Below are 55,571 nucleotides of genomic sequence, written 5' to 3' on the forward strand. Positions count from 1 at the left end.
CCCCAAAACCCAGTCGGGGAAGGTCATCCGCCGCGCCATCTCCTCGATTTACCAGGGCGAAGAACTCGGCGATATGTCGAGTATCGAGAACCCCGCCGCGCTCGACGAACTCAAAAACGCATCCTGAGGCTGTCAAGCGTCGTCAACGCCACGTTCTGGCGTCGACAGTCCGTTTTCGTTCGTGTTCGTTCCTATCGGTTCGGGAGAGAAACAGAGAGGACAGCGGCAGGGCCGCAGAGCCGAGGCACGTGGTCAGGTGGTCAGTCCGAGCGTTCCGCGTAGGGGGTGACGCCGGCGGCTTCCATGCGTTCGTGGAAGCGTTTGCGCCGGGCTTTCCGCTCTTCGTCAGACATCCGGTCGTTCGTCCAGATCTTGCCGCTCGTGTCCTGGTGGACCTCGCAGCTGTCGATCTCTTCGAGCGATTCGACGCGCTCGCAGATTTCGTCGTTGATGTCGAGGAAGTACGTACAGCGCTGGGAGGTCAAGAGGAGCGTAATCTCGGCGTCGCGCCCGTCGACCTCGATGGACTCGATGAGCCCGAGGTCGATGATGTTAATCGGGTGCTCGCTCATACAGCTACAGGGGTCGAGCACCTTGCCCAGTTGCGCTTTGATCTTCGACTTGCGCTCGTCGTCGAACTCCGTGTCCGGCGTGACGTGCGTGGCGGGTTCCGTCCGCGCGTACGGATCTGTGTGTGCAGACATGGGTGATTAGTCGTCGGAGGCGAGGGCCGACTCGGCCTCGTACGTCGACCACGGCGCGGCCGGGTACTCGCCACTTTCCTCGCGCTCGGTCTTGAGCTGGTCCCACTTGTCGCCCTCGATGTCTTTCTTGATCTGTTCGGGGTCCTTGTCGAGGAGTCGAAGCGCGTTCTTGCCGAGGATTTTCTCCTTGTCCTCCTGGGTGACTTCGGGGTAGTCGTAGTCCTCGATGAGGTCTTCGGGCATCTCGAAGTTCCAGATGCCCTCGATGGGTGGCTGAGGGTGCAGCGCCGTCGCCCCACCGGCGTAGACGATGCGGTCGGGGCCGGCCCAGTAGAGCATCTCACCGAGTGCCTTCGCGAACTTCCGCGGGCGGGTGTTGACGAGACACGCCGTGTTCTCGAGGTTCGCGTAGACGTTGTCGTGGCTCGCCATCGCGAGCACAGTCTCCTCGACGAACGAGAAGCCGGCGTGGATGATCTCGAAGTTGACGTCGGGGAAGGAGTTGGCCGCGTCCTCGACGTCGCCCGGCTTGAAGTAGCGGACGGGAGCCGTCGCGAACGGGATGAACTTGTGGATGGCCAGCGTGTCGACCTCGGAGTCGGCGACGCGCTGGAGGAGGGGCCAGACGGCGTCTTCTGTTAACTGGAGCGAGAGGTCGTTGCCGTTCTGGTAGCGCGCCGGGTAGAACTTGATACCCTCCACACCCTCTTTCGCGGCGAACTCCTCGATCTGGTCGCCCGCGTCGTCCTCCAGCGGGTTGACGTCGACGTACATCGACACACGATTCTGGTTCTGCTCCATGAACTCGAAGCCCTTCTCGCGGGAGACGTAGCCGTCGTGGAAGTAGTCGTCGAGCGGCAGGGAGTGGTACACCGAGTAGTCGATCTGACTCTCCAAGAAGAGCAGTCGCGCGAGTTCCTCGGGCTGGTGGTCGCGGTAGAAGACCTCCTCCGACGGGATGTAGCCGTCGGGGAGGAGCTTCGCGCCGAGTTCGTACGTCTCGTCGTCCCATATCTGCGCGTGGGGGTGCTTGTGATTCTCCGGCGTGTGGTTGAAGCAGTGTGACACGGAGTCCACTACAAGTGAGCCACTGTCTAACATCTCGTTGTGTTGATTTTCCACACCCATTATTAAACATTGGGGTTGGCGTGTGACGAGCGAAGGGCGCGTGCGGTGAGGGAGCGAGTCGACGGCCGGAGCGGGCCAGTCGCCGGGCTTCTGCGTGGTTCGCGTATCGAGAAACACTTAATTGAGAGGCAGTAGCACGGTAGCGTAGACATGTCCGAGCGACTGCAAGGGAAGACAGCACTGGTCACTGGTGGGTCGTCGGGGAACGGCCGCGCGATCGCCCGACGGTTCGCCGAGGAGGGTGCGAGCGTCACCGTCGCCGACGTCCGCGAGGACCCGCGGATGGGTGGAGAACCGACACACGACCTCATCGAGAGCGAGGGTGGGGACGCACAGTTCGTCGAGTGCGACGTGAGTTCCGTCGCGGACCTGCGTGAGGCCGTCGACGCGACCGTCGCGGCGTTCGGCTCGCTCGACGTGATGGTGAACAACGCGGGCGTCGAGCGACAACTCCCGCTGGACGACGTGACTGAGGAGGACTACGAGTGGCTGATGGACATCAACCTCAAGGGCGTCTACTTCGGGAGTCAGGCCGCCGTCGAGGTGATGCGCGAGCAAGAACAGGGAGGAAGCATCATCAACATGTCCTCCATCGGAGGGATTCGCGGGCTGGAGAACTCCTCGCTGTACTGTACCTCGAAGGGAGGAGTGACGAACCTCACCCGACAGTTAGCGGTCGAACACGGGGAGGCGGGCGTCCGGGTCAACGCGCTCAACCCCGGCTTCATCGAGACGGCGATGACGATGGAAGACGGCGAGACAGCAGGGGGAATCCTCGAACAGACGCCGCTCGGTCGCGCCGGACAGCCCGACGAAGTCGCCGACGCGGCGCTGTTTCTCGCGAGCGACGAGTCGTCGTTCGTCACCGGTCACAACCTCGTGATGGACGGCGGCTTCACCGCGTAAGGGCCCGGCCCGAACGTGTCGTGAGCAACGTTTATCATTTTGTGCGCGCGAGGTGGTGGTGTGATGCTCCACGCAGAGGGCCCCCTCTTGACGGTCGACGTCGGCGACCGCACCACCGAGACGACCGACATCGGAGACGTCCACGAGACGTTCATCGGCGGCCGTGGCGTCGCCACGCGTCTCGCTCACGAGCGCGTCCCGTTCGACGTCGACCCGCTTGGCGAAGAGAACCGGCTGTACTTCACCACAGGACCGATGCAGGCGTCGAACATGTCCTTCACCGGACGCATGAACTGTACGAGCGTCTCGCCGCTGACCGGCGGACTGCTCTCGTCGAACGCCGGTGGGTTCATGTCGCGCAACTTCGCCGCGACGGGCTACGGTGCCTTCGAACTCGTCGGGGCGAGCGACGACCTCCTCGTCGTCCACGTCACCGACGACGGCGTCGAGTTCGAATCGGTCCCCGACCTCGCGGGCGCGACGGTTCCCGCGACCGTCGAGTACATCGAAGACGAACACGGTCTCGAACACGAACACGTCGCCTGCATCGGGCCGGGCGGCGAGAACGAAGTGCGCTTCGCCTCCATTATGACCTCCGAGTCGAGAGCGTTCGGTCGAGGTGGGCTCGGGGCCGTGCTCGGCGCGAAGGGCGTGAAGGCGATTACGTTCGACGGCGATTCGAGTCCGGACATCGAGATCCCGGCGATACAGATGGACGTTCACCGGGATGCGGCGACCGCCGACCACATCATGAAGCGACAGGGGACGACCTCCGTCACCGACCTCGCCAACGAGGTCTCCGCGCTCCCCACGCGCTACTTCTCTGAGCTCCAGTTCGAGGGCGTCGAGGGAATCAACGGCGACAGAGTCGAGGAGAAGAAGTTCAAGAAGGCGACCTGTTCGGCGTGTGCGTTCGCCTGCAAGCTCCCCACGAAGGACGAGGAACAAGGCGTCGAAACCGAAGGCCCGGAGTTCGAGACGGTGATGTCGTTCGGGTCGAACGCGGGCGTCGACGACATCGTCGACGTGATGCAGTCGAACGAGTTGTGTGATAGATACGGGCTCGACAGCATCTCCTGTGGCAACGTCGTCTCGGCGTACCTCGAGAGCGAGGACGCCTTCGGCGACACCGAGTTGATATTCGAGACGGTCGAGAAAATCGCTCACCGCGAGGGCGTCGGCGACCTCCTCGCGGAAGGCATCGACCGCTTCCACGACGAGTTGGGGGTCGAAAACTGGACGGTCAAGGGGCTCGACTTCGCCGCCCACGACGGTCGGACGCTGAACGGGCAGGGCCTGTCGTACGCGACGGCCACGCGCGGGGCGGACCACATGTTCACCACGATGTACGCCTGGGAGTACCCCCTCGTCGACAAGGACGAGGCGTACAACCCCACCGGTCTCGAGGGGAAGCCCGAGATGGTCATCGAGCAGGAGAACGCCCGGGCGCTGGAGGACTGCGGCATCGTCTGTCGCTTCTCGCGGAGTTTCATGACGCCCGAACGCTTCGAGGGCCTGTTCGGAGCCGACTACGCGGACCTCCTCGCGGTGGGGTCGAGAGTCGTCGACCTCGAACGCCACTTCAACAACCAGCGTGGCATCGACCGGAGTGACGACGCGCTCCCGTACTCGCTGCCGGACTTCGAGGCGGCCCTCGACGAGTACTACGAGCGTCGGGGCTGGACCGCGGAGGGGACCGTGCCGAGCAGTCGGGTCGACGCGTCGATTAGCGCGGACTGACCGGCTTCTCTACGTTCTCGGGCGTTTCGTGTTTCGAGGTCAGTGCACTACCGTCGTCGGGCACTCGGCGCGACGGACGACCTGTTCGGCGACACTGCCGAGGAGGACGCGCGCGACGCCCGTCCGTCCGTGGCTTCCCATCACGATCTGGTCGACGTCGTGTTCGTCCGCGCAGTCGAGAATCTCTCCCGCAGGCTTCCCATCTCTGGTGACTGTCGTGACGGAGACGTCGTGTTCGTCCGTGCGTTCTTTCGCCTCGGCGAACAGTTCCTCGGCGTCTTCGGTCGCCTTCTGATACCAGCCTTCGAGCCGTCCGCGGCCGCCGCGGCTGGGGTCGGTGAGAGACTCGCTGTAATCGATGACGTGGACGAGGACGAACTCGTCCTCGTCGTGGACCGAAAGAGCGTACTCGAGCGCGTTCTGTGCCTGTGGCGAATCGTCTAGTGCGACCAGTGTGCGTCCCATATCGAGCGGTACGCTACCAGGGAGCATGAAAGTGGGGGTCCGACGGCGGACGGAGACGGAGAGAAACCGAAGAGCGGAGTCGAGCCGCGCTACTTCACGACGTCGATCTTCGCGCGGTCGATAGAGAGCGCCACCGCGGCGACGACCACGAGCCCCAGGATGATCTCCTGGACGAACGAGTCGGTGCCGAGCAGGTTCATCCCGTTGTTCAGGACCGCGATGACGAGCACGCCCAGAATGGTCCGGTGGGGCCCGCCGACGCCGCCGGTCAGCGCCGTCCCACCCATGACGATGGCGGCGATGCTGGGCAGGAGGAGCCCGCTCCCGATGTTCGGCGAGGCCGACGAGATGCGCAGCGTCAAGAGGACGCCGGCGATGCCACAGAGCAGCCCCGACAGCACGAAGGGGTAGATTTTGTAGCGGTCGACCTTCGCGCCGGCCAGCTCGACGACGCGCTCGTTCTCGCCCAGCGCGAAGCAGTACCGGCCGAACTTCGTTCGGAAGGCCAGGACGATGGTACCCACGTAGATGAGCAGTCCCCAGAGCACCAGGTTGGGGATGCCGAAGACGTCCCCGGTCGAGATGGTGCGGATGGCGGGATTCCGGAAGGTGATGGTCGAGCCACCGGTGATGATCTTCCCGACCCCGGCCATCACCGAGAGCGTCCCGAGCGTGACCAGGAACGAGGGCACCTTGAGCTTCGTGAAGACGAGGCCGTTGAACAGGCCGGCGAGCATCCCGACGCCGATGGCGAGCGGGATGGCGAGCAAGCCCAGGCCGAACTGCGAGATCAGGACGACAGTCACGACGCCCGTCAAGAGCACGACCGACTCGACCGAGAGGTCGATGCTCTGCTGGAGGATGGGGAAGGTCCCCGCCAGCGCCACCAACAGCAGCGTGACGGCGTTCTTCGCGACGTTGTCGAGCAGGTTGCCCTCGGTGAAGAATCGCTCCGTCGTGAACGTGAAGAAGAGTATCAGCCCGAACAGCATGACGAACGGGCCCAGGTCCTGTATCCAGTCGTGGAGGGTGCGTTGCTCTCGTTGGTTGGTAATCCACTCGCTGACGCTACTTGTACTCATTGTCAGATCATCTCCTGTATCAGGTCCTCTTCGGTCGGTTTGTTGCCCGGCGAGGCGTCGAAGGGTTCGCCGACGAACTCGCCTTTCGCCATCACGGCGATTCGGTTGGACATGCCGATGACCTCGGGCAGTTCGTCGCCGATGAAGACGATCGAGACGCCCTTGTCGGTCAGCTCACGGCAGAGCCGGTACACCTCTTCTTTGGCGCCGACGTCGATACCCCGAGTCACGTTGTCCATCACGAGCACCGGGGTCTCCTGGGCCAGCCAGCGGGCGATGACGACCTTCTGCTGGTTCCCGCCGCTCAGGCCGTGCACCAGCGCATTGGGTCCTGGCGTCTTGATGGACAGCTCCTCGATGGCGTCGAGCGTCGCCTCCTCCTCGGCGTCCAGGTCGAGCAGCGGCAGGTTGCCGTGCATGTCCCGGACCATCGCCAGGGAGGTGTTGACCAGCACCGACTGGTAGAGCAGTAAGCCCTCTGATTTCCGGTCTTTCGGGATGTAGCCGACGCCCGCGTCGACCATGTCCGAGACCGTCGGGTTCTGCAGCGTGGTGCCGTCGACGGAGACCGAGCCCTGTGTCACGTTGAGGTCGCCCGCGAGCAGGCGCCCGAGTCGCTGTTTGCCCGAGCCCTCGACGCCGACGATACCGAATATCTCGCCTTCGCGGACGGAGAAGGAAATCGGGCCGACAGTGTCCTCGTGGGCCACCTCGTCGACGGCCATCGCCGTCTCGCCGAGGTCGGCCTCGCGCTGCTGGTCGGGGACACGGTAGTACTCGTCGGCCGTCTCTCGGCCGACCATCGCCTGCTGTAGCGAGTCCGTGGTGGCGTCGGCCGCCGTGGTGGAGCCGACGCGCTCGCCGTCTTTGAGGACGTAGATCCGGTCGGAAATCTGCAGCACCTCGTCGAGTTCGTGCGAGACGAAGACGAACGTCGCCCGGTCCCGCAGGTCGTTCACGAGGTCGAAGAGGATCTCCCGGCCGCTCTCCTCGAGCCCGGCCGTCGGCTCGTCGAGGAGGATGACCGGGTTCTCGGACTTCTGTGAGACGTGGAACGCCTTCGCGATCTCGAGCATCTGGCGCTCGTTGAACGAGTAGTTACGCACGCGCTCGTCCACGTCGATGTTGATGCCAAGGTCGTCGACGAATGCCTGGGCTTCCTCACGCATCCGGTCTTTCTCGAGCACCCCGAAGCGCTCCATCTCCCGCCCGAGATAGAGGTTCTCGTACCCCCGCATGGTCGTGATGACGTCCTGTTCCTGGTGGACGAGCGAGACGCCGTAGTCCGCCGCTTCACGCGGGTTCGTGAACGAGACCGGCTCCCCGTCGACGTACAGCTGGCCCTCGTCGGCCTGCAACACGCCGGTCAGGATGTTCAACAGCGTGCTCTTGCCAGCGCCGTTCTCCCCGACCAGGCCGATGACCTCGCCGTGGTCGACTGCCAGCGACACGTCTTCGAGGGCCTGTACGTGGCGGAACGACTTCGAGATGCCCTCGACGCGGAAGCTGTGATTGTCCCCGCTTTTCGGGCTAGCCCGGCCCGCGTCCGTCGCGTCGGTGTGTGTCTGTGATGCCATGGGGGTGTGTGGTGAGAGTTATTTGAGCGGGTTGTTCTGGAAGCGGTCCACGTACAGCTGGGTCGTCTCTTCCTGGGCGGCGTCGTCGGTGTAGACTCCCGGCAGGCTGTAGCCGCTCGGCTTGTCCGCGTCCTTCCAGTCGAGAACCTCTTTCATGTCTGCGAGGTTCATCGGCTGCATGTCGATTTGAGGGTCCCAGGCGTCCTCACCGGCCTCGGCGACGGACATCGCCGTCCAGTCGTAAGGGGTCTCGCCCGAGAAGATGGCGTCGTTGTACTCGGCGGCGTCCACGACTGGAAGCCGGTCGATGACGTCGGTCCACTCGCTGGGGTTCTTGACACAGACCGGCGCGTTGAACGACATCATCCGCTCTGGACCGCTGAGCGTGTGTCCGTTGATGTAGTCGTGACACTTCGCCACCGACCAGCCGGCCTGCCACGGGCCCATGCCCGAGACGGTGCCGGTCATCCGGTCCTCGGCGATGGCCGCGAGCCCGGGCTCGCTGGCGTCGATGCCGACGACGGGCACGTCGATGTCGTTCTCCTCGAGGATGGTGAGCCCGCCCAGCGCGACGGCGTCGTTCTGGCCGAAGAAGCCGTCGATGTCGTCGCCGAACTGCGAGACCTTGTCGTTCATGACGCTGCGGGCGTCCGAACGGATGAAATTGCCCGGCTGGCGCGGTCCCGCCATCTCGATGTCGGGGTACTCCTGTAGCGCCAGGTCGACACCCTTGTTCCGGCCGATGTTCGGGGCCGTACCGCGGTTCCCTTCGATGTGGACGAACGTGCCGCTGCCACCCATCGCCTCGAAGAGCATCTTCGCGCCGGTGTAGGCGTGGTTGACGAAGTGGGGCGTGAAGAACGTCACGTACTCCTCGCCGGCGTCCTGCGGGACGAACCAGTCGGCGATGGTGACCGCGAGGACACCCGGGGTTTCGCCCTCGACCAGCGTCTCTGCCAGCGTGATTGCGGCGGCGTTGGTGTAGGTCTGCCCGGCGATGAAGTCCGCGTTGTTCGATACTGCCGTGTCGAACTGCTGTTGCTGTGTCTGGACCTCACCGTTGTTCGTCTGGACGTTCGTCTCGTAGCCGAATGCCTCGCAAGCCTCGAGGTAGCCCTTCTCCCAGCTGAGCCAGTAGGAGTTCTGTCGGTTGGCGATGGAGCCCATCGAGGTCATGGAGCCGCCGTCCGACCCGGAACTGCCCGACGAGTCACTCCCGCCGGAGCCGCCATCGGACGAGCCACCCGACCCGCCCGAACTGGTCGACGACCCACCGCCGGACCCACCTGTACACCCTGCGAGGCCACCCAGTGTGACCGCCGAACTCCCGATGGCGGCCTGCTTCAGGAAGCGACGCCTAGATTGGTTGCTGCTATCTCGTGCCATGTTTGCGACACCATCATGTGGTGAATACCTCCGTTTATAGTTTATGATTGAAAATGAGGATGGTTTCTCGGGACACGCGGCTCGGGAGGGTCGCAGCGTCCCCGTCGGTCAGTGCGCAGTGGCACGTGTTCAGTACATCACCTTGCCCGCCGAGACGTTGACGTCCTGTCCAGTCATACGGTCGGCGTCCGACGAACAGAGGAACGCGACGGTGTTCGCGATGTCCTCTCGCTGGACGAGTTCCTGCCGTGGGCTCTCGCTCTCTGCGTCCCTGCGGACCTCCTCGTAACTCCGGCCAGTCGTCTCGGCCTTCTCTTCGAAGACACGACGGATGCGCGGGCCGTCGACAGAGCCGGGACAGACGGCGTTGACGTTGATGTCGTGTTCGCCGACCTCCGCGGCGAGCGTCCGGGTGAACCCGATGAGTCCCATCTTGGTGGTCGCGTACGGGGTCCGCTTCGTCAGGGGGCGCTTCCCAGTTACGGAGGCGATGTTGACGATGCGCCCGTAGCCCTGCTCTTTCATCGACGGGAGCACCGTCCGACACGTGTAGAAGGGGCCACGGAGGTTCACGGCGACCGTCTCGTCCCACTCCTCGGAGCTGATGCCCTCACAGGCAGACGTCGGGCCGGCGATGCCCGCATTGTTGACGAGGTGCTCGATGCTGCCGAACTCCGAGAGTGCAGTCTCGACGACCGCTTCGACGCTGTCGAGATGTTTCAGGTTCGTCTGGTGTGTGAGTACTCGCTGTCCCTCGCTCTCGACGAGCGCAGCGGTCTCAGCCATCTCGTCCTCGTCGAGGTCGGCGATGACGACATCGTGCCCCCGGGATGCGAGTTCGGCACAGATCGCCTGACCGATACCACGCCCTCCGCCGGTGACGAGGGCTGTGCTATCTCGTTCCATATCACCTCAAGCTAGATGATAGTACATAAAGATAGTGAACATCGAGCCGACATCGCTGTGCTCGGAGAGTGGGTCTCGCCTCCCGAAATAGTAAAGACCCGACGCGAAACACATCGGGGTATGCCGTATCAAGGGTACGACGACTACTTCCAGAAGAAGCTCATCATCACCGTCGCGACGACCGGTGGACTCCACGGGAAGGAGGCGAACCCGAACCTGCCAACCCAGCCCGAAGAGGTCGCACAGGACCTCGCCGAGTGCGAAGAGGCGGGCGCGTCGATGGTTCACCTCCACGCGCGAGACGAGAACCACGAGGACACGAAAGACGTCGCACGCTTTCAGGCACTCATGGACGCCATCGACGAGCACTGCGACGACATCATCGTGAACTTCACCACCGGGGGCGGCGGCATCTACTCGCGCGAGACTCGGCTGGCACCCATCCTCGAAACCGAGCCACGCCCCGAGGTCGCGACTGTCGACCTCGGCCCCATCAACTTCGGACAGACGCGAACGGCCGAGAACACACGAGAGCAGAACGAAGAGTACGCCGAACGGATGCGCGACGCGGGGGTAAAGCCCGAACTCGAACTGTTCAACCCGGGTCACATCCCCGAGGCGGAACACCTCATCGACGAAGGGCTCCTCGAGGAGCCCTACTGGGCGACCGTCATCTTCGGGATGCAGAACGGGATGCCCCCAGGACCGCGAAACCTCGTGAACTTCGTCGACAACCTCCCCGAGCCCGTCGAGTGGCAGTGTCTCGCCGTCGGGAAACACCAGCTCCCGATGACCACCGCCGCGATCACCATGGGTGGGCACGTGAGAGTGGGCATGGAAGACAACGTCTACTACCGCAAGGGCGAACTCGCCGAGAGCAACGCTCAACTGGTCCGTCGAACGGCGAGAATCGCCGAAGAACTCGAGCGCGACATCGCCTCGCCGAGTGAGGCACGTGAGATGCTCGGGCTCTGACGGTCGCGTCGTTCCCCACGTGCGAATCCCTCGGCGATTGGGGCCAACTGTCCGTTCTCCACCTATTTTTCGCGTTTACTGGTAGCGAAGTTCAAGACCGGATGTGCAGGAAGAAACGAACCATGTTATAAACACACCACGGCATCTCGGCATATCGAGGACAGACTCATTTGCACATACCGAATATTAAATAGGGAGGAATGCAAGTGCCAGTCATGAACACCCAAGACGGCGGTCGAACGCTGCAGACGACGGCGACATCGCTGCGCGTCGTCGAGACGCTTCGAGAACTGGACGGAGCCCGGGTGACAGAGGTGGCAGACGAGATGGGCCTGGCACCGAGTACCGTACACGCTCACCTGACAACCCTCGCGGACAACGAGTACGTCGTCAAGACCGGCGACGTCTACCAGCTGAGTCTGGAGTTCTTGAGTCTCGGCGAGTACGTTCGCACGAGGCGAAAGGCGTACCGTATCGCCGAGTCCTACACCGAGCAACTGGCCGACGAGACGGAGTGTCGCGCCGTGTTCACCGTCGAGGAGAACGGCCGCGGCGTCTACATGTACACCTTCTCCGGAACTCACGCCGTCTGGACCTACTCGACCGTCGGGAAGCGCTTCTACCTCCACCAGACGGCGGCCGGAAAGGCGACCCTGTCACAGCTCCCCGAGTCACAGGTCGACACAATCGTCGAGAAGTGGGGTCTCCCCGCGGCGACGGAGAACACCATCACGGACGCCGAGGCGCTGCTGGAGCAACTCGCGTCCATCCGCGAACGCGGCGTCGCGTTCAACCACCAAGAGCAGCTCGACGGCGTCAAGGCCGTCGGTGTCCCCGTGAACGGCTCCGACGGGCAGGTGGTCGGAGCCTTCAGCGTCGCCAGTCCGGCGAACCGGATGACCGACGAGCGGTTCGAGGAGGAGATTCCCGAGACGCTGCTGGGCGTCGCCAACGAGTTCGAACTCGAGAACTCGCTGACCTGAGTATCTCATTACAACTGTACTGATGTAATATCTTTTGCCAGCGGCGCTCGAGCCGGTTCGACGCTCGCGAATCGGTTATCGGGGGCGGCCGACGACGGGGCGGGCTCACCCGTTCGTCGACAGCTCGAGAGTGCGTGACAGCCATAATGGTGTAACGAAGCGGCGGCGACACGACGACACGGTGGTTTGAGTGGGAGTCTGGCCAGAACCTTGATTACTCGGCCTTCTGTAGCGGGAGGCAATGACGGTTACCATCGCCCTGGTCGGGGCCGGCGGAATCGGTACCATCCATCTCGGCACCCTCGCTGACATCGACGCGGCCGACGTGACTGCCATCTGTGACGTCTCGGCGGAGGCTGCGACCGCTGCAGCCGAGGAGTTCGGTGCAGACGTCTACACCGACCACGAAGAGATGCTTTCGAACGAGGACCTCGACGCGCTGTTCGTCGCGATTCCGCCCTTCGCCCACACGACACAGGAGACCGCAGGTGCCGAGGCGGGCCTCGACCTCTTTGTCGAGAAACCTATCGCCCTGTCGGGCGAGACCGCAGCACGCGTCGACGAGGCCATCGCCGAGGCACAGGTTCGCTCACAGGTCGGACATATGTATCGCTACTCACCGGCCGTCGAGGAGGCTGTCGACCGCATCGGCGACCGCGACGTCGCGCTCATCGACGGCCACTGGGTCGGTGGTGTCCCCCCATCGGGCTGGTGGGGCGTCAAGGAGAAGTCCGGCGGACAGGTCGTCGAACAGGCGGCACACGTCTTCGACCTGGTTCGGTACTTCGGTGGCGACGTCGACTCCGTCTGTGCGCAGGGTGGAAAGAGCGTCGTCGGCGACGACATCGACTTCGAGGACGCCGTGAGCGCGTCGATGAAGCACGAATCCGGCGCGGTCAGCCACGTGTCGACCTCGTGTGCCTCGCCGGACGAGCACGTCGCGCTACGGCTGGTCGGAGACGGCTTCCACCTCGAACTGGAGTTCTGGTTCGAAGGAGAAGACCACCCCGTCTCGCTCGGGCGGCTCACCGGAACGGTCGACGGCGAACCTATCGAGTTGGAAGCCGAGGAAGACGCGTGGGCACGCGAGGTCCGTTCGTTCGTCGAGACGGTCGGCGGGGGTGAGGGTGACCTCCGCTCGCCGTACGACGACGCGCGGAAGACCTTCGAGCTGACCCTCGCAGTCAACGAAGCCCTCGACGAGGAGAACGCCGTCGAACTCCCACTGGTCTCACAATGAGCCTCCGCGTCGCGGTCACGCTCCCGACGGTCTACCCCGACGACTCGTTCGCCGATGCCACCGCACGAGCCGCCGCCGCCGGTGCGGACGGCATCGAGTTCTTCGACTGGGACGCCGCCGACCTCGAGACGCTTACCCAGGCTACCGCGGAACACGACGTCGAGATCGCGGGGACGCTCTCCGCCGCACCGGGTGCGAGCATCGAAGGTCCGGATGGGATGACAGACCCCGACTGCGCCGACGACGCCGTCGCCGCAATCGAGGAGTCGCTACCTGTCGCGGCCGACCTCGGCTGTGAGACGCTCATCGTGACAACCGGCCCCGAACAGGCCGGGCTCGACCGAGAGACCCAGTACGAGAGCGTGGTCGACGTCCTCTCGCGCGCCGCGCCGACCGCCGAGGACGCAGGTGTGACACTCGTCCTCGAACCGCTCAACACCGTTGTCGACCACCCGGGCTACTTCCTCACCGACTCCGCCGAGGCGTTCGACATCATCAGAGCGGTCGACAGCCCCCGGGTGAAGCTCCTCTACGACGTCTACCACCAGCAGATAACCGAGGGCAACCTCATCGACACCCTGACCGAGCACGTCGACCTGATCGGCCACATCCACGTCGCCGACGTCCCCGGTCGCCACGAGCCGGGGACGGGAGAGATCAACTACGCGAACGTCATCCGTGCGCTGGCCGACGCCGGCTACGACGGCTACGTCGGCTGTGAGTGCTTCCCCGAAGGCGACCCCGACGCGGCAGTCGAGCGCGTCGTCGACTACGTCGAGTCCGCGAACTGAGTCGAGAACGACGGCGACCGGCACGCGTGTGCGGGGCGCGGTTGCTGTCGCCGACACTCGACTGGGAACCCACCCTCTGGTAAAGACGAGCGGGCGAGAGAGAGAGAGAGTCGTCTCCGCCGCACAAATATATAATTACTTCTATTCGGTACCTTCTCTCATCACCAGCTCCCTGGCCACGTCGGGGCAGTCACCACCAGCTCCGAGTTCGTCGATAACACCGACGTCACCACGGGACATCGACGCCCGCGAACCGTTATGTCTGTCGTCGGTCCACACAGTGTATGACCACCACCGAATCGCCCGACAGCTCACCGGGTCCCCACCAGGGTCAGCCGGTGAAACACGCGGGCGCGCCCCTCCGCGTCGCCGACGCGGCGCTCGTCCTCCTCCACGGCCGCGGTGCGACGGCCGAGAGTATCCTCGACCTGGCCGACGAACTCGGCGTCCACGGCGTCGCTGCAGTGGCTCCGCAGGCGCAGTACAACCGCTGGTACCCTCAGTCGTTCCTCGCTCCGCTCGAGACGAACGAACCCGAACTGTCGTCCGCGTTGCACGCAGTCGATGACGTCGTCAGCGAACTCGTCGAGCGCGAGGTTCCGCCCGACCGGATCGTCATCGGCGGTTTCTCGCAGGGGGCGTGTCTGGCCGCGGAGTACGCCGCCCGAAACCCTCGGCAGTACGGCGGTCTCGTCGTCCTCAGTGGTGGGCTCGTCGGCCCGGGGGAGACGGTGGTCGACCACACGGGCGACCTCGCCGGAACGCCCGTCCTCCTCGGCTGTAGCGACGTCGACCCCCACGTCCCCCTCGAACGCGTTCACGAGTCCCGCGACGTCTTCGAGCGACTCGGCGGTGACGTCACCGAACGCGTCTACGAAGGCATGGCTCACACCATCAACGACGACGAAGTCGCGTTCCTCAGAGACCGCCTCCAGACCCTCGTCGAACGGAAGCCGACGCCGAACGACAGCGACCCGGACGGAGGTGACGGCCGGTGACTCTCCCACCGCCGACTGCCGGGCTTCACCACGTCTCCGTCATCACCGGGACGACCGCACAGACGGTGTCGTTTTATACAGAAGTTCTTGGACTCAGATTCGTCAAGCAGACGGTGAACTACGACGACCCGTTCATGCACCACGTCTACTTCGCCGACGAGCGCGGGAGCCCGGGGACGCTCCTGACGTGCTTCCCGTTCGAGCGGGGACAGGAGGGGCGGGTCGGGAAGCCACAGCCAACGGCGACTGCCCTAGCCGTCCCGCGAGCGAGCATCGACTACTGGGTCGACCGACTCAGCGCGTACGGGGCAGAGCAGGTGGAGCGGTTCGGTGAGCCGGTCGTTCGGTTCACCGACGGTATGGGACAGCCGCTCGAACTCGTCGGGACGGATACCCAAACAGAGCCGTGGAGCGACGGACCCATACCGTCCGAGTACGCCATTCGCGGGTTCCACAGCGTGACGCTCGCCTCGACGAGTCCCTTCCAGACCGCCAGCGTTCTCGACGCGCTGGGCTTCGACCTCCACGCACAGGAGGGCGACCGGGTCCGATACCGGACGGCAGCGCCCGGAAGCGAGCCGGGAACTGTCGTCGACATCCTCGATACGGACCTGCCGTTCGGCCGTGAGGGCATCGGCACCGCACACCATGTCGCATTTCGACTCCCCGACGAGACAGCACTGGAGGCGTGGCGTGACCTCCTGATAGCGGACGGGCTCGAACCGACGTACGTGAAAGACCGGACGTACTTCCAGTCGGTGTACGTCCGCGAGCCCGGTGGTATCCTCGTCGAGTTGGCGACAGACGGACCGGGCCTGACCGTCGACGAGCCGGTCGAGTCGCTCGGGACAGGACTTCGACTCCCGCCGTGGCTCGAGGAGGACAGAGCGATGATAACCGCTCAGCTTCCGCCAGTTACAGCGCGCGAGCCGAGCGAAGACCGCGAGTGAATCGTGTGAGAAACGTCTTCTACCGGGGGTTCAGTAGCCGAGTTGCTCGCGGACGAGCACGACGCTCGTCCGCCCCTCAGTGGGTTCTTTGCGGTAGACGAGCTGCTTGGCGATGGCGCTCTCGACGCCGTACGCCTCCTGCGCGCGTTCGTTCTCGAGGGGGTACGCGACGTTCTCGAGGCGGTCGAGGGCGGCGTCGAGGTCGGCGACGACCTTGTTGACGCCGCTGACGATGACGACGTTCCCCGCCGCGAAGGGGTACGCGCCGATACGGCTCCCGGAGAGGTCCGCGGCGACGAGTTCGCCCGTGCGCGCGATGGCGTTGATGCCGCCGACGAAGTAGTCGGCCGTCTGGGCCTTCCTCCGGGCGGTGAATCGCTCCGCGTCGTCGTCGATAGCCCACACGTCGGCGTGGAGGTTCTCCCAGGAGTGGTCACCCTCGGTGAGGTACTCCATGAACCCGATCTCTTCGAGTGTCGTCGAGTGACCGTCCATCACGGTCGCGCCGTCGGGAATCGTCGACGTGACCGCTTCGAGCGCCTCCGCTCGCGTGTCGACGACGGTGACGTCGAAGCCGTTCGCTTCGAGGTTCTCGACGGCTTCGTCGAGTTCCTCGTCGCTCGGGAGACTGTCGAGTGCTTCGTCGATGCGGACGTCGTCGTAGTCGGACTTCTGTTGAGACATGGGGGAGTGCCGCAGTGGTGCGACGGTTCACCGTAGACACGCAGACCGCATAAGCGCTCGCGGACGCCGATGTCAGGGGGTTACGCCGGTGTTACTGGCGGAATCGAAGCGGCGATACCGAACACGGAAGGAGAGGTGAACCTCGGTCGTTCTGCTCGCGCCACTCTCTGGTTCACATCTCCTCGTCACACTCGCACGGACTCGCCGGTGTCACAGCGCGAGAGAACGTGCTGCTTGGGAGATGAGTCCGAGTGAAGTGGCGGGGGTATATTTGAACGACGTAGACTCGGCGTTGCTCCGTCCTCTCGATCCAATCTGCCCCGGCGAGATTCCGACACTCACGGGGTCGTAGCGCGATGAAACACGCTACTCAGGAGGTGAGTGTCTCGAAAATAGCGGGAGGTAGATTTGAACTACCGATCTCCGGGTTATGAGCCCGGCGGAATCTCCTGGCTATCCCATCCCGCTACTGAGTACGAATCGGCGGTTGCGGTTAAGGGTTATGATTCCAACGCCGTATGCTACTTTTCGCCGTGTGACTCACCCACGCCCGACCTGCCACGTGACGAGGCTCTCGGCGACGTAGTTGACGAGCATCCCGGTGCCGATGCCGGCGACCTTCGAGACGACGAACCAGCCGTCGATACCCGCCACCGTCAGTTCGAGCGCCACCACACGGAAGAAGAACCCGAACGTCGCCAGTTGGACGAGGATACCACCGATGCGGACGAGGTTCGACCGCGCGAGTCGACGGAATGCCGCGCCGAGACCCGCGGCACCCTGCTCGGCGAACGTCCACTTGTCGTTGAGCAAGAACATGACGACGATGGCCACCTCGATACCGATGAACACCGCGAGTTCGGGGAAGACGCCGACCTCGCGGAGGACCGTGGCGGTCGTCACGTCGAACACCGCGCCGACGACGCCGACGGAGGCGAACTTGCCGAAGCGTCTGCCCGAGAGGAGCGAGTCGACGACGGACATCGTTTCAGTCGTCCACCGCGTCGACACCGAGGCGCTCGACGAGCGACGGACCGGTGTCGCGAGAGCGCTCGAGGAGCGCGTGCAGGCGGTCGTGTCGGAGCGACCGGGCGCGGTGCCGCGAGCGGAGGAGCGCCACCCCCAGCCGGACGGTCGTGTCGACGGTCGACACCGTCGACTCGGGGTGGTCCTCCCACGTGACCGGTACCTCGGCGACGCGACAGTCGAGCGCCCCAGCGACGGCGATGAGTTCGATGTCCCAGGCGAAGCCGGGTTCGTAGAGGTGCTCGCGGACGGCCGCCCACGACTCGACGGAGAGCGCCTTCGCGCCGCACTGGTAGTCGTACAGCGGGACGTCGAGGAACCGGCGGGCGAGCCACGCGAAGCCGTCGCCGAGCCGACGGCGTGCGAGCGTCTGGTGTGAGACGATGTCCGCGTCGGGGTGCCGACGCGAACCGACGGCGAGCCCCACACGCCCCTCCGTGACCGGCCGAACGACGTCGGCGAGCGACGCGGCGGGCGTCGACCCGTCCGCGTCGGCGAACGCGAGGACGTCGACGCGAGGCGCGAGTGACTCGAACCCCGCGGTGATGGCCGCGCCCTTCCCGCGGCGTTCGTCGCTCGTCGCGACGTCGACGGGGACCGAACACGCACGGAGCGCCGCGACCGTCTGGGGGCGAGGGTCGTCGAGTTCGACGCGGAGGGCGGCGGGGGAGAGCGTCTCCTGGAGGGCAGAGAGGTAGGTCGTCAGCCGCGTGGTGTCGGGACGGTAAGCGGGAACGACGACACCGACGTTACTCATTGGGGATGGATTACGCAGCGTGGATAAAAAACCGACCGATACCCTCACACGGTCGTCTCGGTGTCGGTCTCGCGGACGGTGACGGAGACATAAGACGTATAACGAGTCGGGTGCGTCGGTCTCCTGTATGGAGTACGCGCTGGTCCTCCGCTGGCTTCTCCTGTTCGCTCTCGTCGGCGCGGCCGGCGTCCCCATCGCCGCTCGCCTCTTCTCGGTTCCCGGGCGCGGCGCGGGGTTCGCACTCCCGGTGGCGCTCGTCGTGTTCACCCTGCCCGCGTACTGGGTCGGACATCGTTCGCTCACCGCGGGGCTGGCCGTCGGCGTCGTCGTCCTCGTCGCCGCGGCGCTCGGGTCCGCCCTCGACCGAGACGCGCTTCGCGAGGGGAGCGTTCGGCTCGCACCGGATCTGACACTCGACCGGCGCGCGCTCGCCGAGTCGGCGGTCGTCTTTCTGCTCTCGTTCTCGCTTCTCGTCGCCGTCCGCGCCGTCGACCCCGCGGTGCACGCACTGGGCGGCGAGAAGTTCCTCGACTTCGGCCTCCTGAAGTCGCTCGCGCGGAGTACGGCGCTGCCGCCCGAGGACATGTGGTTCGCGGGCGAACCGGTCCGGTACTACTACGGCGGACACCTCATCACCGCGCTGCTCGCCCGGCTCTCGGCGGTTCCCCCACGCTTCGCGTACAACCTCGGGCTGGCGAGCTTTTACGCGATGCTCGTCACCGCGGCGTACGACCTCGCCGCCGCCGTCGCCGCGGCACGGGGCGGTAACGGTGCCGACCGGCCGCGAGCGTCGTCCGCGCGCCTGGCGGGCGGCCTCGGCGCGTTCTTCGTCGGCGTCGCCGCCAACCTTCACACCGCCTCTGACGTGGTGCTGGGGGTACTGCCCGGTGGGCTTCGGACCGCCGTGGCGACGTGGATCGCCGAGGGGACCGACGCCGAGCCGAGCGAGGTGCTGGCGGACGCGTCGAGCTTCTTCTATTTCGACGCCTCGCGCGTCATCCCCGGAACGATCAACGAGTTCCCCCTCTTCGCGTGGCTCAACGGCGACCTCCACGCGCACATGATGGGTCTGCCCTTCCTCCTCCTGGCCGCCGGACTCGCGTTCGTCTACTACGAGACGGCCGCCGCGGAGCGTAGCCGGCGGCGACTCCTCGTGTTCGGGGCCGTTCCGGTCGTTGCCGGCCTGCAGTCGGTGGTCGACACGTGGAGTTTCCCGAGCGTGTTCGGCGTCCTCTTTCTCGCCCTCGCGTTCGCGCCCGCCCACCCGCTGTCGCTCCTCTCGGAGCGTCTCGCCGGTTACAGCGGCGAGAACGAGGGGTCGCGGCTCGAAAGCGAGCTCACTCGACTCGGCGGGGCGCTCGGCGTGGCTGTCCTCGCCGGTGTCGTCGGCGTCGTCCTCTCCGCACCGTTCGTCACCCTCGCGGCCGGCGGCGGCAGCAGCCGCTCGCTCGAGATACTCGCGGCCGCCGAGCGGAGTTCGCTCTCGGGCCTCCTGTTGGTCCACGGCGGGTTCGTCCTGGCGTTCGGGGCGTACCTGGTCGGGCGGGTCGGCCGTGCGGTCCCGGTCCTCGTCGGCATCGCGGCCGTGGCGCTCGTCGCGAACACCATCGGGTTGCCCGTGTTGCTCCTGACGGTCCCCCTGCTCGTGCTCGGCTTCGTGGCGCTCCGGTTCGACCGTCCGGTCGGTTTCGAGACGGTGCTCGTCGTCGGCGGGGCCGGACTGGTGACGATGGTCGAACTGGTCTACCTCACCGAACAGGCGGGGCCCCTGCGGATGAACACGGTGTTCAAGTTCTACATCCAGACGTGGGCGCTGTGGGGCGTCGCCGCCGGTGCCGTCGTCGCCGGATTGCTCCGGGGGCGACCGAGCGGGACGGACACGATGACCGAGCCCACGGCAGGGCGCGAGACGGTGGCCACCGACGGGGGCGACGGGAGCGGCCTCGGCGCGCTGAGGCGCGTCCTCACTGTCGCGTTCGTCCTCGCCCTCGTCGTCTCGACGAGCACCTACGGGGTGTTCGCGCTCGGGAGCCACTTCGAGAACGCGCCCGAGGCGACGCTGGACGCGACGGCGTTCATCGAGGAACAACACCCCGAGGAAGCGCCCGCCATCCGGTGGCTCGACGACCGTGCGGGCCAGCCGACCCTCCTCTCGGCACCGGGGACGACGTGGCACTCCCGCGGCGGCACCGACGAACGCGAGCGGGGGATGTACGCGTGGACGTCGAACCCCGCGGCGAGCATGACGGGGATTCCGACGGTCGCGGGCTGGCAACACGAAGTCGGCTACCGTGGCCCGGACGCGTACTACTCGCGCGTGCGCGACGTGGACACGATGTTCCTCGGGACGCCCGACGAACAGGCGCGGCTCCTCGGACAGTACGACGTGGAGTACATCTGGGTGGGGCCCTCCGAGCGACTCAGATACGACGACATCACCGTTACCGACCTCGACGCCGTCGAGGTCGCCTATCGGGAGGGCTCGGTGACGGTGTACCGGGTCGACAGCGAGGCGCTGTCGACCGCGTGACTGTCGCGGCGGAGACTCAGACGCCGCGCTTCTGGACGACGGTCAGCGCCTCGGCGTCGACGGAGTCGACCTCGAGGAAGTGGGGGACGTACTCGCGCTTGTCGAACGTCTCGCGCTCGTCCTCGGTGCCGATGGTGCACCACAACTGGACCTCGTCGGGGCCGTGGAAGTCTCCCTGCCGGTCGATGGCGAAACAGACCTGCTCCTCGCCGTCCCACTCGATGATGGCGTCGCGCCGGATTCCAGGGTCGCCGCGGACGATGAGCTTCTTCATACTCCGGGGTTCCGGCGACGCGGGCTTAATCTCTTCGGGATTCGGTGACTCGGGGTCGTACCGACGACCCGACCGGCTACCGCAGCAGTTTCACCGTGACCAGGACGGTCGGGACCACGATGGGAATCGTCAGGATGGCTCCCGTGATTACGACGAAAGGGGCGACGCCGCCGACGGGATACGCGAGCACGTCCACCGTCACCCAGTCGACGACGTTCACCATCGCGGCGTACGCGACGGCCGCGAGCAGGACGATTACGCTGAACGATCCGGCGACGACGCCGACGGCACGGCGGACCGCTCCGCCGCCCGTCTCCGGCTGTGTTTCGACACTCATGATCTACTGAACCCGTACAGTAGTGCACTTCGACTGAACGATTAAATCAGTTCGTATTCGTCGTGGCGCTATCGAATCGCAGTCGGATGGACGCGGTAGAACGTGTTTATCCGCCAATACTGACTATATGAGGGCCTAATCGGCGAAAAGAGCGGGCACGAGGCTCGCCTTCAGAGACCGAGACGACTGCCAGACGCTCTGTTAGAGTTGTGCAATAAAATCACCATATTTTTCGACCGTCTCGTCGATTACGAAGACACCCGTCGCCGTCATCGGCGCGTACGGGAGCGCCGGCGTGGTGGTGGCCGAGCGACTCGCCGACGAGCCGGACGTGGGGCTGACGCTGGTGGACGACGGCGACCCCGCCGGGGGCTCTGTATCGTTACACCCCGACGCGGACGTGGTGGCGAAGACGATGCAGTTGGCCGTCGAGACGGAACCCGACGCCCGGGAGATTCCGAACCGGGCGTATCACCCGACGACACCGGAGAGATTCGACGGGCTGCTCGGCGGTGCGGCGGCAACCGTCGGCGGGTGAGCAGAGCGGTACGAGGCCGGTCGATTCGCGGCGGCGCGGCCAGACGGCCGCGAGCCGAACCAAACGCGTTTTAACGGGCGACGTCAAAAACCCGTCAAGGTAGATATCATGCAGATGCCTCGCCGATTCAATACGTACTGTCCGCACTGCAACGCGCACCACGAACACGAGGTCGAAAAGGTCCGCACCGGCCGCCAGACCGGCATGAAGTGGGACGCGCGCCGAACGCGTGCCGGCCGTTCCACCATCGGGAACGCCGGGAAGTTCTCGAAGGTGCCCGGTGGCGACAAGCCGACGAAGAAGACCCACCTGAAGTACCGCTGCTCGGACTGCGGCAAGGCCCACATGCGCGAGGGCTGGCGCGCCGGCCGACTGGAGTTCCAGGAGTAATCATGGCAGGTTCGTACTACCGCGTCAAGTGTACCGACTGTGAGAACGAACAGGTCGTCTTCGGCAAGGCCTCGACGGTCGTCAACTGCGCCGTCTGTGGCACGACGCTGGCGACGCCGACGGGCGGCAAAGCACAGATCGACCACGAGATCGTCGAGACCGTCGAGGCTCGTTGAGAGGCCCAATCATGAAGTACAGTGGCTGGCCCGACAAAGGCGAACTCGTGGTCGGCAAGGTCGACGACATCGCCGATTTCGGCGTCTTCGTCGATCTCGAAGAGTACGAGGACAAACGCGGCCTGGCGCACATCTCCGAGGTCGCCTCGGGCTGGATCAAGAACGTCCGCGACCACGTCCGCGAGGGACAGACCGTCGTCGCGAAGGTGCTCGACGTCAACGAGTCCTCCCAGCAGATCGACCTCTCCATCAAGGACGTCAACGAGCACCAGCGCAAGGAGAAAATCCAGGAGTGGAAGAACGAACAGAAGGCCGACAAGTGGATGTCGCTGGCCTTCGGCGAGGACGTCTCCGACGAGCAGTATTCGGCGGTGGCGAACGCCGTCCTCACCGAGTTCGAGAGCCTCTACGAGGGGTTCGAGCAGGCGGCGATCCACGGTGCCGCCGCGCTGGAAGACGTCGACCTCGACGAGGACGAGGTCGAGGCCTTCGTCGAGACCGCCCGCGAGAACGTCTCCGTCCCGTACGTGAACGTGACGGGCTACGTCGACCTGCGCTGTCCGACCGGCGACGGCGTCGAACACATCCGGGAGGCGCTCAAGGCCGCCGGCGGCAACGGCGACGTCCCCGAGGGCGTCGAACTCGAAGTCACGTACGTCGGCTCCCCCGAGTACCGCATCAAGGTACGCGCGCCGGACTACAAGACGGCCGAGTCCGAACTCGAGACCGCCGCCGACCGAGCGCGGTCGGCAATCGAGACGCACGGTGGCACCGCGCAGTACCACCGTGAGCGGCACGAAGACGACGAGTAAGGCGGACGAGCAGAGGATGAGATGAAGTCCGACATTCGGGTCTGTGCGGCCTGGCGCGACGAGCACGACCGGCCAGTGTACGCGCTCGCCGATACGTGTCCCCGCTGTGGCGCGGAGACCGAGAACAGCGCCCCTGCCCCGTTCGACCCCACCGACACCTACGGCGAGTACCGACGGCGACTGAAACGAAAGCGCCGAGCCGAAGCGGACGCGGGCGACGGCGACTGAGTCACTCGTCGACGGGGTCGAGCGAGACGGAGATGGTGTTGCCCTTGTCCGCGGTCCGGAACTCCAGTTCGCCACCGGACCGGTCGACGGCCCAGTAGACGAGCCACAGCCCCAGTCCGCTCCCGTGGTAGACGGAGCGGACGTCGCGTTCGCCACGGAGGACGCGGATCTCCTGGACGGGAATCGGCGGACACTCGTCGGCGACGCAGAGGGAGACCGAGTCGCCGTCAGTCGCGACGGAGACCACGACCGTCGGGTCGGCCGTGTCGGCGTGTTCGATCGCGTTCGTGAGGAGTTCGTAGATCGCCAGCGAGAGCTTCGGGACCGCTCGCACGGTCGCGGTCTCCGGGAGCGTCGTCTCGACCGTCGCCTCCGGGTAGGCCGCCCGAACGCGCCCGCAGATGTCGGTCACCACCGCGACGAGGTTAACGGCGACCCTCTCGTCGTCGTCTGTGAGGAGCGCGACGATGTCACGTTCTTTGTCGACGGTCCGCAGGAGGTGCTCGCCCGTCTCGACGATGCGGGCGACGTCGTCGGCGACGGCGTCTCCACCGTTCGAGCGGGCCTGTTCCGCGTGCCCGAAGATGAGGTTCATCTCGTTGCGGAGGTTGTGTCGGAGGAGTCGGTCCATCACGAGGAGTTGCCGCTCACGTTCGCGCCTGTCGGTCACGTCCCGGGCGAAGCCGACGACGGCGGTGACCGTCCCGTCGTCGTCGGTGAACGGATACCCCTGCACCCAGACCCACGTCTGATAGCTGTTGGTGGCGTCGACGCGGTACTCGGTGTTGACCGGGTCGCCGTCCGAGAGTCGGGCCATCGCCTCCGCGACGCCGTCGCGGTCGGCGGGGTGGACGCCCCGGAGGAGGTCGGTCGGGTCGTCCTCGAGGTCCGCGACGGTGCGTCCCCACACCTCCTCGTACGCCGAGTTGATGAACAGCACCTCGTCCCAGTCGGCCGAGAACATCCAGAGGACGTCGTTCGTGTGCTCCGTGATGGCGAGGAACCGCCGGTGGATGCGACGCTGGGTCGCCTCGGCGTCCCGCCTGGCGCTGATGTCGCGGCAGGTGACGACGTACTCGTCCGAGCCGAGCGCCGGTTCCATCGACATCTGCGCGGCCAACCAGACCCACGAGCCGTCCGCCGCGCGGTACCGAAACTCCGTTGGGGTCGGGACCGGTTCGTCGTCGGCCTGTGGCTCGGCGTCGACGAGTCCCTGAAACACCGATTCGACGCGAGGCCGCTCGTCGGGGTGGATGAGTTCGAGCGCGTCCTGGCCGCGGAGGTCCTCGGGGGAGTAGCCGAGCACCCGTTCGAGCGCCGAATTGGCGTACTGCAGCCGACCCGACGCGTCGAGCACCACGACGATGTCGAGTGTCCTGTCGAGGAGCGCCGCCTCGGCCCCCGTGGAGTCCATTGGTGGTACTGCCACGTCGGGGTATCAAAAGCTATCTTCCCGGACTTCACGGCTGATAACCTGGCGACGCCGAACCGACACGTTCGGCCCGCGCACCACGGATGGCTCGCCCGTCAGCACCGACCAACGCCCTCTTATGACCCGACACCGCGACTAGAGCATATGGACGACATCGAAGTCGAGGTGGCAGCGGAGCCGGAGCTGTCTGACCCGATTCTCATCGAAGGGTTGCCCGGCGTCGGTCACGTCGGGAAGCTGGCGGTCGAACACCTTCTCGAGGAGTTCGAGAGCGAGGTCGTACGACGCGTGTACGCGACCGAGTTCCCGCCGCAGGTGACCATCGAAGACGGCGTGGCCGAACTCGCGTCGGCGGAGTTCCACGCCGTCACCATCCCCGGAGCGGATAGCGAGGACGACACAGGCGTGGACCTCGTCGTGTTGACAGGCGACCACCAGGCGCAGACGAACGCCGGCCACTACCACCTGACGGAGGCGTTCCTCGACATCGCCGAGGAGTTCGGCGTCCAGCGCGTGTTCGCGCTCGGTGGCGTCCCGACCGGCGAACTGGTCGAGGAGCCGAGCGTCCTCGGCGCGGTGTCGGCCGCAGAACACGTCGAACCGCTGGAGGAGGCCGGCATCGAGTTCCGCGACGACGAACCGGCCGGTGGCGTCGTCGGCGTCTCGGGGCTCATGCTCGGCCTCGGTGGGCGACGCGGCTTCGACGTCGCCTGTCTGATGGGCGAGACGAGCGGCTACCTCGTCGACCCCAAGAGCGCCCAGGCTGTCCTCGTCGCGCTCGAAGAGAGCATCGGCTTCGACGTCAGCTTCGAGGCGCTCGAAGAGCGCGCCGAGGAGATGGAGGAAGTCGTCGGCAAGATTCAGGAGATGCAGAACCAGCAGGGGTCGGTCCCCACGGACGACGACCTCCGATACATCGGGTGAGCCCGCCTCAGGGCCCACAGACCACTTCGAACCGTGCCCCACCCGTGGCGCTCTCGGTGACGGTGACCGCCCACCCGTGTGCCTCGACCACCCGCGCGACGATGGCGAGGCCGAACCCCGTCCCCTCGTCGTTCGTCGTGAAACCGCGGTCGAAGACGTGTCCTCTGTCCTCGGCGGCGATACCGACGCCGTCGTCCTCGACGGCGAACCCGCGGCGGCCGTCGTCGAGCCCGACGAGTCGGACCGTGAGCGGTCGTTCGCCGTCGCTCGGAGAGCCGTGTTCGACCGCGTTCCGAAAGAGGTTCTCGAACAGCTGGCGGAGTCGGCTCGGGTCGGCGTCGACGGTGAACCCGGGGTCGAGGTCGACGGAGAGCCCGGCCGCGGTGGTGGCGACGGTACCCCACGCTCGATGGGCGACGTCTGTGACCCGCGTCGAGACAGGGTCGGACACGGTGTCGCCCTGACGCGCCAGGTCCAGAAGGTCGTCGATGAGCGTCGACATCCGGTCGATAGAGGCCATGGCCTGCCGGATGTGCTCGTCGCCACCCGCTGTCTCGTAGAGATGGAGACGGCCTCGAGCGACCTCCAGCGGGCTTCTGAGGTCGTGTGAGACCACGGAGGCGAACTCCTCGAGCCGGTCGCGCTGTCGTCTGAGCTGTGCGGCCTGTTCGGTTCGTCTCGTCGTGTCGCTCCCGACGACCATGAGGGAGACGATGTCGCTCCCGTCGGCGGTGTCGCCGGTCGTAGCGACCACGGGACGGTCCGCGGGGACCGAGTCGTCCGGGTCGCCGTAGACGGGGTAGATGGCTCCGCTGACCGTCCCCGAGCCCTCGCGGTGGGAGTACGCACACTCGAACGGGGCGACCTCGCCAGCCGCCGCGGTGTCGACGGCCGTCCGAACCGTCTCGACGGCCCCCGGGTCGGGTGTCCACCACGGTGCCTCCCAGAACGGCTCGTCGAGCGCCACGCTGGGGTCGTCGAGCGTCGACCGTGCCGCGTTGTTCGCCTCGCGAAGCGTCCCGTCGGGGTCGAGGACCCCGGCGAACGTCCGCGGGTTGTCGAACAGCGCGCGGAACCGACGGGTCGCCGCCCGGAGCTCCTGTTCGCGGCGCTTCCGCTCGAGTTCGTAGCTCACCCACCGCGTCAACAGCTCGACGAACGCGGTCTGTGACGCCGTGAACGGCTCGTCGCGGGGCTCGGTGTCGGCGAAACAGAGCGTCCCGTACAGGTCGTCGTCGACGCGGACCTTTCCCCCGAGATAACACTCCAGCCCGAACAGTTCGTAGCCAGGGTCGTTCTCCCAGTCGCCGTCGGTCGCCGCGTGGACGACGGCGAGGAGGCCCTCTGTGTCGAGCGTGCGCCGGCAGTACGACTTCGAGAGCGGACACGCCTCCCCCGGCTGGAGGAGCGGGTGGTCGCCGACGGCGTGGACGATGCGCTGGGTGTCGTCCGCGATTCGGGTCACGAAGCCGAGGCCGACGTCGAGCCGCTCGCACGCGAGCGCGAGCGTCCGCTCGACCCGCTCGCTGAGCGAGAGGCTGGCGTCGGTCGTCACCGCGTACAGGCCGTGGAGCGACTCCCGGGCGGATTCGAGCTCCCGTTCGAGCGCCACCCGCTCGGTGACGTCGCGCTGGAACCCCAGGTAGTGCGTCACGGCTCCGTCGGCGTCGGTGACCGGTTCGATGTCCACCTCGTTCCAGAAGGCGGTGCCGTCCGGCCGGTAGTTGCGAAGGACGACGGAGACGGGCCGCTCGGTCGATAGCGCGTCCCGAATCGCCGCGACGGGTTCCGCTTCGGTCGCCGGGCCCTGGAGGACGCGGCAGTTGCGCCCGACGAACGACGACGGGTCGTAGCCGGTGAGTCGACCGAACCCCTCGTTCGCGAACACCGTCGGCGTGTCTTCGGTCGCCTCGGCGATGACGACGCCGAGGTTCGCGTCGTCGAGGGCACGCTGTTTCAGCTCCGCGAGCGTCTCGTCCGCACCCGTCGCTCCGTCCCCAGCAGTGCGACGAGCGAGGGCGTTTCGGAGCCGCGCCGCAAGGAGCGCCTCGGACGCGTCGGAATCGACGACGTCCGTCGCACCCGCCGCGAGCAACGCGTCGACGTCTCCCGGGTCGTCCGCAACGACGACGACGGGGAGCGTCGGATGTCGCGCACGGACCGCCTCGACGAAGGCGACCCGCGTCCACTCGCCGAGGTCCGAACTGGCCAGGAGGCAGTCGGCCGACGCGAGTGACTCGAACGCCCCGTCGGCATCGGTCGTTTCGCCGTCGACGTCCGGGGCGTGACGTGTCAGTGCCGCCGCCGCTCGGTCGACGACGGGACCCTGACCCCCGACGAAGAGAACGTGGCCGCCGTCGTCGAACGGTCGGGAAGACCGGCGGCCGTCGAGACTCATAGGAGGGGTATCCGACGAGGTGTATAAAAGAATTCGGCTAGAGTATCAGTGAAGAAAATCTGGTCAGGCGACGACGATGTCGTCGTCTTCGGGGGCGGGAACCGAGAGTGTCCCGTCGAGCGCCACCGTCGCCGTGCCGCCGACGGCGACGTCGTCCGCGACGCGTGCGCGGACGAGCCCGGGTCGGTCGACGAAGTGCCCCTGTTCGAATCGGAGGTCACCGTAGGCCGTCTCGTCTTCGTACGCGTCGACGTGGCTGAGGTACGCCGCACAGGCACCGGCGGCCGTCCCGGTCACGGGGTCCTCCGCGACGCCGATACCGGGGGCGAACGCCCGAGCGTGGAGCGAGGAGTCGGCGTCGAGCGTGTCGAACGTGAACGCGTAGACGCCCGCAGCGTCGTGTTCGGTCGCGAGGTCGTCGACGAGCCCTGGCTGTGGTGCCGCACTGCCGAGTTGCTCGAGGAAGTTGACGGGGAGACAGAGCCACGGGAGCCCGGTCGACGCCACGGCAGGCGGGAGGTCCGCGCCGACGTCCGCCAGCGCCGCGGGGTCGATGCCGAGCGCCTCACCCACGCGGGAGTAGTCGAGGTCGACGGTGTCGACGGTGGGCTCCCGGCCGGTGAGCCACACGGTCGGCGCGTCGTCGTCGTCGACCCTGACCTCGACCGACCCGACGTTGGTCGCCACCTCGTGGGGTCCGGGGTCGAGTGCGCCCGTCTGGGCCAGGTGGGAGAACGCGGCGATGGTCGCGTGCCCACAGAGGTCGACCTCCTGGGTGGGCGTGAAGTAGCGGACGCGGTGGCGTGACTCCGACGCGGGACGGACGAACGCCGTCTCGCTCGCGCCGAGTTCGCGCGCGATGGCCTGCATCTGGTCCTCGGAGAGGTCACCCGCGCTGGGCACGACTCCGGCGGGGTTCCCCGTGAGCGGTTCGTCGGTGAAGGCGTCGACGAGCAGCGTTCGACACGCGGTGGGCATGCCCGCGAGACGGCCGGGCGAGTGAAGAAACCACCGTCTCCGCACGTCCGACGAGCGGCGGTCGGCCGCGTGACCACGTGGCCGTGTGGTCGTGTGGCCGCGTGAGTCCACCCACACGGTCGGCGTCATCGACCGACGCGGCGGCCCCAGCGCGCGAACGGCGGTGGGAGACGCCGCGGGCGCGTCACGGAACGGAGGTCTGTTCCTCGGGGGTGCGGGCACCGAGCCCCTCCATCAGTTCGCGCATGTTCGCACAGTGGGGGCAGCCGAACACGCGGTCGTCTTCGGTGCCGAAGACGCGGACGAAGTCGGGCGTGACGAACGAGTTGCAGTTGGTGCAGGTGTGCATGGTGGATCACTATGTTCCATGTTATCATACACAACATCGGCGTAAAGTTATGACGGCGATACCGGGGTCGAGTCGGGTATCTTAACATACACCCCGGACCGTACCTCAAACGGTGACCGAGAGACATGGGTGACCTCCCGGAGGAGTTCAACTGTACGATCACGAACTGGGACTACATCTACGGCCTCTGTCGGGACGTCTCCGACGAGGTCAAGCAGTCCGAGTTCGAGCCGGACGTCATCGTCGCGCTCGCGCGCGGCGGCTGGTTCGCGGGCCGGTGTATCTGTGACTTCCTCGGGCTCGACGACCTGACGAGCCTGAAGATGGAACACTACGTCGGGACCGCACAGAAGTCCGGCGAGCCCGAGGTCCGGTATCCGATGCCGGAGGGGAGCGTCGCCGGGAAAGACGTCCTCATCATCGACGACATCGCCGACACTGGCGGGTCGATAAAGCGCGCTCACGAGTACGTCCACGAACGCGAGCCGAACGACGTGCGGACGGCCACGCTGCAACTGCTGGGGACCAGTGAGTTCGAGCCCGACTACGTCGGCGAGAGCCTCGAAGAGTGGGCGTGGGTGGTCTACCCGTGGAACTTCATCGAGGACATGATCGACCTCGTCTCGGGCGTGATGGCGAAGGCGGACGAGGAGACGTTCGAGGAGAGTGACATCCGCCACTTCCTCTCCTCGTACCACCAGGTCGACCGCATCGAGATGGAGATCGCCCAGCCCGGACGCCTCACCGAGGTACTGTCCGAGATGGAACGGCGCGGCGTCGTCGAGAGCGCGGGCGGGTCGGCCTGGCGGCTCGTCGAAGACGAGTGACCGACCACGACGAGGGGACGACGGGGGGCGGTGCGGACGACCCCGAGCCGGACCCCCTCGATGCGCTCGCGGAGAGCTTCGCGCTGAAAGACGAGCGACGCACCGGCTGGCAGCTCCGCGGCGTCGACGACCCCGAGTCGGTCGCAGCGCACAGCTGGGGCGTGAGCCTACTCTGTCTCGCCTTCGCCGACGAGGCCGGCGTCGACCCCGACCGGGCCCTCCGGCTGGCGGTCGTCCACGACCTCGCCGAGGCACGGACCGGCGACGTCCCGACCCGCGCCGACCCGCACGACGAGCCGCTCTCGGCAGAAGAGAAAGCGCGCCGCGAGCGGGCCGCGATGGCCGACCTGGGGCGTCCGTTCCCTCCGGTCGAAGCCGCCTGGGAGGCGTACGAACGCCGCGACACCGCGGTGGCGCGGTTCGTCAAAGACATGGACCTCGTCGACATGTGTCTGCAGGCGCTCGTCTACGAGCGCGAGGAGCGGTACTCGGCGGGCGGGTTCGACAGCGAGTTCGACGCGCTCGACGAGTTCTTCGCGACGGCCGAACCGCGGCTGTCGACCGACGTGGGGCGGCGGCTGTTCGCGGAGATTCGAGCGCGGTACGAGGCGGTTCGGGACGGGAGTTGAGAACCGATAGGGTTGTAACCACGGCGGGAATCGCACCACGCAGGCACGCATGTCGCTCCTGTCTATCTTCGCGACGGCCATCCTCCCCATCTTCGCCATCTCCGTCGTCGGCTTCGTCCTCGGGCGGGTCCGCGACGTCGACCCGGGTCCGTTGAACACGGTGACGGTGTACGTCCTCGCGCCCGCCCTCGTCTTCCACAGCCTCGCGACGACGGAGTTAGGGGCCGGGACGCTCGTCGACGTCGCCCTCGCCGTCGTCGCGTACCACGTGGTGATGATACTCGTCGCCGAGGGCGTCGGACGCGTCCTCGGCGGGGCGACCACCGGTGTCAGCGCCATCGTCCTCGTGAGCGCCTTCCCCAACTCGGGCAACTTCGGCGTCCCCGTCTCCGAGTTCGCGTTCGGTGAGACGGGCCGTGCGACCGCCGTCCTCTATCTGACCGTCCAGGCCGTGTTGATGTACACCGTCGGTGTCTACATCGCCTCGCGCGGCAACAGCGAGGGGGCGCTGGCGGGCGTCAGACGGGTGTTTACCGTCCCGCTCGTCTACGCCGTCGTCGCCGCGCTCGCCGCACGCGCCCTGAACCTGGTCCCACCGACGGGGACGACCGCGATGGCGACGCTCAAACTCGTCGGCGACTCGGCGATTCCGGTCATGTTGCTCATCCTCGGACTCCAGCTCGCCGAGACGAACTACGGCGCGACCCTCCGGCAGGTCGGCACCGCCACGGTACTCAAGATGGGTGTCGCGCCTGTCGTCGCCGCCGGCGTCGCGCTCGCCATCGGCTTCACCGACCCCGTCGTCGGCCGGGTGTTCGTCTTGGAGAGCGCGATGCCCGCCGCCATCACGCCGCTCATCCTCCTCGTCGAGTTCGGTGAAGGGGAGGTCGGCGGCGTCCCCGTCGAGTCGTTCGTCTCGACGGCCGTGCTCGTGACGACGCTCGTCTCCGTGCCAGTGCTCACGGGTCTCATCGCCCTTCTGGACGCGGGACTCCTGTTCTGACCGTCGAAGCCGTCAGGTGGCGACGACCCGAGCGAGTCGCGGAGGGGGTCGGCGACGACCACGTATCGTGGGCGTACTCGTGGCGTGTCGACGGGACGGAGCGCGTTCGGTCCGGGAGGGGACGGCCATCGGCCGGTGAGCCACCACGGTTTTGTACGCGCTCGACGCACTCGCGGTATGCTCGGCTTCATCGGTGGCAGCGGAATCTACGAGTCGCTCCCCCTGAACGACACCCGGGAAGTGGCGGTGACGACGCCGTTCGGTGACCCCTCGGCCCCACTCGTCGTCGGGGAGTTCGCCGACACCGGCCGCGAGGTCGCGTTCGTCCCCCGCCACGGCCGACACCACCAGTACTCCCCGACGACCCTCCCCTACCGGGCGAACATCTACGCCCTGAAGGAACTCGGCGTGACGCACGTCATCTCGTCGAACGCCGTCGGAAGCCTCCGAGCGGAGCTCTCACCCCAGACGCTCGTCGTCCCCGACCAGACGTACGACAGGACGAAACGACGCCCGCTCACCTTCTTCGACGAGGGAATCGTCGTCCACCAGCCGTTCGCCGAACCGTACTGTCGCGAACTCTCGGCACACCTCGCCGAGGCCGCCCGCGACGCCGCCGGAACCGACGTCGTCGAAGGGGGGACCTACGTCTGCATCGAAGGCCCGCAGTTCTCGACAGTCGCCGAGAGCGAGTTCTACCGCGCGCAGGGGTGGGACGTCGTCGGCATGACCACCATCCCCGAGGCGAAACTCGCCCGCGAGGCCGAGATGGCCTACGCGACCATCACCGGCGTCACCGACTACGACGTCTGGAAGGAGGACTCACAGGTGACGCTGGAGGAAGTGCTGAAGAACGCGCAGGCGAACGAGGACGCCATCAAGAAGACCGTCGAACGCGCCATCGAGACGCTCCCGGACGGACACCGGTGTGACTGTCACACGGCCCTCGACGGGACCATAAACACGCCCAGTAGTGCGGTCTCGGAGGCGACGAAGGAGCGACTGGACCCGCTCGTCGGCGACTACCTCTGAGCGGGCTGTCGACACCGACCGAGTCGTGGGCGACCGGGATGAATGCCTGCCTAAACGTGCTAAACAGCTGATTAGTTAATACTGACGTGTCGGAAGGGTGGCACAGGAAGTCTCTCTCATGTCCACTCTAGACGAGTATCTCCGGCTGCTCGCGAACGTACAACGGCGTCGAATCCTCCAGGCCCTCGCCGACGGCGGGTCGGTGACCGTCCACGACGACGACCCGACGAGACACGCACGACTCTACCACGTCCACCTCCCGAAGCTCGCGGCAGCCGACCTCGTCGACTGGGACCCGGTGGGGGGCGTCGCCGTGCCCGGCCCGGCGTTCGACGACATCGTGCCGCTGCTCGACGCCATCGACCAGCTGTCCGACGAGAGCTGACCCCGGACCGGCCTCGGGGTCAGTCGGCGACCGCCTCGTCACCGACGGCGACGACGGCGGGGTTCTGCACCCAGAGGTCGCCGAAGACCTCGTCTTGCTGGAGGTGGACGACGCCGCGGTGAGCGAGAAAGAGCAGCGCGAGGAACGTCTGCACCCGCCGCCCGCCGGCGTCTCTGATCTCCGCGAACAGCACCTCGTCGCGCCCCTTGTCGTAGTGCGTCCGGAGCGCCCGCTCGACATCGGCGATGGTCGCCTCGATGTCCTCCATGTGGGCGGTCCCGGTGACGTCCGCCTCGTCGGGTTCGCCCTCGTCGCGGAAGTCGTCCGCCGAGCGGTAGTCGAGCGTCTGTGTCCCCCGGTCGTACCCGTGGGGAGAGTCACTCGTGTCGTACGTCCGCCCCTCCTTCCACCACGACCCGTGCTCGGCCTCGCGAAGTTCGCGGACGAGTTCGTCGAGCGTCTCTGGCGACCCGCGAGCGTGTTTGCGGTCGAGCCGCCGGTCGATCTCCGATTCGAGCGCGTCGATGGGGTCGTGGTCGAACTCCCCGTCTCGCATCTCGGCCTCCCACGGCTCTTCCGGTTCGGGGTCGTCCGGTGCGAGAATCTCGTCGCTCTTCATCCGGAGGAGCACGCTCGCATAAAAGAGCGCCCGGCCCGAGGTTCGGAGGTCGCTCTCGTCGAGGCGTTCGAGGAACGCGTCGGTCACGGCCACGATGTCGATGTCCCAGGGGTCTATCTCGCCGTCCTCGGCGAGTTGGACGAGGAGTTCGACCGGTTCGACCTCGTCGCTCTCGGCGGCGTCGACGTCCGCCGCATCGGTCAGCAGCGCCGACTCGTCGTCCGGTGACGCGGTCGCTTCGTTCGTCGACGCTGAGTGACCGTTCGTCGACGCGGATTCACCGTTCGCCGAGTCGGCCCCCCCGAACGGCGACGCCGACTCCCCGTTCGAGCCCTCGCGCGGCGTGGTCAGGTCGAGCGAGAAGTCGGCGACGTCGTCGGTGTCGCCGTCGCGGTAGAAGTCGTCCGTGCCGTCGGCGTCGTCGTCAGCCCCCTCGTCCGACGGTTCAGTCATCCGCGGGCACCTCCTCGCCGTCGCCGCCGAGTCGGATACCCGTCACCGCCGAGACGTTGTTGCCCTGCATGGTGACGCCGATGGCGCGTTCGGACCGCTCGAGGAGGGCCGACCGGTGAGAGACGACGACGAACTGCGCGTCGCCCGCGAGGTCGTCGACCATCTCGCCGACCCGTTCGGCGTTCGCGGCGTCGAGGAAGGCGTCGATCTCGTCCAGCGCGTAGAAGGGTGCCGGGTTGTACCGCTGGATGGCGAAGATGAACGCGAGCGCCGTGAGCGACTTCTCGCCGCCCGACATCGCGTCCAGCCGCTGGATCGGCTTGTCTCCCGGCTGCGCCTTCATCGTCAGCCCCGCCTCGAAGGGGTCTTCGGGGTTCTCGAGGTGGAGGTCACCCGTCCCGTCGGAGAGGCGCTCGAAGATGTCGGTGAACTGCTCGTTGATGGCGTCGAACGCCTCCATGAACGTCTCCTTCTTCAGCGACTCGTACCGCTCGATGCGCTCGCGGATGCCGTCGCGCTCCTCGACGAGGACGTCGCGCTTCTCACACATCTCGTCGAGGTCGTCGGAGACGCGGTCGTACTCGTCGATGGCCAGCATGTTCACCGGCTCGAGCGCCGCCATCTCGCCCTCCAGTCGTTCGATCTCCGACTCGACGGTGTCGTGGTCGGGCACCTCGTCGGGGTCGTAGTCGCCGACTTCGGCGGAGAGTTCGTCGATCTCCCACTCGAGCCGGTCGACCGACGACGCCAGCGAGTCGAGCTTCGACTCGACCTTGTTCACCCGCTCTCGCTGCGCGTCGCGGGCCGCGCGGGCGTCGCTGAGCGTCGCCTGGAGCTCCGTGCGCTCGTCTTTGAGTTCGGCGAGTTCCTCTTCGAGGTCGGCGACGGACTCGCGCTTCTCCTCGAGGCGAGTTTTTTGCTCCTCGATTGCCTCTTCTGTCGCCGCGATGGTCTCCGTCGCGTCGGCCTTCCGGTTCTGTGCCGACTCGATCGTCTCTTCGAGGTCTTCGATCGCCTCCTCGGCGTACTCTTTCTCCAGCGAGAGCTCGTTGAGACGCGCGTCGAGGTCGCCCATCCGGTCTTCGTGTTCGTCGATGTCGGCACGGAGGTCGTCCGCCCGCGCCGAGAGTTCGGGAATCTCCGAGTCGGCGAGTTCAGCTTCGAGGTCGTCGATGGCGGCCTCGACGACGGCGACCTCCGACTCCTTCTCCTCGATGTCGTCGTCGAGGGCTTGCATCTCGTCGGAGACCGACTCGCGCTGCGCTTCGAGCTCGTCGATACGGTCTTCGAGCGTCTCGACGCGGGTCTCCGCCTCGTCGAGCGCCGCTTCGGCCCGCTCGATGTCGGCCTCGACGGACCGCACCTGTTCGCGCGCGCTCGAGGCCCGTCCGCGGGCGTCGTCGAGGCGGCTCTCGACGTCGTCGAGCTCCCCCTCGAACGACCGCCGGGTCTCCTCTAACTCCGAGATCTCCTCGGCGAGCCGTTCGAGCTTCCCCTTCCCCGACTTCGAGAACGAGTAGCGCGACCCGGAGCCCGAGCCGCCGGTCATCGCGCCCGACTTCTCGACGAGGTCGCCGTCGAGCGTCACCATCCGGTACTGGCCCATCAGGTCCCGGGCGGTCTGCATGTCCTCGACCACGAGCGTCGAGCCCAGGACGTACGAGAACACCGGGTCGTAGCGCGAGTCGAAGTCGACGAGGTTGCGCGCGAAGTCGACGACACCCGGCATCGACGGTTTGCGGGGGAGGCTCCGGTCGTCCATCTTCGTGATGGGGAGGAAGGTGGCCCGACCCGCGTTGCGCGATTTGAGGTAGTCGATACAGGAGGAGCCGACGCCGTCGTCGTCGACGACGACGTGCGCCAGTCGACCGCCGGCGGCCGTCTCACAGGCGGTGGCGTACTCGCCCGAGACCGACCCGAGCTGGCCGACCGTGCCGTGGACCCCCGAGAGACCCGCGTTGAGGATGGTCGTGACGGCCCTGGGGTAGGAGTCGTCGCCATCGCGGCTCGCGCGGGCGTCGAGTTCGGCGTACTCGTTCTGTTTCCCGCGAAGCTCGTCTTCGACCGACGAGAGCTGCTCTTTCAGCTCGGACTTCTTCTCGCGGAGGTCGTCGATGACGTCGTCGATCTTCGCTTTGTTCTTCTCGGCCTTGTCGAGTTCGGAGTGCAGTTCGGAGATACGTTTCTTCTTCTCGGGGATGGCCTCGTTCGCCTCCGAGAGTTCGTCGCGTGCCTCCGAGAGCTCGTTCGAGCGCCGGCGGGCGTCGTCGAGGAGTCGGTCCTTCTCGCGCTGGAGGTCGTTCCGTTCGGACTTCAGCGACTCCCGGCGTTCTTTCTTCTCCTGGAGGTCGGCTTTGAGTTCGTCGAACGCCGTGTCGACGCTCTCGATCTCGGCTTCGACCTCGGCGAGTTCGGCTTCGGTGGCCTGAATCTCCGATTTGACCGAGGCCTTCTCGACTTTCGTCTGGCGGATCTCACTGTCGAGGTCGGAGAGACGCTCGTTCTTCCGGTCGAGTTCGACGAACGCCTTCCGCCGCTCGTTTTCGGCCGTCTCCTTCCGCTCTTCGGCGGCCTCGATGTCGTTCTCCAGCGAGCGAATCTCGCCTTTGATCTCCTCCATCTCCGCTTTGATCTTCAGCTGCTCGTCCTCGCCCTTCCGCTCGATCTCGCGGGTGAGCTCCTCGAGCTCGGATTCGAGTCGGGAGACCTTCCCCTGGCGCTCGTCGAGCTCGGACTGGACGTCGTCGAGCTCCTGGGTCGCGGCCTCGACTTTCTTCTCCGTCGAGGCGAGCGTCGACCGCTTCTCCTCGAGTTCGGCGGCCTTCAGATACCCCTCGTACTCGTGTTTCTCGTCGCGGAGGGACTGGTACTGGAGGGCGGTCTCGCGCTCGTCTTCGAGCTGGTCGAGGCGGTCTTCTTTCTCCTCGATACGGAGGTCGACCTCCTCGACACGCTCTTTGACCGCCTCTAACTCCTCGAACGCGTCGGCCTTCTTCGCGTCGAACTCGGCGACGCCGGCGATCTCGTCGATGATCTCTCGGCGTCGGTACGGCGTGGTGTTGATGATCTCCGTGACGTCGCCCTGCATGACGACGTTGTAGCCCTCGGGTGTGATGCCCGCTTGCGCGAGCAGGTCGCGGATGTCCGAGAGATTCACCGAGCGCTCGTTCAGGTAGTAGTACGAGTAGTAGTTCTCCTCGGTGCGTTTGACGCGGCGCTTGACGGTGATCTCGTCGACATCGCCGACGTCGTCCGTACCGGCCGCAGAGGCGACCTGCGAACGCGAGAGCGTACCGTCCGCGTTGTCGAGGACGACGGTGACGGACGCCTCACGGGGGCCCGAGACCTCGCTGTCCCCGTCGTGGCCGGGGTTGTAGATGAGGTCGGTGAGTTTCTCCGCGCGGATGCCCCGCGTGCGAGCGAGGCCGAGGGCGAAGAGGACGCCGTCGATGATGTTCGATTTTCCCGAACCGTTCGGGCCCGTCACGACGGTGAAGTCCTCGTAGAACGGGATGCGGGTCTTCCGGCCGAAGCTCTTGAAGTCGTCTAAGACGAGCTCTTTGATATGCATGGGGTGCTCGCGAGTGGAGTCGCGAGCTTACGCGACGATGATGTCGCTGCCGTCGGACTCGGACTCCGTTTCCTCTTCGTTCGCCTCCTCGGACTTAGCCTCTTCGTCGGTGTTGCCCTCGGGGCCGACGCTGTTCTCGAGCGTCTTCTCGTGGGCGTCGGCGTCGACGAAGCGCTGTTCGGGCTCGTCGTCGGCGTCGGACTCGGACTCGGACTCGGACTCGGTCTCGGCGTCGGCGTCGGACTCGGTGGTGTCGGCTGTGGTCTCGGCCTCCGGTTCCGGTTCGGACCGTGGCTTCGCCCGGACCGCGGGGTCGTCGACCTCGACGGCCTCTTCGAGTTGGCGGACCCGCTCTTTGGTCTCGACGAGTTCCTCCGTGAGGCCGTTGACCGCTGCCTGGAGTTCCGACGCTTTCCGTTCGAGTTCCTCCACCCGATTACTCATGCTCACTAGCCCTCGTGGCGTTTGCATAAAGATGCGTCAGACAGACGGATGACAATGGGGGCCACAGCCGCTCCGGATATCAGTTGTGACAGCCACGGCGGCGGCGAGACGCGCCGGCGCGGGCCGCCCCCGACCGTCCCGTTAGTCTTTAGCCCGCCGACGTCGAACCGCGTTCAATGACTGCTCAGGCGCTCGAAGGGCGCGAACTCGCGTGCGTCATCGGGCTCGAGGTCCACGTCCAACTCGAGACCGACACGAAGGTCTTCTGTGGGTGTTCGACCGAGTCCGTGAACGGAGAGGAACCGAACACGCGGACCTGCCCGGTGTGTCTCGGCCTGCCGGGCGCACTGCCCGTGCTGAACGAAGCCGCCGTCGAGTCCGCGGTGAAGGTCGGCAAGGCGCTCTCGGCCGACGTGGTCGCAGAGACCACGTTCCACCGGAAGAACTACTACTACCCCGACCTGCCGAAGAACTTCCAGATCACCCAGTACGACGCGCCCATCTGCGCCGACGGTCACCTGGAGGTGTCCGTCGAGGGCGACACGCGGGAGATCGGCATCGAGCGCGCCCACCTCGAGGAGGACCCCGGGAGCCTCCGGCACGTCCGCGACGGAACCCGGCCCCTCGAGAACCGAACGGTGAGTGTCGACCGCGCGGACTACACGCTCGTCGACTACAACCGGGCGGGAACGCCGCTCATGGAGATCGTCACTCGCCCCGACTTCCGCTCGCCGCAGGAGACGCGTGCCTTCCTCGCCAAACTCGAAGAGGTGCTGGAGTATCTGGGCGTGTTCGACGCGAGTCGGGACGGCTCCCTGCGCGTCGACGCGAACATCTCGATGGTGCCCGCCGAGGAGGTCGACGACGACGGCGCCATCGCCACGGAGACGCTCGAAGCGGCCAACCGGACGGAGGTGAAGAACATCTCCTCGCACAAGGGTGCGGAGAAGGCGCTGGCGTACGAGGTGACCCGGCAGAAAAACGCCATCAAGCGCGGCCGAAGCGTCGAACAGGAGACCCGTCACTGGGACGAATCGAGGGGCATCACGGTGTCGATGCGCTCGAAGGAAGAGGAGAAGGACTACCGCTACTTCCGCGAGGCCGACCTGCCCGCCCTCCGCGTCGCCCACTGGCGCGACGAGATTGCCATCCCCGAACTCCCCGACGCCCGACGCGACCGCTTCCAGTCGGCGTACGGACTCGACGCCGAGTCCGCCTCCAAACTCACCTCCACGAAGGAGGTGGCGGACTTCTACGAGCACCTCGCGGAGACGTTCGACCCCGACCTCGCGGCGACGTGGGTCGCCGACACCCTGCTCGGGGAACTGAACTACCGAGACATGCACATTACCGACGTCTCGGACCGGCTGGACGAGGTCGAACGACTCGTCGAACTCGTCGCCACCGAGGAGATCACGGCGAAAAACGCCCGCGAGACCGTGTTGCGGACGATGCTCGACGAGGGGACCGCGCCCGACGAGGTCGTCGAGGCGGAGGGGCTCGGCAAGACCGACGAGGCGACGATAGAGACCTTCGTCGAGGAGGCCGTCGAGGAGAACCCCGACGCCGTCGCCGACTACGAGAACGGCGAGGGTGGTGCGCTCAACTTCCTCGTCGGGCAAGTCATGCAGAAGTCGAAGGGGAGCGCCGACCCCGGCACCGTCAACCAACTCCTGCGCGAGCGGTTGGAGTGACTGCCGACGCCCCTGCGTCGGACCGAGGTGCCAGACCCTTCGGCCCGGTCTCACCGGAGTGAGACGAGTCGAAGACGAGAAACGAACCGCGACGGCCGGTTACGCCGACTGTTCGGCCGCGTGGTGGACGTACGACTCCATCGTGACGAACTCGGGGTCGCCACAGACGGGGCAGTCGTCCGGCGGGTCGAAGTGGTGTTCGCCGTCCTCGCTCGTCACCGACCCGGCGTACGTCACCTGACAGTTCAGACAGACGTACTGTTCGACTCGCTCTGGTGCGTGAGCCATAGCGATTACGTTATACTTCATTGACAATAACCCTTCCGCAGCACGCGCCCGAGCGTGACCCGTCGCCCTCACGCTCGGGCGCGTCACGCCCATACGCTTTGTCCCGCCGCAGTCGTGCGTTTTTCTCCCGCGAAAGCTTTACCCACTCGCTACGCATACCGGAGGGCAATGACCAGCGGCCCCGAGTTGATCGTCACCGAGAAAGACAACGCCGCGAGGCGAATCGCGGACATCCTGAGCGGCGGGACCGCCGAGACCGAGCGGATGAACGGCGTGAACGTCTACACGTGGGGCGGCAAGCGCGTCGTCGGCCTGTCGGGACACGTCGTCGGCGTGGACTTCCCCCGCGAGTACGCCGACTGGCGTGACGTCGAGCCCGTCGAACTCATCGACGCGAGCGTCGAGAAGCGACCCACACAGGAGAACATCGTCCGCGCCGTCAGGCGACTCGCACGGAAGGCGGGGAGCGTCGTCATCGCGACGGACTACGACCGCGAGGGCGAACTCATCGGCAAGGAAGCGTACGAACTCGTCCGTGAGGTGAACGAGGACGTGCCCGTCAACCGCGTCCGCTTCTCCTCGATCACCGACCGGGAGGTGAAAGAGGCGTTCGCGAACCCCGACGACCTCGACTTCGACCTCGCCGCCGCCGGCGAGGCGCGACAGATAATCGATCTCGTGTGGGGCGCGGCGCTGACGCGTTTTCTCTCTCTCTCCGCGCGGCAGTTGGGCGAGGACTTCATCTCCGTCGGGCGGGTGCAGGGCCCCACGCTGAAGCTCATCGTCGACCGCGAGCGCGAGATCGACGCGTTCGACCCCGAGGACTACTGGGAGCTGTACGCCGACCTGACGACCGCGGGAGCCGACGGCGACAGCGCGGAGAAGTTCGAGGCGCAGTACTTCTACATCGACGACGACGGGACCGAGGCCGAGCGCGTCTGGGACCAGACCGCCGCGGAGACGGCACACATGGCGCTCGCCTCCGCGCAGTCGGCCGTCGTCACGGACGTCAAGCGTCGGACCCGGACGGACACGCCCCCGGCACCGTTCAACACTACGCAGTTCATCCGCGCCGCCGGCAGCATCGGCTACTCCGCCCAGCGCGCGATGAGCATCGCCGAGGACCTCTACACCGCCGGCTACGTCACCTACCCGCGGACGGACAACACCGTCTACCCCGAGGACCTCGACCCGCGCGAGTTGCTGGAGGCGTTCTCGGCCTCGGCGTTCGCCGACGACGCACAGTCGCTTCTCGACCAGGAGGAGATCGAACCGACCGCGGGCGACGAGGAGACGACGGACCACCCGCCGATTCACCCCACCGGCGAGCTCCCCTCACCCTCTCAGCTCTCCGACGACGAGTGGGAGGTGTACGAACTCGTCGTGCGGCGCTTCTTCGCCACCGTCGCCCCGCCGGCGGTGTGGGAGCACCTCCGGGTCGTCGCCGAGGTCGGCGGCGAGTCGCTGAAGGCCAACGGCAAGCGGCTGGTCGAACCCGGCTACCACGACGTCTACCCCTACTACAACTCCTCGGAGAACATCGTCCCGGACGTCGAAGAGGGCGAGGAACTCGCGGTGTCGAACCTCAGATTAGAGGAGAAGCAGACCCAACCGCCGAGACGATACGGCCAGTCGCGGCTCATCGAGACGATGGAGAAGATGGGCATCGGCACCAAGGCGACCCGCCACGACGTCATCCAGAAGCTCTACGACCGCGGCTACATCGAGAGCGACCCGCCGCGACCGACACGGCTGGCGCGGGCGGTCGTCGAGGCGTCAGAGGAGTTCGCCGACCTCATCGTGTCGGAGGAGATGACCGCCCAGCTCGAACACGACATGGCCGCGATCGCCGAGGGGGATGCGACCCTCGACGACGTGACCGAGGAGTCCCGCGAGTACCTCAGACACGTCTTCGAGGGGCTGATGGAGAACCGCGAGGCGCTCGGCGACCACCTCCAGAAGTCGATGAAGGCGGACAAGACGCTCGGTCCCTGCCCCGAGTGCGGTGACGACCTCCTCGTGAGGAAGTCGAGACACGGCTCGTACTTCGTCGGCTGTAACGGCTACCCCGACTGCACGTACACGCTTCCGCTCCCCTCGACGGGCCGGCCGCTCATCCTCGAAGATGAGTGTGAGGAACACGGCCTGCACGAGGTGAAGATGCTCGCCGGACGGAAGACGTTCGTCCACGGCTGCCCGCAGTGTAAAGCCGACGAGGCGGAAGAAGAAGAAGACCTCGTCATCGGCACCTGTCCCGACTGTGGGGACGAACACGGTGGAGAACTGGCGATCAAACGCCTCCGCAACGGGTCTCGGCTCGTCGGCTGTACGCGCTATCCCGACTGTGAGTACTCGCTGCCCCTGCCCAGACGGGGGGAGATCGAGGTGACCGACGACCACTGTGAGGAACACGGACTCCCCGAGCTCCACATCGTCTATCCGGATTCGGACCGCGAGCCGTGGGAACTCGGCTGTCCCATCTGCAACTACCGGGAGTACCAGGCGCGACAGAACGGGTCGGAGCTGGAGACCATCGACGGTATCGGCGAGAAGACCGCGGAGAAGCTGAAGATGGCCGAGATCACCGACGTCGAGTCGCTGAAGAGCGCCGACGCCGACGAGGTCGCGGCGCGGGTCGACGGGGTCGGTGCGGACCGCATCCGACAGTGGCAGGCGAACGCGGACTGACGCGTCTACAGATAAGCGAGGCGGTTCACGCTGTTTCGGCTTCGAGCGCGTACGCCATCGACCGCGTGTCGTTCCCACCACCTTCGGTGAGCACGAACACGGCCCCGTCGGCGACCGCGAGGCCCTGTTCGGGGCGTCCCTCGACGGGGTGTGACCATCGGCGAGCGTCGACTCTGAACCCGCCGATGCCGACGCCGCCACGGATGGCGTAGGCGGTGAGTCGCTCCTCCGAGGCCGCGTACACCGTGTCGCCGGCCGCTGCCGGCCCACACTGGGCCGTCTCGCCGCCCGTCCACTGACGGTCGCCACCGCGGACGTCCAAATCGACGAGACGGTGACCGGCGACGAAGAGGTTCCGGCCGGCGACGACGAACGAGTCGCTCGTCCAGGCGTCCGCCGACCAGACCGGTTCCCCACCCCGGCCGCCGTCGAGTTCCACCGTCGGCCCGCCGAACGTGCTGACGAACGCGCCGCGACCGTTCGTGGTGGCGAGCGCGTCGACGGGACCGGAGACGCCGTGTCGCCAGCGCCCGCGGCCGTCGCTCGGATACAGCCCGTACACGTCTCCGGCGTCGGTGCCGACGACGAGGTCAGGGATGCTCTGGACGAGCGCCGAGACGGTGCCGAAGACGCGCCGCTCCCACCGGACCGCTCCCGTGTCGGGGTCGAGAGCGTACACCGTCCCGCCACCGTCACCCGTGAACAGCGTCGGCCGCTCGGGGTCGACCAGAAGCGGTCGCAGGCCGTACTCGGAGGCGGAGAACGTCCAGCGTTCCTCACCGGTCTCGGCATCGAGTGCGAACAGCGCCGGGTCGTCGACCTGCGTGAGGAAGACGGTTCCGTCGTGGACGGCCACCGACCGCGGCCACATCGGTGGGTCGCCGCCGTCCGCGCGCCACAGTTCGTCGCCGGTGGCGGCGTCGACGACGAGCAGTGCCTCGGCCGTCGGGAGGTACGCACGGCCGTCGACGACCACTGGTCGAGCCGACGGCCCGGGAATCTCGATCGCCCAGCGCTCGGTGACGCTGTGTCGGGGACCGACGGGCCGTGGGTTGTAACACGAGCCGATGCGGTCGAACGCCGGTTGCGGCCACCACGTCGTGTCCGGGTCCTCCTCACCGTCGTAGTACGGCTCGAAGCCGCCGAGACCGCTGCCGAGCGCGTAAGAACCGACGCCGCCGACGGCAAGCGCTGCACCACCGAGGAGCTGTCGCCTGGAGGGCATTGGTAAGCAGTCACCTCCTCGGCGGTATATGTCTACTGTTCGACGGATGAGAGGGGGGCAGGACCGTCCAACTCACCGAATCCGCGCTCTTTTTGGTGGTCCCCCATCGAGAGGAAATCAATGACCGGCCCGTGGGAATCGTGGGACCACATTCTGAAGGTGGACCCCGACAAGGACCTCGTCGGCGACGAGACGTTCGCGGACGTCTGCCAGACGGGAACGGACGCCATCGAGATCGGTGGAACGACCGGGATGACCAAGAACAACATGAGTGCGGTGATAGACGCCTGCGCCGAGTACGGCGTGCCCCTCTATCAGGAGCCGTCGAACCCGGGCGTCGTCATCGACTCCGGGGCGCTCGACGGCTACCTCATTCCGACGGTGTTCAACGCCGGCGACGTCTTCTGGGTGACGGGTGCACACAAAGAGTGGGTCCGTATCGCCGACGGCCTCGACTGGGAGCGGACCCACACCGAGGCGTACATCGTGCTCAACCCCGACTCCGCCGTCGCCGAGTACACCGACGCCGACTGCGACCAGTCCGCCGAGGACGTCGCCTCCTACGCACGGGTGGCCGAGAAGATGTTCGGCCAGGACATCGTCTACATCGAGTACTCGGGGACGTTCGGCGACACCGAGAAGGTCGCCGCCGCGCGGGACATCCTGGACGACGCCACTCTCTTTTACGGGGGCGGAATCCACGACTACGACTCGGCGTACGAGATGGGCAAGAACGCCGACACCATCGTCGTCGGCGACCTGCTCCACGACGAGGGCTGTGACGCCGTCCGCGAGACGGTCGAGGGTGTGAAGGACGCACACGCGAACGAGTAGAACGTTTTGTTCTTTGAGCTCGTATAAATTCACGAATTGTTAAAATAGAGGCAATCGTTATGCCTTCTCGCGCCCATCGGTGGATGTATGGGCCGTCTGACCGAATCCACACCCACCGAACCGGCCGTCCAGCCACCACTCCCCGTCGACGCGACCAGCGCGGACCACTCGCCGACGGAGGTCGAAATCATCGCCATCTGTCGGACCGCCGTCGGTGACGCGCTCCGAAGCGTCATCCACTTCACCCGCGACGACTCGGAGTTGCTCTACCTCCGGAAGGACCTCTACGGCGACGACCGTCGGCGGGCCCTGGAGGTGAAAGCGAACCTCGTCGAGCGCGAACGCGTCGGGTTCACCCCGTACGAACGGTACGAGCCCCACGCCGCGGGGGCCGGGAGCGACCCGGCACTCGGCGATTACGAGTTCACGGTCCGAGTGTTCAGCGACGGGTTCGTCTGCCGGGTTATCGTCGGCGCGCACGGCCTCCTCCTCACGGCGGAGGACCTCGACGTCGACCGGGTCGAGGAGGTCGCCGTCGCCCTGCGCGGGCTGGTCGCGACGGCGTACGGCCCGTCCGCCGCGTGAGCGGCCCCACCGACCCGGACACGACGGCCGGGAGTGGCCGAGGTGGCGCGGGACGGAATGACGGCGTTTAAGACCGGGCCACCGGAATCAAGGGATATGCAGGACCGAACCTACACGGCCGACGCCGAACCCGGCGACACGGTCACGGTCGCCGGCTGGGTCCACGAGATTCGGGACCTCGGCGGAATCGCCTTCCTCATCCTCCGGGACACCACCGGGAAGATTCAGGTCAAGTTCGAGAAAGAGGAGATGGACGACGACCTCGTCGAGACCGGGCTGGGCGTCCACCGCGAGAGCGTCATCGTCGTCACCGGCGACGTCGAAGCGGAGCCGCGCGCGCCGACGGGCGTCGAAGTCACCCCCGAGTCGGTCGAGGTGCTCGCCGAGGCCGACCCCCAGCTTCCGCTGGACCCCTCCGGCAAGGTCGACGCCGAACTCTCGACGCGGCTGGACAACCGGACGCTCGACCTCCGAAAGGAGGAGGTCAAGGCCATCTTCGAGATCCGCGCCGAGATCCTCCGCTCGGTTCGCGAGGCGTTCCGCTCGCTCGGGTGTACGGAAATCAACACGCCGAAGATCGTCGCCACGGGCACCGAGGGCGGCACGGAGCTGTTCCCCATCACGTACTTCGGCCGCGAGGCGTTCATGAACCAGTCGCCGCAGCTGTTCAAGCAGCTGATGGTCGGCTCCGGACTGGAGCGCGTGTTCGAGGTCGGTCCCATCTTCCGCGCCGAGGAGCACAACACGCCCCGGCACCTCAACGAGGCGACCTCCATCGACTTCGAGTCGGCCTTCGCCGACTACACCGAGGCGATGGACGCCTGTGAGACGGTCGTCCGCGCCGCCTACGAGGGCGTCGCCGAGAACTGTCAGGCCGAGTTAGAAGCGCTCGACCTCCACGAGGAGTTCGACGTCCCCGACGAGAGCTTCCCCCGTATCTCCTACGAGGAGGCCATCGAGCGCATCAACGCGACGGGCGAACTCGACGAGCAGTTGGTGTGGGGCGACGACCTCCCGACCGAGGGCGAGAAGGCGCTCGGCGAGGACGTCGGTTCTCATTATTTCATCACCGACTGGCCCTCGGAGATCAAGCCGTTCTACATCAAGGACCACGACGACGACGAGCAGCTGTCGACGGGGTTCGACATGATGCACCCGCGGATGGAGCTCGTCTCGGGCGGGCAGCGTGAACACCGCTACGACCGCCTCGTCGAGGGCTTCGAACAGCAGGGCCTCGACCCCGAGGCGTTCGAGTACTACACCAAGATGTTCAAATACGGCATGCCCCCGCACGCCGGCTGGGGCCTCGGTGCCGAGCGTCTCGTCATGACGATGCTGGGACTGCCGAACATCCGTGAGGGTGTGTTGTTCCCACGCGACCGACAACGCCTGAGCCCGTAGGGCAAAGTCCTGTCCGAGCGCGGGGGCCAGTCGGACGAGCAACGCGAGTCCGACCCGGTTCCCACGGGACCTGACGCCTTCGTCCTACGGACTCAGACGCTGGCGGTCCCGTGGGTGCTCGTGGAATCTCCGATTGCACCCTGTTCCCGCGAGACCGGCAGCGACTGTCGCTGTAAGGCGACGTCGCTGTTCGGCGAGCGGGTGCTCGTCACGAGCGAAGCGAAGTGACGGTGTTCCCACGTGATAGACAGCGCCTGAGCCCGGAGGACGAACCACGCTTACTCCTCACTCGCTTCGGCCGCTTCGTCGATTAGCTCGTCCGCCTTCTCGCGGAGTTCACCAGTCATGTGGAGGCCGTGGCTGTCGAGACGGCGGACGAGGGCTTTTGCTTCCTCGACAGTGAGCTCGCCGTCAGCGACGTTGCGGACGACGACACCAATCGTCCCCGTGACAGTCGCCCCGAGTCCACGGGCGACGGTTCGGACGCGGCGATCGTCGGAGACCACGGCGACCGGTTCGTTGGAATCACGGTGCGAGAGGACAGCAGCGAGAATCCACACGTCTCCAGTCTCTTCGGGTTCGCCCAACACGTCCTGTGCTTTACTGACGTACTGGCCGTGAGCACGCTGTACGAGGCGTTTGTCTGATGAGAGAAGCCGTTCTAGATTTGATTGCGCGGGTTCGGTCGTGACCTCGTATCGAACACCACCTAGAATGGAGACGCCACCGTCAAACACCGTCAACAGCTCCAGCTCACCCACCTGCCCGAGCGCGATGAGCGTCGTCGCGTCGACGTAGATATCCATCAGAGGTCACGTGCTGCGTCGACATCCGACTCCAAATCCTCAGGCGTCAACTGCGACGTCAGGTTCCGCTCCCGAGCGATTTCGAGCCACTCACCGAGACCGACACCGGCGATACGTGCCGCCTGGTTCACCGAGACCTCGCCGGACTGGTAGCGTTCGACGGCGACACGAACCCGGAGGTCGTGGAGTCCTTCACGGAGTGCTTTCCGAATCGTCGTACTCCGGTCTTCTCCGAGGAGGTCAGCGACTTCATCGAGCGCCTCTCGCTCGTCGTCCGGTATTCGAGCACTGATCGAGGGCATGTATACGTGGTATTACAATGGATACACAGATAAGCGTGCCTCTGAGGAGACCTCGAGTCACGACTCGCCAGTCGAGCCTCGGAAAACGCGGGTAGGGGTGTCGGTGGTTGAGACCGGGGCGTCGTCCCATCCTCGCGGGCAGACGACATCGTATTCGAGGGTGAGCGAGTATCTTAACCTATCGGCCCGAGCATCAGTTTCGAGAGCCACTCGTGAGAGCGGTGGTGGAGGGAGGAGGCGTGCGCGCGCGCGGATGTGTGAGTAACGCACGCGGGCGAGGAAATCTGAAGCGTTATACGGGGTTCGCGGGGTATGTCACAGTAGATGACGGAAGAGTCGACGGCGACTGCGTTCGTTCCCGGGCACGTCACCGGGTTCTTCAGTGCCCACCGGACCGACGACCCGGTGACGACCGGGTCGCGGGGGGGTGGCCTGACGCTCTCGGACGGGGTCAGCGTACGGGTTACACCCTCCCAGACGACGCGCGTCGACCTCGATGGGGAGCGCGTCGGGATGGCTCCAGTGGAACACGTCCTCGACGCCTTCGGTGTCTCCGCTCGCGTCACCATCGAGAGCGAACTGCCGGTCGGGTCGGGCTTCGGTGTCTCCGGCGCGGCCGCGCTGGGGACGGCCTTTGCGAGCAACACGGTGTTCGACGGCGAGCGCTCCGAGAACGACCTGGTCAGGCTGGCACACGTCGCCGAGGTCGAGTCGGGAACGGGCCTCGGCGACGTCGTCTCGCAGGCGCGCGGCGGCGTCCCCATCCGAATCGAACCGGGTGCGCCGGGCCACGGTGTCCTCGACGGTGTCCCGACGAGTTCGCGCGTCGAGTACGTGACGTTCGGCGAGTTGTCGACGGCCGAGGTCATCGAGGGTGACACCAGCCGACTCAGCCGTGCGGGCGAGCGCGCGCTCGGCGAACTGTGTGAGCGGCCGACGCTCCCACACTTACTCCAGTTGTCGCGTCGCTTCGCGCGCGAGGCGGGACTGCTCGTCCCCGAGGTGGAGACGGCCATCGCGGCCGTCGACGACGCCGGTGGCGAGGCGGCGATGGCGATGCTCGGGCGGTCGGTGTTCGCTCTCGGGACGGGGCTCTCTGACGCGGGGTACGACCCGCACGTCTGTGAGACCTACCCGTCGGGTGCACACCTCGAGCGGCTGTGAGCGGGCGTGTGGGAGCCGAGCGCGAAGGCGGCCGATTTTTACCCTCTGAGCCACCTCTGACGAGCATGAGCGACGCGGAGCTATCGGAGTTGCCGGAGTCACACCCCCGTTATCTCTCACTGCGGACACGACACCGAATCGAAGAGGGCGTCGAGAAGGGCATCACCTCGAAGCAGGGACTCATCGCCGAGGGACGCGGCGAGGCGTTCGACTACCTGCTCGGCGAGCGGACGCTCCCCACCGCCGACGACGCGGCGCGGGCGGCGGCCGCCCACCTCCACTTGGCGCGCCATCCCGTCATCTCGGTGAACGGCAACGTCGCCGCGCTGGTCCCGGAGGACGTGGTGGCGCTGGCCGAGGTGGTCGACGCCGACATCGAGGTGAACCTGTTCAATCGCACCGACGAGCGGATGCGAGCCATCGTCGAGCACCTGCGCGAGCACGGGGCAGAAGACGTGAAAGGGCTCGCGGGCGACGCGCGCATCCCCGGTCTCGACCACAAGCGCGCGGTCGTCGACGCCGACGGTATCGGCGACGCGGACGTGGTGCTCGTGCCGCTCGAAGACGGCGACCGCGCGGAGGCGCTCGCCGCCGTCGGGAAGACGGAACTCGTCGTCGACCTCAACCCCCTCTCGCGGTCGGCGCGAACGGCAGCGGTCCCCATCGTCGACAACATCGTCCGGGCGCTGCCGAACATCACGGGGCACGCGCGCGACCTCTCCGGGCGGTCACGGGAGGAACTCCAGGCCATCGTCGACGGGTTCGAGCCGGCGACGGCGCTCGAGGCGGCCGAATCCGCCATCCGAGGCGGGACGCTCGACTCGCGGGCGGAGGCGCCGGCCGAGACGAACGGCGAACGGTGAGAGGCGACCCGTGAACGGCGACACTACGTCACACCGCTGACGAGCGTCGCGAGGTATTGCGAGGCGTCGCGTCTCCTTCGAAGCTCGATTCGCGTGACCCACTTGACCCACTGGAACCCCCGCCGCTGCGGGGCGACGAGTCGAAGCGGGAAGCCGTGGCCGTGAGAGAGCCGTTCGCCCCCGACGTGGGTCGCGAGGAGAAAGTCCCGCGCCTCCGCGAGCGGAAAACTCCAGCGGTAGCCCGTCACCGAGTGGACCGTCACCCACCGCGCGTCCCCGTCGATACCGGCATCGTCAAGCACGGTTCCGAGCGAGACCCCGCGCCAGTCTTCGACGGTGTACCACCCGCTCGTACAGTCCAAGAGCGCGCGCCGTTCGTCTCGTGTGTCGAGTGTCTCGTCCGAGAGCGTGAGCGGCGATTCGACGAGGCCGTCGACCCGCAGCCGCCACGCGTCGAGGTCGACCGGGTCGGGGTCGTCGGCGACCCACGAGGTGACCGGGAACCCCTCGCCGTCGACCGGCTTCGACCCCGTGAACCGGCGTCGCTCGCCCTCGGTCCCGGCGACGCGATTCACCAACTCCTGCGAGCGAGCAACGAGCGCCCCACCGACGAGGAGCGCGCCGTACTGCAGCGCGGTGCGCCGCCCCTCGAAGTCGACGCGGCGGACGGGGCGGTAGCGAGCACGGAGGTGGAGCACGACGAGCGGCACCAAGAGGAGGCCCAGGCCGATGTGGACGTTGAGGAGCGTCCAGAAGCCGACGTCGACGTCGACACCGAGCACCCACGCCACACCGGTCGCGAGCGCGGCGAGGGCGACGACGGCCGTGAGCACCGACAGCGGGGTCGCGCGGTCCCATCGGCCGCGTCGGAGCCTTGGCTTCACTCTTCGAAGTTTGAACAAGAGCAGGACGAAGAGCGTGAGCCCGACGACGCGGTGGACCCAGAAGAGCGGCCACTGGGCGGCCGCGCCGGCACCGAGCGAGACGATACCGGTGACCGCCTCGACGAGGACGCAGGCGAGGATCGACCAGTCGACGAGGCGTGGGCGGGGTTCGAGGGCGGCGAGCGACGACCCGGCCATGGAGAACGTTACGGCGGGAGCGAGATGAACGCGTCGGCTCCGCGGACGGGCGTCCGCGCAGTCGACACCCGGGGCACGAACGCCCAAGTGGGACGGCTTCGTCGGAGGGGACGATGCCAGCCGCACTCGTCACCGGTTCCTCCCGGGGAATCGGCCGCGCGATCGCCACCCGCTTCGCACGCGACGGCTACGACGTCGCCGTGAACTACCACACCAGCGAGGCCGCCGCGGCCGACGTGGCCCGGACCGTCCGCGACCTGGGCCAGGAAGCGACCGTCGTCGGGGTCGACGTGAGCGACCCGGACGCGGCGGCGCGCCTCGTCGCGGAGACCCGAACGGCGTTCGGTGGCCTCGACCACGTCGTCAACAACGCTGGAATCGACCAGCACGTCTACACCGAAGCGCTGTCGCCCGCGGACTTCGACCACGTGATGGACGTGAACGTCAACGGCGCGTTCAACGTGACGAAGGCGGCGTTGACACACCTCCGAGACGCCGCGGACGACCCCTCGGTCACCAACGTCTCCTCCATCCTGGCGTACACCGGCGCAGCCATCGAGTGCCACTACGCCTCGTCGAAGGGGGCGCTGGTGTCGCTGACGAAGAGTCACGCGAGTGACTTCGCCCCCGACGTGCGGGTGAACGCCGTCGCGCCGGGCCACGTCGAGACGGACATGACCGCAGACCGCAGCGACGCGGAGAGAGGACAAGCGCGCGAACGGATTCCGCTCGGGCGGTTCGGTCGTCCCGACGAGATCGCCGACGCGGTCGCGTACCTGCGCGATGCGACCTTCGTGACGGGGGAGACCCTGAACGTCAACGGCGGGGAGTTGATGCGGTGAGGCCGGTGTCGGGGCCGACTCAGGCGTCCGCGAGCGCCCGTTCGATTCGGTCGAACCCCTCGTGGAGTCGGTCGAGACTGTTGGCGAAGCTCAACCGGAGTCGACCCTCGCCGGCGTCGCCGAAGCCACCGCCGGGGGCGAGGACGACACCGTAGTCGGTGAGGAGCCGTTTCGCCACCTCCAGACTCGTCCCCGGGAGGTCGACGTCCAAGAAGGCGTAGAACGCACCCTCGGGGCGGGGACAGTCGAGCCCGTCGATGTCGTCGACACGGGCGACCACGGCGTCACGGCGCTCCTCGAAGGCGGCGTACATCTCCCGAAACGGCTCCTGTGGTCCGGTCAGCGCGGCGAGCGCGGCGTGCTGAGCGACGCTGGAGGTACAGGCCGTCGTCGACTCTCTCACTTTGGTCGCCTCGTCGACCACCGGGTTCGTGCCGGCCATCCAGCCGACACGCCACCCGGTCATCGCGTGGCTCTTCGAGCAGGAGCCGACCGTGACGACGTGGTCGGCGTCGTCGACCAGGCCCGCGACCCCGCGGGAGTCGCCGTCGTAGGTGAGCGCGAGGTACACCTCGTCGGCGATGACGTACGCGTCGTGGTCGGCGGCGGCCTCGACGACGGCCCGAACGGCGTCGGCGTCCGCGACGCGGCCGGTCGGGTTGGAGGGACGACAGAGCATCACGGCGGCCGTCTCAGCGCCCATCGCCTCGATGAGCCGGGCGGCGTCGAGGTCGAAGCCGGTCTCGGCCGGCATCGGGACCGCTCGGGGGACGCCGTCGGCGAGACGGGCCTGCGTCCAGTAGTTCGGCCACCCGGGCGAGGGAACGAGGAGTTCCTCGCCGGGGTTCACCATCGAGAGGACGGCGAGGTGAAGCGCCTCCATCCCGCCCGTCGTGACGAGGACGTCGTCGGGACGGGTCGGGACCGAGAAGTCGCGGTCGAGCGTCTCGGCGATGGCCGCGCGGAGGGCGGGGAGACCGGCGTTGGACGTGTAGTGGGTCGCCCCCTCACGGGCGGCGGTCGCCGCGGCGTCGATGACGTGTTCGGGCGTGTCGAAGTCCGGTTCGCCGACTTCGAGGCGGACGAGGTCCCGGTCGGTGGCCTGTGCGAGGTCGAACATCACCCGGATGGAAGAGCGAGAGCAGTCGCGGACCCGAGCGGTCGGTGTGGGCATAGCGGAGGGAGGTGGATGGGAGAGTTAAGCGTCGGGGTGGTCGCGAGGGGTATCGCCGCGCCACACGCTTTTCCGGCCGGCCGACGGGGGTCCCCACATGGTCGAGACGAAATCGCGCCGCGTGGCACTCGTCGTCGTCCGAGACGCCGTGTGCTATCCCGTGGTCGCAGCCGGTGTCGCGTTCGTCCTCGCCTCCGTCCTGTCAGCCACGTTTGGAACCGTCCTGTTCGCCGTGTTCGCCGTCGCTGCAATCGCGACCGGGTTCGGGGCGATGTCCGGGAGCGCGTCGAGCGACGCCCTGAACGCGGGTGCCGGACTGACCGCGACGTCCCAGCCGGGAGAGCGCTGGGGGGGTGCGACGCTCGTCAGACTCGGACTGTTCGACCTCGGTCTGGCTGCGATACTCACCGCACACGCGCTCTGGTGGGCGTGACCGTCGTAGGACGACGCCCCCGCGCCCCGAGCACCTGGCCGCCGCTCAGTCGTCGGCCGTCACCGGACCGTCGGCCAGGTCTGTGGGCGGGCCGCCGGGGAGTCGGTCGCGGTCGTGCGGTTCGGTGAAGTCGATGTCGGGGCCGGTCGCCACCAGCCGGGAGGGGTTGATGTCGCCGTGGCTCCCGTAGTAGTGGTCGACGATGTGCTGGAGGCTCACCGTCTCTTCGACGCCGGGCAACTGGTACAGTTCCTTCGTGTAGTTCCAGAGGTTCGGGTACTCGTGGACGGCCCGCCGGTTACACTTGAAGTGGGTGTGGTAGACGTGGTCGAAGCGGACGAGCGTGACGAACATCGCGAGGTCGGCCTCGGTGAGGACGTCGCCGGCGAGGTAGCGCCGGTCGTCCAGGAGTTCCTCGTAGTGGTCGAGCGCGTCGAACAGTTCGTTCACCGCCTCGTCGTACGCCGCCTGGGTGCCGGCGAAGCCCGCGCGGTAGACGCCGTTGTTGATGGGGTCGTACACGTCGTCGATGAGCCGTTCGACCTCGTCTCGGTGTCCCTCGGGCCAGAGGTCGACGTCTCTGGTCGCGAGGTCGTCGAACGCGACGTTCAGCATCCGCATGATCTCTCGGGACTCGTTGTTGACGATGGTCTCTTCATCTGTGTCCCACAGCACGGGAACCGTGACCCGTCCGGTGAAGTCAGGGTCGGCACGGGTGTAGACGTCGCGGAGATACGGTTCGTCGTAGAGCGGGTCGGGGTACTCGTCGGAGAACTCCCAGCCATCGTCGATTCGCACCGGTTCGACCAGGGAGAGCGAGACGACGTCTTCGAGCCCCTTCAGCGCCCGCGTCAGCGCCGCGCGGTGGGCCCACGGACAGGCCCGGCAGATGTAGAGGTGATAGCGGCCGGCTTCGACGGGGAACTCGGCGTCCGGGTCGGGGACAGCACCGTCGCGAACGGCCTCGCCGCCGACCCACCGCCGGAAGGAGGTCGCTTGACGGTCGAACTCGCCCTCGTCGTTCGTCGACTCGTAGGCGTCGACGCGCCACTCGCCGTCGACGAGCATGTTCATCGAACCACCGCAGGCGTCTCGTGCATGAGCGAGTGAAGGGGGTGTGACCCGAAAAGGGTTGGCCAGTCGTGCGTGACGGCGCGAAGGGTGGGGGAGCACGGACGGATATCCCACCACATATTACTATAGAATATCAGCCAGTGGTTCCCCGCTCGAGAGTATTTAATACACGAATATACACTTCAGATACATATTAGTTATACGAACAATTATGAGGGTTGCCGCGGAGTATTCCGATGTATGGTATCCATAGACATCGAAACGGAGGACGGACAGCGAGAAATCCTCCGTCGAATGTTAACTATTCGAGCGTTTGACACGAAAGCGGGCGAGTTGTTCGCCGACGGGGAACTCCCGGGGTTCGTCCACCTGTACATCGGCGAGGAAGCGGTGGGCGTCGGGGCCATCTCGGCGTTGGAAGAACAGGACTACATCACGAGCACACACCGTGGGCACGGTCACTGCATCGCGAAGGGGCTCGACACGTAC

At 66.6% G+C, this 55,571-nt stretch carries 56 protein-coding genes and 1 tRNA gene (1 of these 57 running past the window's edge); 30 read left to right on the top strand and 27 right to left on the bottom strand.

Annotation, left to right across the window (positions count from 1 at the left end):
- Positions 1-260: 260 nt before the first annotated feature.
- Both E6N53_RS12160 and E6N53_RS12165 read right to left on the bottom strand, forming a co-directional pair.
- Positions 261-704, bottom strand: coding sequence for a metal-sulfur cluster assembly factor (locus tag E6N53_RS12160; protein ID WP_142859672.1), 444 nt, complete (start codon positions 702-704; stop codon positions 261-263).
- Between the two features lie 6 nt (positions 705-710).
- Complete coding sequence (locus E6N53_RS12165) at positions 711-1,772, bottom strand: amidohydrolase family protein (protein ID WP_236642347.1); 1,062 nt, start codon at positions 1,770-1,772, stop codon at positions 711-713.
- Between the two features lie 210 nt (positions 1,773-1,982).
- On the opposite strand from E6N53_RS12165, the gene E6N53_RS12170 reads away from it, so the two are divergent.
- Positions 1,983-2,738, top strand: coding sequence for an SDR family NAD(P)-dependent oxidoreductase (locus E6N53_RS12170; protein ID WP_142859676.1), 756 nt, complete (start codon positions 1,983-1,985; stop codon positions 2,736-2,738).
- 63 nt (positions 2,739-2,801) lie between these two features.
- Positions 2,802-4,478: an aldehyde ferredoxin oxidoreductase family protein gene (locus E6N53_RS12175; RefSeq protein WP_142860422.1), complete on the top strand. Its 1,677-nt coding sequence runs from the start codon at positions 2,802-2,804 to the stop codon at positions 4,476-4,478.
- A 39-nt stretch (positions 4,479-4,517) separates the two neighbouring features.
- Here the strand turns inward: E6N53_RS12175 and E6N53_RS12180 are convergent, their stop codons facing one another.
- The 5 genes from E6N53_RS12180 to E6N53_RS12200 form a co-directional block, all read right to left on the bottom strand.
- Positions 4,518-4,943 (bottom strand): universal stress protein, encoded by a 426-nt coding sequence (locus E6N53_RS12180; RefSeq protein WP_136592078.1) that lies wholly within the window; start codon positions 4,941-4,943, stop codon positions 4,518-4,520.
- Between the two features lie 89 nt (positions 4,944-5,032).
- On the bottom strand, positions 5,033-5,935 hold the full coding sequence (locus tag E6N53_RS12185) for an ABC transporter permease (RefSeq protein WP_142860423.1): 903 nt from the start codon (positions 5,933-5,935) through the stop codon (positions 5,033-5,035).
- Between the two features lie 92 nt (positions 5,936-6,027).
- Positions 6,028-7,602, bottom strand: a complete 1,575-nt coding sequence (locus E6N53_RS12190; protein ID WP_142859678.1) for a sugar ABC transporter ATP-binding protein — start codon at positions 7,600-7,602, stop codon at positions 6,028-6,030.
- Between the two features lie 18 nt (positions 7,603-7,620).
- On the bottom strand, positions 7,621-8,988 hold the full coding sequence (locus E6N53_RS12195) for a sugar ABC transporter substrate-binding protein (protein WP_201741146.1): 1,368 nt from the start codon (positions 8,986-8,988) through the stop codon (positions 7,621-7,623).
- Between the two features lie 129 nt (positions 8,989-9,117).
- Positions 9,118-9,894 carry an SDR family NAD(P)-dependent oxidoreductase gene (locus E6N53_RS12200; protein ID WP_136603404.1) on the bottom strand — a complete coding sequence of 259 codons (777 nt, stop codon included), beginning with the start codon at positions 9,892-9,894 and terminating at the stop codon, positions 9,118-9,120.
- A 120-nt stretch (positions 9,895-10,014) separates the two neighbouring features.
- On the opposite strand from E6N53_RS12200, the gene E6N53_RS12205 reads away from it, so the two are divergent.
- The 6 genes from E6N53_RS12205 (at position 10,015) to E6N53_RS12230 (ending at position 15,831) form a co-directional block, all read left to right on the top strand.
- Positions 10,015-10,869 (top strand): beta-keto acid cleavage family enzyme, encoded by an 855-nt coding sequence (locus tag E6N53_RS12205; protein WP_136603405.1) that lies wholly within the window; start codon positions 10,015-10,017, stop codon positions 10,867-10,869.
- A gap of 215 nt (positions 10,870-11,084) precedes the next feature.
- Positions 11,085-11,852 carry an IclR family transcriptional regulator gene (locus tag E6N53_RS12210; protein WP_142859680.1) on the top strand — a complete coding sequence of 256 codons (768 nt, stop codon included), beginning with the start codon at positions 11,085-11,087 and terminating at the stop codon, positions 11,850-11,852.
- Positions 11,853-12,093: 241 nt separating this feature from the next.
- Positions 12,094-13,092 (top strand): Gfo/Idh/MocA family protein, encoded by a 999-nt coding sequence (locus tag E6N53_RS12215; protein WP_142859682.1) that lies wholly within the window; start codon positions 12,094-12,096, stop codon positions 13,090-13,092.
- Entirely contained in the window at positions 13,089-13,883 is a 795-nt protein-coding gene (locus E6N53_RS12220) for a hydroxypyruvate isomerase family protein (RefSeq protein ID WP_142859684.1), read from the top strand. The genes E6N53_RS12215 and E6N53_RS12220 overlap by 4 nt, the downstream gene beginning before the upstream one ends.
- A 284-nt stretch (positions 13,884-14,167) precedes the next feature.
- Positions 14,168-14,881 (top strand): alpha/beta hydrolase, encoded by a 714-nt coding sequence (locus E6N53_RS12225; protein WP_142859686.1) that lies wholly within the window; start codon positions 14,168-14,170, stop codon positions 14,879-14,881.
- Positions 14,878-15,831 (top strand): ring-cleaving dioxygenase, encoded by a 954-nt coding sequence (locus tag E6N53_RS12230; RefSeq protein WP_142859688.1) that lies wholly within the window; start codon positions 14,878-14,880, stop codon positions 15,829-15,831. Before E6N53_RS12225 ends, E6N53_RS12230 begins: the two co-directional genes overlap by 4 nt.
- Before the next feature lie 30 nt (positions 15,832-15,861).
- Here E6N53_RS12230 and E6N53_RS12235 read toward each other — a convergent pair whose 3' ends face one another.
- The 4 genes from E6N53_RS12235 to E6N53_RS12250 form a co-directional block, all read right to left on the bottom strand.
- Positions 15,862-16,515 carry a lactate utilization protein gene (locus tag E6N53_RS12235; RefSeq protein WP_142859690.1) on the bottom strand — a complete coding sequence of 218 codons (654 nt, stop codon included), beginning with the start codon at positions 16,513-16,515 and terminating at the stop codon, positions 15,862-15,864.
- A 393-nt stretch (positions 16,516-16,908) separates the two neighbouring features.
- Positions 16,909-16,983: transfer RNA gene (locus E6N53_RS12240), tRNA-Met, on the bottom strand.
- A gap of 72 nt (positions 16,984-17,055) precedes the next feature.
- Complete coding sequence (locus E6N53_RS12245; protein WP_142859692.1) at positions 17,056-17,499, bottom strand: GtrA family protein; 444 nt, start codon at positions 17,497-17,499, stop codon at positions 17,056-17,058.
- A gap of 4 nt (positions 17,500-17,503) precedes the next feature.
- Positions 17,504-18,298, bottom strand: coding sequence for a glycosyltransferase (locus tag E6N53_RS12250; RefSeq protein ID WP_142859694.1), 795 nt, complete (start codon positions 18,296-18,298; stop codon positions 17,504-17,506).
- 127 nt (positions 18,299-18,425) lie between these two features.
- Between E6N53_RS12250 and E6N53_RS12255 the strand changes: the two genes are divergently transcribed.
- Complete coding sequence (locus E6N53_RS12255; RefSeq protein WP_142859696.1) at positions 18,426-20,828, top strand: DUF2298 domain-containing protein; 2,403 nt, start codon at positions 18,426-18,428, stop codon at positions 20,826-20,828.
- 16 nt (positions 20,829-20,844) lie between these two features.
- Here the strand turns inward: E6N53_RS12255 and E6N53_RS12260 are convergent, their stop codons facing one another.
- Complete coding sequence (locus E6N53_RS12260; protein WP_136592091.1) at positions 20,845-21,102, bottom strand: HAH_0734 family protein; 258 nt, start codon at positions 21,100-21,102, stop codon at positions 20,845-20,847.
- 76 nt (positions 21,103-21,178) lie between these two features.
- Entirely contained in the window at positions 21,179-21,439 is a 261-nt protein-coding gene (locus E6N53_RS12265) for a hypothetical protein (RefSeq protein ID WP_142859698.1), read from the bottom strand.
- A gap of 301 nt (positions 21,440-21,740) precedes the next feature.
- Here E6N53_RS12265 and E6N53_RS21065 point away from each other — a divergent pair, with 301 nt between their 5' ends.
- From E6N53_RS21065 to E6N53_RS12290, 5 genes are all read left to right on the top strand, one after another.
- Entirely contained in the window at positions 21,741-21,977 is a 237-nt protein-coding gene (locus tag E6N53_RS21065) for a hypothetical protein (RefSeq protein ID WP_321167800.1), read from the top strand.
- A 108-nt stretch (positions 21,978-22,085) separates the two neighbouring features.
- Entirely contained in the window at positions 22,086-22,367 is a 282-nt protein-coding gene (locus E6N53_RS12275; protein ID WP_136592093.1) for a 50S ribosomal protein L44e, read from the top strand.
- A gap of 2 nt (positions 22,368-22,369) precedes the next feature.
- Positions 22,370-22,543 (top strand): 30S ribosomal protein S27e, encoded by a 174-nt coding sequence (locus E6N53_RS12280; RefSeq protein WP_136592094.1) that lies wholly within the window; start codon positions 22,370-22,372, stop codon positions 22,541-22,543.
- A gap of 11 nt (positions 22,544-22,554) precedes the next feature.
- Positions 22,555-23,355, top strand: coding sequence for a translation initiation factor IF-2 subunit alpha (locus tag E6N53_RS12285; RefSeq protein ID WP_142859700.1), 801 nt, complete (start codon positions 22,555-22,557; stop codon positions 23,353-23,355).
- A 21-nt stretch (positions 23,356-23,376) separates the two neighbouring features.
- Complete coding sequence (locus tag E6N53_RS12290; RefSeq protein ID WP_136592096.1) at positions 23,377-23,583, top strand: RNA-protein complex protein Nop10; 207 nt, start codon at positions 23,377-23,379, stop codon at positions 23,581-23,583.
- 1 nt (position 23,584) lies between these two features.
- Here the strand turns inward: E6N53_RS12290 and E6N53_RS12295 are convergent, their stop codons facing one another.
- On the bottom strand, positions 23,585-24,997 hold the full coding sequence (locus E6N53_RS12295; protein WP_142859702.1) for a PAS domain-containing sensor histidine kinase: 1,413 nt from the start codon (positions 24,995-24,997) through the stop codon (positions 23,585-23,587).
- A gap of 162 nt (positions 24,998-25,159) precedes the next feature.
- On the opposite strand from E6N53_RS12295, the gene E6N53_RS12300 reads away from it, so the two are divergent.
- Positions 25,160-25,939 (top strand): proteasome assembly chaperone family protein, encoded by a 780-nt coding sequence (locus tag E6N53_RS12300; protein ID WP_142859704.1) that lies wholly within the window; start codon positions 25,160-25,162, stop codon positions 25,937-25,939.
- Between the two features lie 7 nt (positions 25,940-25,946).
- Here the strand turns inward: E6N53_RS12300 and E6N53_RS12305 are convergent, their stop codons facing one another.
- From E6N53_RS12305 to E6N53_RS21070, 3 genes are all read right to left on the bottom strand, one after another.
- Positions 25,947-28,337, bottom strand: coding sequence for an ATP-binding protein (locus E6N53_RS12305; RefSeq protein ID WP_142859706.1), 2,391 nt, complete (start codon positions 28,335-28,337; stop codon positions 25,947-25,949).
- Between the two features lie 63 nt (positions 28,338-28,400).
- Positions 28,401-29,315: a PhzF family phenazine biosynthesis protein gene (locus E6N53_RS12310; RefSeq protein WP_142859708.1), complete on the bottom strand. Its 915-nt coding sequence runs from the start codon at positions 29,313-29,315 to the stop codon at positions 28,401-28,403.
- Between the two features lie 184 nt (positions 29,316-29,499).
- A complete protein-coding gene (locus E6N53_RS21070) occupies positions 29,500-29,664 on the bottom strand; it encodes a DUF7563 family protein (RefSeq protein ID WP_201740300.1) in 165 nt (54 codons plus the stop codon).
- 125 nt (positions 29,665-29,789) lie between these two features.
- Here E6N53_RS21070 and E6N53_RS12315 point away from each other — a divergent pair, with 125 nt between their 5' ends.
- From E6N53_RS12315 to E6N53_RS12335, 5 genes are all read left to right on the top strand, one after another.
- On the top strand, positions 29,790-30,491 hold the full coding sequence (locus E6N53_RS12315; protein WP_136592101.1) for a phosphoribosyltransferase: 702 nt from the start codon (positions 29,790-29,792) through the stop codon (positions 30,489-30,491).
- On the top strand, positions 30,488-31,120 hold the full coding sequence (locus E6N53_RS12320) for an HD domain-containing protein (protein WP_142859711.1): 633 nt from the start codon (positions 30,488-30,490) through the stop codon (positions 31,118-31,120). The genes E6N53_RS12315 and E6N53_RS12320 overlap by 4 nt, the downstream gene beginning before the upstream one ends.
- 49 nt (positions 31,121-31,169) lie before the next feature.
- Positions 31,170-32,123, top strand: a complete 954-nt coding sequence (locus E6N53_RS12325; protein ID WP_136592103.1) for an AEC family transporter — start codon at positions 31,170-31,172, stop codon at positions 32,121-32,123.
- A 177-nt stretch (positions 32,124-32,300) separates the two neighbouring features.
- Entirely contained in the window at positions 32,301-33,155 is an 855-nt protein-coding gene (gene mtnP, locus E6N53_RS12330; RefSeq protein WP_136603420.1) for an S-methyl-5'-thioadenosine phosphorylase, read from the top strand.
- Between the two features lie 118 nt (positions 33,156-33,273).
- Entirely contained in the window at positions 33,274-33,540 is a 267-nt protein-coding gene (locus E6N53_RS12335; RefSeq protein ID WP_142859713.1) for a helix-turn-helix transcriptional regulator, read from the top strand.
- 19 nt (positions 33,541-33,559) lie between these two features.
- Here E6N53_RS12335 and E6N53_RS12340 read toward each other — a convergent pair whose 3' ends face one another.
- The 3 genes from E6N53_RS12340 to E6N53_RS12350 are packed head-to-tail and all read right to left on the bottom strand — an operon-like array spanning position 33,560 to position 38,627.
- Positions 33,560-34,612: a segregation and condensation protein A gene (locus E6N53_RS12340; RefSeq protein ID WP_142859715.1), complete on the bottom strand. Its 1,053-nt coding sequence runs from the start codon at positions 34,610-34,612 to the stop codon at positions 33,560-33,562.
- Positions 34,605-38,183 (bottom strand): chromosome segregation protein SMC, encoded by a 3,579-nt coding sequence (gene smc / locus E6N53_RS12345; RefSeq protein WP_142859717.1) that lies wholly within the window; start codon positions 38,181-38,183, stop codon positions 34,605-34,607. Before smc ends, E6N53_RS12340 begins: the two co-directional genes overlap by 8 nt.
- 27 nt (positions 38,184-38,210) lie before the next feature.
- The gene (locus E6N53_RS12350; protein WP_142859719.1) at positions 38,211-38,627 is read right to left on the bottom strand and encodes a DUF7518 family protein; all 417 of its coding nucleotides are present in this window, start codon (positions 38,625-38,627) and stop codon (positions 38,211-38,213) included.
- 176 nt (positions 38,628-38,803) lie between these two features.
- Between E6N53_RS12350 and gatB the strand changes: the two genes are divergently transcribed.
- Entirely contained in the window at positions 38,804-40,321 is a 1,518-nt protein-coding gene (gene gatB / locus E6N53_RS12355) for an Asp-tRNA(Asn)/Glu-tRNA(Gln) amidotransferase subunit GatB (protein WP_142859721.1), read from the top strand.
- 99 nt (positions 40,322-40,420) lie between these two features.
- Here the strand turns inward: gatB and E6N53_RS12360 are convergent, their stop codons facing one another.
- A complete protein-coding gene (locus E6N53_RS12360) occupies positions 40,421-40,609 on the bottom strand; it encodes a hypothetical protein (RefSeq protein WP_142859723.1) in 189 nt (62 codons plus the stop codon).
- A gap of 168 nt (positions 40,610-40,777) precedes the next feature.
- On the opposite strand from E6N53_RS12360, the gene E6N53_RS12365 reads away from it, so the two are divergent.
- Positions 40,778-43,297 carry a DNA topoisomerase I gene (locus tag E6N53_RS12365; protein ID WP_142859725.1) on the top strand — a complete coding sequence of 840 codons (2,520 nt, stop codon included), beginning with the start codon at positions 40,778-40,780 and terminating at the stop codon, positions 43,295-43,297.
- 25 nt (positions 43,298-43,322) lie between these two features.
- Here E6N53_RS12365 and E6N53_RS12370 read toward each other — a convergent pair whose 3' ends face one another.
- Positions 43,323-44,522 (bottom strand): PQQ-binding-like beta-propeller repeat protein, encoded by a 1,200-nt coding sequence (locus E6N53_RS12370; RefSeq protein WP_142859727.1) that lies wholly within the window; start codon positions 44,520-44,522, stop codon positions 43,323-43,325.
- Positions 44,523-44,642: 120 nt separating this feature from the next.
- On the opposite strand from E6N53_RS12370, the gene E6N53_RS12375 reads away from it, so the two are divergent.
- The 3 genes from E6N53_RS12375 (at position 44,643) to aspS (ending at position 47,342) form a co-directional block, all read left to right on the top strand.
- Complete coding sequence (locus E6N53_RS12375) at positions 44,643-45,356, top strand: phosphoglycerol geranylgeranyltransferase (RefSeq protein ID WP_136592112.1); 714 nt, start codon at positions 44,643-44,645, stop codon at positions 45,354-45,356.
- Between the two features lie 87 nt (positions 45,357-45,443).
- Positions 45,444-45,941 carry a DUF7522 family protein gene (locus E6N53_RS12380; protein ID WP_236639759.1) on the top strand — a complete coding sequence of 166 codons (498 nt, stop codon included), beginning with the start codon at positions 45,444-45,446 and terminating at the stop codon, positions 45,939-45,941.
- A gap of 96 nt (positions 45,942-46,037) precedes the next feature.
- Positions 46,038-47,342, top strand: coding sequence for an aspartate--tRNA(Asn) ligase (gene aspS, locus E6N53_RS12385; RefSeq protein ID WP_142859729.1), 1,305 nt, complete (start codon positions 46,038-46,040; stop codon positions 47,340-47,342).
- A gap of 278 nt (positions 47,343-47,620) precedes the next feature.
- On the opposite strand, the gene E6N53_RS12390 is transcribed toward aspS, so the two are convergent.
- Positions 47,621-48,148, bottom strand: a complete 528-nt coding sequence (locus E6N53_RS12390; protein WP_236642349.1) for a PIN domain-containing protein — start codon at positions 48,146-48,148, stop codon at positions 47,621-47,623.
- Positions 48,148-48,450, bottom strand: coding sequence for a UPF0175 family protein (locus E6N53_RS12395; RefSeq protein ID WP_142859733.1), 303 nt, complete (start codon positions 48,448-48,450; stop codon positions 48,148-48,150). Before E6N53_RS12395 ends, E6N53_RS12390 begins: the two co-directional genes overlap by 1 nt.
- 324 nt (positions 48,451-48,774) lie before the next feature.
- Between E6N53_RS12395 and E6N53_RS12400 the strand changes: the two genes are divergently transcribed.
- On the top strand, positions 48,775-49,614 hold the full coding sequence (locus tag E6N53_RS12400) for a pantoate kinase (protein WP_142859735.1): 840 nt from the start codon (positions 48,775-48,777) through the stop codon (positions 49,612-49,614).
- A 65-nt stretch (positions 49,615-49,679) separates the two neighbouring features.
- Positions 49,680-50,477 carry a 4-phosphopantoate--beta-alanine ligase gene (locus tag E6N53_RS12405; protein ID WP_142859737.1) on the top strand — a complete coding sequence of 266 codons (798 nt, stop codon included), beginning with the start codon at positions 49,680-49,682 and terminating at the stop codon, positions 50,475-50,477.
- A 23-nt stretch (positions 50,478-50,500) separates the two neighbouring features.
- Here the strand turns inward: E6N53_RS12405 and E6N53_RS12410 are convergent, their stop codons facing one another.
- Complete coding sequence (locus E6N53_RS12410) at positions 50,501-51,559, bottom strand: molybdopterin-dependent oxidoreductase (RefSeq protein ID WP_142859739.1); 1,059 nt, start codon at positions 51,557-51,559, stop codon at positions 50,501-50,503.
- A gap of 113 nt (positions 51,560-51,672) precedes the next feature.
- On the opposite strand from E6N53_RS12410, the gene E6N53_RS12415 reads away from it, so the two are divergent.
- Positions 51,673-52,401, top strand: coding sequence for an SDR family NAD(P)-dependent oxidoreductase (locus E6N53_RS12415; RefSeq protein WP_142859741.1), 729 nt, complete (start codon positions 51,673-51,675; stop codon positions 52,399-52,401).
- Positions 52,402-52,420: 19 nt separating this feature from the next.
- Here the strand turns inward: E6N53_RS12415 and E6N53_RS12420 are convergent, their stop codons facing one another.
- The gene (locus E6N53_RS12420; protein ID WP_142859744.1) at positions 52,421-53,575 is read right to left on the bottom strand and encodes a pyridoxal phosphate-dependent aminotransferase; all 1,155 of its coding nucleotides are present in this window, start codon (positions 53,573-53,575) and stop codon (positions 52,421-52,423) included.
- Between the two features lie 97 nt (positions 53,576-53,672).
- On the opposite strand from E6N53_RS12420, the gene E6N53_RS12425 reads away from it, so the two are divergent.
- Positions 53,673-54,008, top strand: a complete 336-nt coding sequence (locus tag E6N53_RS12425; RefSeq protein ID WP_136603432.1) for a hypothetical protein — start codon at positions 53,673-53,675, stop codon at positions 54,006-54,008.
- 45 nt (positions 54,009-54,053) lie between these two features.
- Here E6N53_RS12425 and E6N53_RS12430 read toward each other — a convergent pair whose 3' ends face one another.
- Positions 54,054-55,082: a glutathione S-transferase family protein gene (locus tag E6N53_RS12430; RefSeq protein ID WP_142859746.1), complete on the bottom strand. Its 1,029-nt coding sequence runs from the start codon at positions 55,080-55,082 to the stop codon at positions 54,054-54,056.
- Between the two features lie 240 nt (positions 55,083-55,322).
- Here E6N53_RS12430 and E6N53_RS12435 point away from each other — a divergent pair, with 240 nt between their 5' ends.
- Positions 55,323-55,571: the 5' end (the start) of a thiamine pyrophosphate-dependent dehydrogenase E1 component subunit alpha gene (locus E6N53_RS12435; protein WP_142859749.1), read on the top strand. It continues 783 nt past the right edge of the window; 249 of the gene's 1,032 nt are visible here — the first part of the coding sequence; it begins with the start codon at positions 55,323-55,325; its stop codon lies off the right edge, out of view.

The organism is Salinigranum halophilum, from assembly GCF_007004735.1.
Taxonomy (GTDB): Archaea; Halobacteriota; Halobacteria; order Halobacteriales; family Haloferacaceae; genus Salinigranum; species Salinigranum halophilum.

Coding starts and splice junctions, on each gene's coding strand:
- E6N53_RS12170 (WP_142859676.1), top strand. CDS start 1,983: ATGTCCGAGCGACTGCAAGGGAAGACAGCACTGGTCACTGGTGGGTCG.
- E6N53_RS12390 (WP_236642349.1), bottom strand. CDS start 48,148: ATGGATATCTACGTCGACGCGACGACGCTCATCGCGCTCGGGCAGGTG.
- aspS (WP_142859729.1), top strand. CDS start 46,038: ATGCAGGACCGAACCTACACGGCCGACGCCGAACCCGGCGACACGGTC.
- E6N53_RS12245 (WP_142859692.1), bottom strand. CDS start 17,499: ATGTCCGTCGTCGACTCGCTCCTCTCGGGCAGACGCTTCGGCAAGTTC.
- E6N53_RS12315 (WP_136592101.1), top strand. CDS start 29,790: ATGGGTGACCTCCCGGAGGAGTTCAACTGTACGATCACGAACTGGGAC.
- E6N53_RS12160 (WP_142859672.1), bottom strand. CDS start 704: ATGTCTGCACACACAGATCCGTACGCGCGGACGGAACCCGCCACGCAC.
- E6N53_RS12430 (WP_142859746.1), bottom strand. CDS start 55,082: ATGAACATGCTCGTCGACGGCGAGTGGCGCGTCGACGCCTACGAGTCG.
- E6N53_RS12380 (WP_236639759.1), top strand. CDS start 45,444: ATGGGCCGTCTGACCGAATCCACACCCACCGAACCGGCCGTCCAGCCA.
- E6N53_RS12185 (WP_142860423.1), bottom strand. CDS start 5,935: ATGCTGTTCGGGCTGATACTCTTCTTCACGTTCACGACGGAGCGATTC.
- E6N53_RS12340 (WP_142859715.1), bottom strand. CDS start 34,612: ATGACTGAACCGTCGGACGAGGGGGCTGACGACGACGCCGACGGCACG.
- E6N53_RS12210 (WP_142859680.1), top strand. CDS start 11,085: ATGAACACCCAAGACGGCGGTCGAACGCTGCAGACGACGGCGACATCG.
- E6N53_RS12375 (WP_136592112.1), top strand. CDS start 44,643: ATGACCGGCCCGTGGGAATCGTGGGACCACATTCTGAAGGTGGACCCC.
- E6N53_RS12255 (WP_142859696.1), top strand. CDS start 18,426: ATGGAGTACGCGCTGGTCCTCCGCTGGCTTCTCCTGTTCGCTCTCGTC.
- E6N53_RS12260 (WP_136592091.1), bottom strand. CDS start 21,102: ATGAAGAAGCTCATCGTCCGCGGCGACCCTGGAATCCGGCGCGACGCC.
- E6N53_RS12250 (WP_142859694.1), bottom strand. CDS start 18,298: ATGAGTAACGTCGGTGTCGTCGTTCCCGCTTACCGTCCCGACACCACG.
- E6N53_RS12405 (WP_142859737.1), top strand. CDS start 49,680: ATGAGCGACGCGGAGCTATCGGAGTTGCCGGAGTCACACCCCCGTTAT.
- gatB (WP_142859721.1), top strand. CDS start 38,804: ATGACTGCTCAGGCGCTCGAAGGGCGCGAACTCGCGTGCGTCATCGGG.
- E6N53_RS12295 (WP_142859702.1), bottom strand. CDS start 24,997: ATGGACTCCACGGGGGCCGAGGCGGCGCTCCTCGACAGGACACTCGAC.
- E6N53_RS12325 (WP_136592103.1), top strand. CDS start 31,170: ATGTCGCTCCTGTCTATCTTCGCGACGGCCATCCTCCCCATCTTCGCC.
- E6N53_RS12370 (WP_142859727.1), bottom strand. CDS start 44,522: ATGCCCTCCAGGCGACAGCTCCTCGGTGGTGCAGCGCTTGCCGTCGGC.
- E6N53_RS12195 (WP_201741146.1), bottom strand. CDS start 8,988: ATGGCACGAGATAGCAGCAACCAATCTAGGCGTCGCTTCCTGAAGCAG.
- E6N53_RS12400 (WP_142859735.1), top strand. CDS start 48,775: ATGACGGAAGAGTCGACGGCGACTGCGTTCGTTCCCGGGCACGTCACC.
- E6N53_RS12360 (WP_142859723.1), bottom strand. CDS start 40,609: ATGGCTCACGCACCAGAGCGAGTCGAACAGTACGTCTGTCTGAACTGT.
- E6N53_RS12350 (WP_142859719.1), bottom strand. CDS start 38,627: ATGAGTAATCGGGTGGAGGAACTCGAACGGAAAGCGTCGGAACTCCAG.
- E6N53_RS12395 (WP_142859733.1), bottom strand. CDS start 48,450: ATGCCCTCGATCAGTGCTCGAATACCGGACGACGAGCGAGAGGCGCTC.
- E6N53_RS12410 (WP_142859739.1), bottom strand. CDS start 51,559: ATGGCCGGGTCGTCGCTCGCCGCCCTCGAACCCCGCCCACGCCTCGTC.
- E6N53_RS12180 (WP_136592078.1), bottom strand. CDS start 4,943: ATGGGACGCACACTGGTCGCACTAGACGATTCGCCACAGGCACAGAAC.
- E6N53_RS12365 (WP_142859725.1), top strand. CDS start 40,778: ATGACCAGCGGCCCCGAGTTGATCGTCACCGAGAAAGACAACGCCGCG.
- smc (WP_142859717.1), bottom strand. CDS start 38,183: ATGCATATCAAAGAGCTCGTCTTAGACGACTTCAAGAGCTTCGGCCGG.
- E6N53_RS12420 (WP_142859744.1), bottom strand. CDS start 53,575: ATGCCCACACCGACCGCTCGGGTCCGCGACTGCTCTCGCTCTTCCATC.
- E6N53_RS12335 (WP_142859713.1), top strand. CDS start 33,274: ATGTCCACTCTAGACGAGTATCTCCGGCTGCTCGCGAACGTACAACGG.
- E6N53_RS12190 (WP_142859678.1), bottom strand. CDS start 7,602: ATGGCATCACAGACACACACCGACGCGACGGACGCGGGCCGGGCTAGC.
- E6N53_RS21070 (WP_201740300.1), bottom strand. CDS start 29,664: ATGCACACCTGCACCAACTGCAACTCGTTCGTCACGCCCGACTTCGTC.
- E6N53_RS12280 (WP_136592094.1), top strand. CDS start 22,370: ATGGCAGGTTCGTACTACCGCGTCAAGTGTACCGACTGTGAGAACGAA.
- E6N53_RS12225 (WP_142859686.1), top strand. CDS start 14,168: ATGACCACCACCGAATCGCCCGACAGCTCACCGGGTCCCCACCAGGGT.
- E6N53_RS12310 (WP_142859708.1), bottom strand. CDS start 29,315: ATGCCCACCGCGTGTCGAACGCTGCTCGTCGACGCCTTCACCGACGAA.
- E6N53_RS12205 (WP_136603405.1), top strand. CDS start 10,015: ATGCCGTATCAAGGGTACGACGACTACTTCCAGAAGAAGCTCATCATC.
- E6N53_RS12215 (WP_142859682.1), top strand. CDS start 12,094: ATGACGGTTACCATCGCCCTGGTCGGGGCCGGCGGAATCGGTACCATC.
- E6N53_RS12415 (WP_142859741.1), top strand. CDS start 51,673: ATGCCAGCCGCACTCGTCACCGGTTCCTCCCGGGGAATCGGCCGCGCG.
- E6N53_RS12285 (WP_142859700.1), top strand. CDS start 22,555: ATGAAGTACAGTGGCTGGCCCGACAAAGGCGAACTCGTGGTCGGCAAG.
- E6N53_RS12175 (WP_142860422.1), top strand. CDS start 2,802: ATGCTCCACGCAGAGGGCCCCCTCTTGACGGTCGACGTCGGCGACCGC.
- E6N53_RS12275 (WP_136592093.1), top strand. CDS start 22,086: ATGCAGATGCCTCGCCGATTCAATACGTACTGTCCGCACTGCAACGCG.
- E6N53_RS12235 (WP_142859690.1), bottom strand. CDS start 16,515: ATGTCTCAACAGAAGTCCGACTACGACGACGTCCGCATCGACGAAGCA.
- E6N53_RS12220 (WP_142859684.1), top strand. CDS start 13,089: ATGAGCCTCCGCGTCGCGGTCACGCTCCCGACGGTCTACCCCGACGAC.
- E6N53_RS12425 (WP_136603432.1), top strand. CDS start 53,673: ATGGTCGAGACGAAATCGCGCCGCGTGGCACTCGTCGTCGTCCGAGAC.
- E6N53_RS12305 (WP_142859706.1), bottom strand. CDS start 28,337: ATGAGTCTCGACGGCCGCCGGTCTTCCCGACCGTTCGACGACGGCGGC.
- mtnP (WP_136603420.1), top strand. CDS start 32,301: ATGCTCGGCTTCATCGGTGGCAGCGGAATCTACGAGTCGCTCCCCCTG.
- E6N53_RS12200 (WP_136603404.1), bottom strand. CDS start 9,894: ATGGAACGAGATAGCACAGCCCTCGTCACCGGCGGAGGGCGTGGTATC.
- E6N53_RS12290 (WP_136592096.1), top strand. CDS start 23,377: ATGAAGTCCGACATTCGGGTCTGTGCGGCCTGGCGCGACGAGCACGAC.
- E6N53_RS12300 (WP_142859704.1), top strand. CDS start 25,160: ATGGACGACATCGAAGTCGAGGTGGCAGCGGAGCCGGAGCTGTCTGAC.
- E6N53_RS12265 (WP_142859698.1), bottom strand. CDS start 21,439: ATGAGTGTCGAAACACAGCCGGAGACGGGCGGCGGAGCGGTCCGCCGT.